The 57671-nt window shown below is 58.3% G+C and carries 52 protein-coding genes, 4 tRNA genes and 1 riboswitch (1 of these 57 running past the window's edge); of the genes, 17 read left to right on the forward strand and 39 right to left on the reverse strand.

What is annotated here, in order from left to right:
- Both G5137_RS16270 and G5137_RS16275 read right to left on the reverse strand, forming a co-directional pair.
- A tRNA-Ala gene (locus tag G5137_RS16270) sits at window positions 1-76 on the reverse strand.
- A 1258-nt stretch (window positions 77-1334) separates the two neighbouring features.
- A complete protein-coding gene (locus G5137_RS16275) occupies window positions 1335-3932 on the reverse strand; it encodes a glycosyl hydrolase family 18 protein (RefSeq protein ID WP_421255669.1) in 2598 nt (865 codons plus the stop codon).
- 98 nt (window positions 3933-4030) lie between these two features.
- A riboswitch (cyclic di-GMP riboswitch) is annotated at window positions 4031-4118 on the reverse strand.
- A 456-nt stretch (window positions 4119-4574) separates the two neighbouring features.
- On the opposite strand from G5137_RS16275, the gene G5137_RS16280 reads away from it, so the two are divergent.
- The 5 genes from G5137_RS16280 (at window position 4575) to G5137_RS16300 (ending at window position 10706) form a co-directional block, all read left to right on the forward strand.
- A tRNA-Arg gene (locus G5137_RS16280) sits at window positions 4575-4651 on the forward strand.
- A gap of 208 nt (window positions 4652-4859) precedes the next feature.
- Window positions 4860-5744, forward strand: coding sequence for a DMT family transporter (locus G5137_RS16285; RefSeq protein ID WP_421255670.1), 885 nt, complete (start codon window positions 4860-4862; stop codon window positions 5742-5744).
- A gap of 105 nt (window positions 5745-5849) precedes the next feature.
- Window positions 5850-7787, forward strand: coding sequence for a methyl-accepting chemotaxis protein (locus G5137_RS16290; RefSeq protein WP_421255671.1), 1938 nt, complete (start codon window positions 5850-5852; stop codon window positions 7785-7787).
- Between the two features lie 501 nt (window positions 7788-8288).
- Complete coding sequence (locus G5137_RS16295; RefSeq protein ID WP_005338723.1) at window positions 8289-9737, forward strand: OprD family outer membrane porin; 1449 nt, start codon at window positions 8289-8291, stop codon at window positions 9735-9737.
- A 141-nt stretch (window positions 9738-9878) separates the two neighbouring features.
- Window positions 9879-10706: an SDR family oxidoreductase gene (locus G5137_RS16300; protein ID WP_042054211.1), complete on the forward strand. Its 828-nt coding sequence runs from the start codon at window positions 9879-9881 to the stop codon at window positions 10704-10706.
- Window positions 10707-10797: 91 nt separating this feature from the next.
- Here the strand turns inward: G5137_RS16300 and G5137_RS16305 are convergent, their stop codons facing one another.
- Window positions 10798-11130: a DUF1904 family protein gene (locus tag G5137_RS16305; RefSeq protein WP_421255672.1), complete on the reverse strand. Its 333-nt coding sequence runs from the start codon at window positions 11128-11130 to the stop codon at window positions 10798-10800.
- Window positions 11131-11218: 88 nt separating this feature from the next.
- Between G5137_RS16305 and G5137_RS16310 the strand changes: the two genes are divergently transcribed.
- The 4 genes from G5137_RS16310 (at window position 11219) to G5137_RS16325 (ending at window position 14808) form a co-directional block, all read left to right on the forward strand.
- Window positions 11219-12106 carry a TraB/GumN family protein gene (locus G5137_RS16310; RefSeq protein WP_236271711.1) on the forward strand — a complete coding sequence of 296 codons (888 nt, stop codon included), beginning with the start codon at window positions 11219-11221 and terminating at the stop codon, window positions 12104-12106.
- Between the two features lie 136 nt (window positions 12107-12242).
- On the forward strand, window positions 12243-12422 hold the full coding sequence (locus tag G5137_RS16315) for a DUF3149 domain-containing protein (RefSeq protein ID WP_005338733.1): 180 nt from the start codon (window positions 12243-12245) through the stop codon (window positions 12420-12422).
- A 187-nt stretch (window positions 12423-12609) separates the two neighbouring features.
- Complete coding sequence (smrA, locus tag G5137_RS16320) at window positions 12610-13191, forward strand: DNA endonuclease SmrA (protein ID WP_421255673.1); 582 nt, start codon at window positions 12610-12612, stop codon at window positions 13189-13191.
- 138 nt (window positions 13192-13329) lie between these two features.
- The gene (locus G5137_RS16325; RefSeq protein ID WP_421255674.1) at window positions 13330-14808 is read left to right on the forward strand and encodes a carboxypeptidase M32; all 1479 of its coding nucleotides are present in this window, start codon (window positions 13330-13332) and stop codon (window positions 14806-14808) included.
- A 135-nt stretch (window positions 14809-14943) separates the two neighbouring features.
- Here the strand turns inward: G5137_RS16325 and G5137_RS16330 are convergent, their stop codons facing one another.
- From G5137_RS16330 to G5137_RS16355, 6 genes are all read right to left on the reverse strand, one after another.
- Complete coding sequence (locus G5137_RS16330; RefSeq protein WP_227341251.1) at window positions 14944-15345, reverse strand: VOC family protein; 402 nt, start codon at window positions 15343-15345, stop codon at window positions 14944-14946.
- 94 nt (window positions 15346-15439) lie between these two features.
- Window positions 15440-17071, reverse strand: a complete 1632-nt coding sequence (locus tag G5137_RS16335; protein ID WP_421255675.1) for a DUF7305 domain-containing protein — start codon at window positions 17069-17071, stop codon at window positions 15440-15442.
- Complete coding sequence (locus tag G5137_RS16340; RefSeq protein WP_042656732.1) at window positions 17068-17616, reverse strand: PilW family protein; 549 nt, start codon at window positions 17614-17616, stop codon at window positions 17068-17070. Before G5137_RS16340 ends, G5137_RS16335 begins: the two co-directional genes overlap by 4 nt.
- Window positions 17610-18002, reverse strand: a complete 393-nt coding sequence (locus tag G5137_RS16345) for a type IV pilus modification PilV family protein (protein WP_042656731.1) — start codon at window positions 18000-18002, stop codon at window positions 17610-17612. The genes G5137_RS16340 and G5137_RS16345 overlap by 7 nt, the downstream gene beginning before the upstream one ends.
- On the reverse strand, window positions 17999-18418 hold the full coding sequence (locus tag G5137_RS16350) for a GspH/FimT family pseudopilin (RefSeq protein ID WP_042656730.1): 420 nt from the start codon (window positions 18416-18418) through the stop codon (window positions 17999-18001). The genes G5137_RS16345 and G5137_RS16350 overlap by 4 nt, the downstream gene beginning before the upstream one ends.
- A 1-nt stretch (window position 18419) precedes the next feature.
- Entirely contained in the window at window positions 18420-18809 is a 390-nt protein-coding gene (locus G5137_RS16355) for a type IV pilin protein (protein WP_005343572.1), read from the reverse strand.
- A gap of 410 nt (window positions 18810-19219) precedes the next feature.
- Here G5137_RS16355 and G5137_RS16360 point away from each other — a divergent pair, with 410 nt between their 5' ends.
- Together G5137_RS16360 and G5137_RS16365 are read left to right on the forward strand one after the other, a co-directional pair.
- Window positions 19220-20764, forward strand: a complete 1545-nt coding sequence (locus G5137_RS16360; RefSeq protein WP_421255694.1) for an AlkA N-terminal domain-containing protein — start codon at window positions 19220-19222, stop codon at window positions 20762-20764.
- Window positions 20761-21234, forward strand: a complete 474-nt coding sequence (locus tag G5137_RS16365; protein WP_236271704.1) for a methylated-DNA--[protein]-cysteine S-methyltransferase — start codon at window positions 20761-20763, stop codon at window positions 21232-21234. The genes G5137_RS16360 and G5137_RS16365 overlap by 4 nt, the downstream gene beginning before the upstream one ends.
- A 66-nt stretch (window positions 21235-21300) precedes the next feature.
- On the opposite strand, the gene G5137_RS16370 is transcribed toward G5137_RS16365, so the two are convergent.
- From G5137_RS16370 to G5137_RS16380, 3 genes are all read right to left on the reverse strand, one after another.
- Window positions 21301-23160 carry a peptidase U32 family protein gene (locus G5137_RS16370; protein ID WP_421209886.1) on the reverse strand — a complete coding sequence of 620 codons (1860 nt, stop codon included), beginning with the start codon at window positions 23158-23160 and terminating at the stop codon, window positions 21301-21303.
- A gap of 97 nt (window positions 23161-23257) precedes the next feature.
- Window positions 23258-23866 (reverse strand): LysE family translocator, encoded by a 609-nt coding sequence (locus G5137_RS16375; RefSeq protein WP_058057313.1) that lies wholly within the window; start codon window positions 23864-23866, stop codon window positions 23258-23260.
- Between the two features lie 127 nt (window positions 23867-23993).
- On the reverse strand, window positions 23994-24935 hold the full coding sequence (locus tag G5137_RS16380) for a LysR family transcriptional regulator (RefSeq protein ID WP_115522808.1): 942 nt from the start codon (window positions 24933-24935) through the stop codon (window positions 23994-23996).
- Window positions 24936-25160: 225 nt separating this feature from the next.
- Here G5137_RS16380 and G5137_RS16385 point away from each other — a divergent pair, with 225 nt between their 5' ends.
- Window positions 25161-26249: a ketoacyl-ACP synthase III gene (locus tag G5137_RS16385; RefSeq protein WP_216979369.1), complete on the forward strand. Its 1089-nt coding sequence runs from the start codon at window positions 25161-25163 to the stop codon at window positions 26247-26249.
- 226 nt (window positions 26250-26475) lie between these two features.
- Here the strand turns inward: G5137_RS16385 and pnp are convergent, their stop codons facing one another.
- From pnp to rlmE, 15 genes are all read right to left on the reverse strand, one after another.
- Window positions 26476-28617 (reverse strand): polyribonucleotide nucleotidyltransferase, encoded by a 2142-nt coding sequence (gene pnp, locus G5137_RS16390; protein ID WP_216979370.1) that lies wholly within the window; start codon window positions 28615-28617, stop codon window positions 26476-26478.
- Between the two features lie 169 nt (window positions 28618-28786).
- Complete coding sequence (gene rpsO / locus G5137_RS16395; RefSeq protein ID WP_216979371.1) at window positions 28787-29056, reverse strand: 30S ribosomal protein S15; 270 nt, start codon at window positions 29054-29056, stop codon at window positions 28787-28789.
- A gap of 146 nt (window positions 29057-29202) precedes the next feature.
- Window positions 29203-30153 (reverse strand): tRNA pseudouridine(55) synthase TruB, encoded by a 951-nt coding sequence (gene truB / locus G5137_RS16400; RefSeq protein ID WP_421255676.1) that lies wholly within the window; start codon window positions 30151-30153, stop codon window positions 29203-29205.
- A 1-nt stretch (window position 30154) separates the two neighbouring features.
- Window positions 30155-30592: a 30S ribosome-binding factor RbfA gene (gene rbfA / locus G5137_RS16405; protein ID WP_005338799.1), complete on the reverse strand. Its 438-nt coding sequence runs from the start codon at window positions 30590-30592 to the stop codon at window positions 30155-30157.
- A gap of 55 nt (window positions 30593-30647) precedes the next feature.
- Window positions 30648-33353 (reverse strand): translation initiation factor IF-2, encoded by a 2706-nt coding sequence (gene infB, locus G5137_RS16410; RefSeq protein WP_216951946.1) that lies wholly within the window; start codon window positions 33351-33353, stop codon window positions 30648-30650.
- A gap of 24 nt (window positions 33354-33377) precedes the next feature.
- Window positions 33378-34877 carry a transcription termination factor NusA gene (gene nusA, locus G5137_RS16415; protein ID WP_421205885.1) on the reverse strand — a complete coding sequence of 500 codons (1500 nt, stop codon included), beginning with the start codon at window positions 34875-34877 and terminating at the stop codon, window positions 33378-33380.
- Window positions 34878-34891: 14 nt separating this feature from the next.
- Complete coding sequence (gene rimP / locus G5137_RS16420; RefSeq protein WP_005343544.1) at window positions 34892-35350, reverse strand: ribosome maturation factor RimP; 459 nt, start codon at window positions 35348-35350, stop codon at window positions 34892-34894.
- 166 nt (window positions 35351-35516) lie between these two features.
- A tRNA-Met gene (locus G5137_RS16425) sits at window positions 35517-35593 on the reverse strand.
- A gap of 92 nt (window positions 35594-35685) precedes the next feature.
- A tRNA-Leu gene (locus G5137_RS16430) sits at window positions 35686-35770 on the reverse strand.
- A 7-nt stretch (window positions 35771-35777) separates the two neighbouring features.
- Window positions 35778-36104 (reverse strand): preprotein translocase subunit SecG, encoded by a 327-nt coding sequence (gene secG, locus G5137_RS16435; RefSeq protein ID WP_005343541.1) that lies wholly within the window; start codon window positions 36102-36104, stop codon window positions 35778-35780.
- Entirely contained in the window at window positions 36105-36869 is a 765-nt protein-coding gene (tpiA, locus tag G5137_RS16440) for a triose-phosphate isomerase (RefSeq protein WP_124241335.1), read from the reverse strand.
- Window positions 36870-37000: 131 nt separating this feature from the next.
- Window positions 37001-38335: a phosphoglucosamine mutase gene (gene glmM / locus G5137_RS16445; protein WP_215807311.1), complete on the reverse strand. Its 1335-nt coding sequence runs from the start codon at window positions 38333-38335 to the stop codon at window positions 37001-37003.
- A 16-nt stretch (window positions 38336-38351) separates the two neighbouring features.
- The gene (gene folP / locus G5137_RS16450; protein ID WP_421255677.1) at window positions 38352-39197 is read right to left on the reverse strand and encodes a dihydropteroate synthase; all 846 of its coding nucleotides are present in this window, start codon (window positions 39195-39197) and stop codon (window positions 38352-38354) included.
- A gap of 60 nt (window positions 39198-39257) precedes the next feature.
- Window positions 39258-41210, reverse strand: coding sequence for an ATP-dependent zinc metalloprotease FtsH (ftsH, locus tag G5137_RS16455; RefSeq protein ID WP_041207977.1), 1953 nt, complete (start codon window positions 41208-41210; stop codon window positions 39258-39260).
- 45 nt (window positions 41211-41255) lie between these two features.
- Window positions 41256-41885 carry a 23S rRNA (uridine(2552)-2'-O)-methyltransferase RlmE gene (gene rlmE, locus G5137_RS16460; RefSeq protein WP_033114154.1) on the reverse strand — a complete coding sequence of 210 codons (630 nt, stop codon included), beginning with the start codon at window positions 41883-41885 and terminating at the stop codon, window positions 41256-41258.
- Window positions 41886-41982: 97 nt separating this feature from the next.
- Between rlmE and yhbY the strand changes: the two genes are divergently transcribed.
- Window positions 41983-42279 carry a ribosome assembly RNA-binding protein YhbY gene (yhbY, locus tag G5137_RS16465; RefSeq protein ID WP_033114153.1) on the forward strand — a complete coding sequence of 99 codons (297 nt, stop codon included), beginning with the start codon at window positions 41983-41985 and terminating at the stop codon, window positions 42277-42279.
- Window positions 42280-42382: 103 nt separating this feature from the next.
- Window positions 42383-42967: a PilZ domain-containing protein gene (locus G5137_RS16470; protein ID WP_421255678.1), complete on the forward strand. Its 585-nt coding sequence runs from the start codon at window positions 42383-42385 to the stop codon at window positions 42965-42967.
- Window positions 42968-43021: 54 nt separating this feature from the next.
- Here the strand turns inward: G5137_RS16470 and greA are convergent, their stop codons facing one another.
- The 3 genes from greA to pomA all read right to left on the reverse strand — a co-directional run bounded on the left by greA (window position 43022) and on the right by pomA (window position 45314).
- The gene (gene greA / locus G5137_RS16475) at window positions 43022-43498 is read right to left on the reverse strand and encodes a transcription elongation factor GreA (protein WP_216951952.1); all 477 of its coding nucleotides are present in this window, start codon (window positions 43496-43498) and stop codon (window positions 43022-43024) included.
- A gap of 155 nt (window positions 43499-43653) precedes the next feature.
- Entirely contained in the window at window positions 43654-44547 is an 894-nt protein-coding gene (locus G5137_RS16480) for a flagellar motor protein MotB (RefSeq protein WP_216951953.1), read from the reverse strand.
- 8 nt (window positions 44548-44555) lie between these two features.
- Window positions 44556-45314, reverse strand: coding sequence for a flagellar motor protein PomA (pomA, locus tag G5137_RS16485; protein WP_216951954.1), 759 nt, complete (start codon window positions 45312-45314; stop codon window positions 44556-44558).
- A 210-nt stretch (window positions 45315-45524) separates the two neighbouring features.
- Here pomA and xseB point away from each other — a divergent pair, with 210 nt between their 5' ends.
- The 3 genes from xseB to dxs are packed head-to-tail and all read left to right on the forward strand — an operon-like array spanning window position 45525 to window position 48557.
- Entirely contained in the window at window positions 45525-45776 is a 252-nt protein-coding gene (gene xseB / locus G5137_RS16490) for an exodeoxyribonuclease VII small subunit (protein ID WP_216951955.1), read from the forward strand.
- Window positions 45777-46667: a (2E,6E)-farnesyl diphosphate synthase gene (gene ispA, locus G5137_RS16495; protein WP_421255679.1), complete on the forward strand. Its 891-nt coding sequence runs from the start codon at window positions 45777-45779 to the stop codon at window positions 46665-46667.
- Between the two features lie 21 nt (window positions 46668-46688).
- A complete protein-coding gene (gene dxs, locus G5137_RS16500) occupies window positions 46689-48557 on the forward strand; it encodes a 1-deoxy-D-xylulose-5-phosphate synthase (RefSeq protein WP_421205879.1) in 1869 nt (622 codons plus the stop codon).
- Between the two features lie 209 nt (window positions 48558-48766).
- Here dxs and G5137_RS16505 read toward each other — a convergent pair whose 3' ends face one another.
- The 9 genes from G5137_RS16505 to ribBA all read right to left on the reverse strand — a co-directional run.
- Window positions 48767-49708: an ABC transporter permease gene (locus G5137_RS16505; protein WP_019445927.1), complete on the reverse strand. Its 942-nt coding sequence runs from the start codon at window positions 49706-49708 to the stop codon at window positions 48767-48769.
- A gap of 4 nt (window positions 49709-49712) precedes the next feature.
- Complete coding sequence (locus G5137_RS16510; protein WP_005349514.1) at window positions 49713-50687, reverse strand: ABC transporter permease; 975 nt, start codon at window positions 50685-50687, stop codon at window positions 49713-49715.
- A gap of 99 nt (window positions 50688-50786) precedes the next feature.
- Window positions 50787-52343: an ABC transporter substrate-binding protein gene (locus G5137_RS16515; protein ID WP_106842304.1), complete on the reverse strand. Its 1557-nt coding sequence runs from the start codon at window positions 52341-52343 to the stop codon at window positions 50787-50789.
- 70 nt (window positions 52344-52413) lie between these two features.
- On the reverse strand, window positions 52414-54138 hold the full coding sequence (locus tag G5137_RS16520) for a dipeptide ABC transporter ATP-binding protein (RefSeq protein WP_203119592.1): 1725 nt from the start codon (window positions 54136-54138) through the stop codon (window positions 52414-52416).
- A gap of 487 nt (window positions 54139-54625) precedes the next feature.
- Entirely contained in the window at window positions 54626-55120 is a 495-nt protein-coding gene (locus G5137_RS16525) for a phosphatidylglycerophosphatase A (protein ID WP_368226847.1), read from the reverse strand.
- Window positions 55117-56076 carry a thiamine-phosphate kinase gene (gene thiL, locus G5137_RS16530; RefSeq protein ID WP_026034998.1) on the reverse strand — a complete coding sequence of 320 codons (960 nt, stop codon included), beginning with the start codon at window positions 56074-56076 and terminating at the stop codon, window positions 55117-55119. Before thiL ends, G5137_RS16525 begins: the two co-directional genes overlap by 4 nt.
- 57 nt (window positions 56077-56133) lie before the next feature.
- Window positions 56134-56547 (reverse strand): transcription antitermination factor NusB, encoded by a 414-nt coding sequence (nusB, locus tag G5137_RS16535; protein ID WP_005343514.1) that lies wholly within the window; start codon window positions 56545-56547, stop codon window positions 56134-56136.
- Window positions 56548-56561: 14 nt separating this feature from the next.
- Complete coding sequence (gene ribE / locus G5137_RS16540) at window positions 56562-57032, reverse strand: 6,7-dimethyl-8-ribityllumazine synthase (protein WP_005338866.1); 471 nt, start codon at window positions 57030-57032, stop codon at window positions 56562-56564.
- Window positions 57033-57308: 276 nt separating this feature from the next.
- Window positions 57309-57671, reverse strand: partial view of a bifunctional 3,4-dihydroxy-2-butanone-4-phosphate synthase/GTP cyclohydrolase II gene (gene ribBA / locus G5137_RS16545; RefSeq protein ID WP_216979379.1) — the 3' end only. Its footprint extends 747 nt past the window's final position; only the last 363 of its 1110 coding nucleotides appear in the window; its start codon lies off the right edge, out of view; the stop codon is at window positions 57309-57311.

A 57671-nucleotide genomic window follows, 5' to 3' on the forward strand; every position in this document is an offset into this window, starting at 1 on the left:
TGGTGGAGCTACGCGGGATCGAACCGCGGACCTCTTGCATGCCATGCAAGCGCTCTCCCAGCTGAGCTATAACCCCAACTCACCTCGGTGCTGACGAAGTTATCTCCGGCAACGGAGGCGCATGATAGGCATCACCCGCTTTGCTGTCAACCCTAAAATAACCGCGACTGATTCGTTTAGTCAAAATTGCAGCAGTTCGCTGTTTTTACCAGCAAGGCACGTGCTATCTCTCTGTTTTATGTCACAAATTGGCTCATGCACCTATAAAGGAGAGGCCGTGCAGCGAGCCTCTTTCCCCTTGCAACGCCCCCGCTCTCAGACCTCTCTATGGTCGCTGGTAATCAGCTTCTCCCCCGTCACCTCGGGAAAGCCTTTCCATAAAGGGCATTGCATTTGAAAACCCTTTCCATGATTTTTGTAAATTTACAACATAGAAAGTTGATCTGGCTCACAAATGACCATAGGATCAAACCGTGACCTAGGTCACATACCATAACCATAAATGACAGAGCGATGAGGTAAACCATGTTTGAGAATCTGGCAGTCCTGTTCCACCTGCGCGGTGCAACCACCAAGAACGGCGTTGTAGAGAAAGATGCCTATGCCCCCTCCACCCGTGAATACTACTTCCGCTACGGCAAATAATTGCTGAAAGCCTTTCACGGAAAATGTAATAAAACAACAACACACATCATCACACAGCCCTTTCGAGGCGCTGTCCTGTCCGGGCCAGATGTTCCACGGCCAAACCTGAACTCCACCAAACAAGAATGGGGCCCGCAGGCCCCATCTTTTATTGCATCGGCTCATTGCAGGATCTCGGCCTGATCCAGGTATGACACCATGAAATCCCCTTGCCGGGAGCGCTGGCTTGGATAACACCAGCATCCGGGAAGCTGGCTATGATGCTTGCCATCCTTGTTCAACAGCCAAATGCCGTCGATTAGGTACTGCATGAAGGGACAGCATGACGACGGACAGAGATTTAAAAAGAGCAAGCGAAGTTGAGCAAGCCCTCATCCTGGCGATACCGACCCGCTGGCCTGTCTCGCCAACAGCGGGATGCTCGCCTCTTGGGCAACCTGAAAATATTCGGCCGCAGACTTTCCAGCAGTGTAATTACAACAGCGGAAAGGTTACCACGAATCAGGTTCACACCTTATCAGAGAGCAGTGCAGCCATCACTTGGGGAGAGCCTTCATGCCGGCACCACAAGTCGGCCTGACCGGATACAAGACAGAGCAGAAAAAGAGGGATTGGCAGAGCAACCAATGTTCAGCGCCGCGGGTTGCAAAAGCGGGGCATGACCAGCATGCCCCGCCACAACTCAAGCCTTATTTACAGCTGGCGGCCCCCACATCCTGCCAGACGTCGTGTTTGCCGGGCTCGTTGCCCTTGGTCCAGTATTGCGCTTTCCATTGACGGCCATTATGGGTGGTGATCTCGCCACCGTTGTAAGCTACATTGGCATCCCAACCCAGTTGCACCTTGCTCACCAGCAACCACTGATCCGCGGTACGGCTCGGTTCGTTGCCCTGAGTCCAGTACTTGGCCTGCCACACCAGCTGGTTGTGGCTCACCTTGTCACCGCCGTTGTAGACCTTGCTCGCCTGCCAGGCAGGCCAGTTGGCGGCATCCGGATCAGTGGCCGAGCAACCGCCACCACCGCTGACCGGCTTGACCGTCAGACGGGTGGCGGCACTGGCATCCAGCGCGCCGTCGGAGACGGTGAGGCTCAGGTCATAGGCGGTATCGCTGGTAACGTTCGGACCGGTGACCACCAGGGTGGCACTGTTCTGACCGCTGGCGGTGAGGCCGGCCGGTACCGTCCACTGATAGGTGAGCGGATCACCGTTCGGGTCAGATGCGGTCGCCTTGAGGGTCACCTGCTTGCCGGATTCCACGGAAGCGGTAGCCGGCAGGCTAACCAGTGGCGGCAGGTTGGGCTGCGGCGCCTTGTTGGTGACCACCACCTGATCGCGAGCGGTGAGGTTGTGGTCGTCGGTCACTGCCAGCTCGAACACCAGATTGATGTCGGCGGTCACCGCATCGAGTACAACCCGGGCCTTGGCCTGAGTGGCATCCAGCAAGGTGGCCTGCGGGCCGGAGACCTGCTTCCAGCTATAGGTGAGGGCGCCATTTTCCGGGTCGTGGGACGCGGAGCCGTTCAGCGTCACCTCGGTCGGGCCGGTGACACTCAGATCGCTGCCCGCGTTGGCCACCGGCGGCTTGTTGGCTGGCGGAGTGGTTCCCTCGCCGTGACCCAGACCCTCGTGCATGGCATTGAGGATGTCGCCGTTGTCGGCATCAATCTCCCAGGAGAAGAGGCCACCCAGCTTGTTGGCCAGCACATACTGCCCCTTGGCCTTGACCGAGCGGTCGTTGTCATAGGTGATGAGATCGCCGGTCGAAGCCTTGAACAGATAGGGAGCCTCGGCCACCTCGTCGTAGCTCTTCTCCCAGCCACTGCCCATACGGTTGTTGACGATGTCGCGGTAATCGACCACGCCATCCTCCCAGGTGCCTTTCACCTTGCCGGTCGCCTTGCCGGTGAAGGGGTTGTTGCCCTGATAGCCGCTCACGCCAGTCCAGCCACGGCCATACATGGCGGCACCAACCACCAGCTTGCCGGGGTCAACCCCCTGCGCCAGCATCAGGTTGACCGCCTTGTCGGTGGTGTACTTGGTGTTGGGATCCCAGCTCGCCGCGTAGAGGTTGGTCTGGTGACCCAGCTCGGTATTGCTCCATGCGCCGTTGTAGTCGTAGGTCATCATAAAGATGTGGCTCATGTACTGCTGGGCCGCGCGGTAATCGACATCTTCAATCTTGTCGTAACCGGCGCCGACAGCGGAGGTGAGCTCATACTTGCGACCAGTCTGCGACTCCAGCTCATCGAGCATGGCGCGCAGCTCCTTCATCAGGGTCACATAGGTTGCGCCATCGCTCGGGCTGCCCAGTTTCGGGTTGGCGCCCTGTCCACCCGGATATTCCCAGTCGATATCAACGCCATCGAAGAATTTCCAGGTCTGCAGGAACTCTTTGACTGAGGCGACGAAGGTATCGCGCTTGCTCTTGTCGCCGAGGAAGTAGAAGGGGTCGGAGAGGGTCCAGCCGCCGACGGAGGGGAGGATCTTGAGGTCAGGGTAAGCCTGTTTGAGCGCCATCAGGGCACCGAAGTTACCCTTGTAAGGCTCGTCATAGGCAGTCAGGCCACTTTGCGGCATCTGAACGGCGGCCCAAGGATCGTGGATCGCAACCTTGAAGTCGGCACGACCGGCACACGCACGTTGCAACGCCTGGAAGCTCCCTTCGATCTCCTTGAGGCTATCGTTGAGGCCATCCCCGCCACAGATGGGGGTGAAACCATAGAGGATATGGGTCAGGTTCTGGGCCGGGATCTTGTCCACTGTGAACTTGCGACCATAGACGCCCCACTCCACGTAGTAGGTACCGACCACCTTGCCGGACTTGTTGGCGTAGGGCTTGTTGTTCTCCTGCAACGCGGCCTTTAGCGGCGCCAGGTGGCTGCCATCGGTATCGGCGACCACGATCTCCTTGGCATCAGAGAGAGTACAGCCATCGGCATTGCAGAGGGCCACCTGCATCTGGTAGCGCCCACCTTTGTTCACCTTGAATTTGGCCGTGCCTGCAGCAGCAGAGGGGCCAGACCACACCTCCTTGCCATCAAGCAGCACCCCAGCAGTCTGGCCGACGTCACCGCTCCAGAGGTTCCAGCTCACCTCCACATCGGCGGCATCCTTGACCTTGACCAGATTGTTGTAGGAGGTTGCCGCCTGATCCACTTCAACAATGGCGAACTTGGTGGGCCCCCAGCCGATGGTGGGCTTGCCCGGCGCGGCCGCATAAACGGCAGATGAGACAAGCAGGGAGCCGACCATCATGGCCAGCGATGCGGGTTTTGGACTTAGCATATTGTTTTCCTTTACGTTATGGACAAACGAAAGGGCAACACAACACGACAGGCAACACAAACACGACTACCCCTTGGCAAAGGCAGCCAGCATAACACTGTGGTGGCCCCGCTATCCCAGCTCAACAACGCCTTTAGACCGGAGGCTTTGCGTCCCGACTTTTCAATCGGTTTGCCCTTGTCACAACTTTATTTTCGGCGATAACTAATCGCGAATTAACTCTATGGCAATTTATATAACTAAGCAAACAAGACCATTCCAAACCCGCTACTGACCGTACCTGACGCTGAGCCATGACCTCATGATTCATCTTTAAAATACAAGGGAGCATTGGCCATTATTAATAGCTACCCAACTGATTAAGCTAAAAATTTCACTAAAACAAAATAAAGCGACAAAAGCTCAACACCTGTGGCACAACACAACAAGAGGTAGCCATACCTCACGGCAACAAGTGAATTCAAAGTCAATTTATTGCATACCAGTATCTTCCTCCCCCCACCCCTTCTTATTCAGACACCACAAACTTGTTTATCTGACCCCCAGAGCACAAACGCACAATCCGGCCAGAATGTAAGCAACTGGATAGACAGACATACGCAGTTGTTTATTTTTATTGGCATTTTTATATAATGCCCGCACGTCCCAGTGGCACAGCTGGATAGCGCGCGCCCCTCCTAAGGGCGAGGTCGCAGGTTCGAATCCTGCCTGGGACGCCACCCATCATCCCCTTTTCGCATTCACCCATCTCTTTGGCGATTAGTTCGACGTCCAGCAGCACTCAGCTTGCACCATCAAAATCCTCACCAAGTCACAAGCAATTGTATTCACGCAGCATTCGGCATCTATCCTCTCTCTGATAGACTGCTTCTTTTTGGCTGAGCCCTGCGGCAAAGCCAGCAGCTTCATCTTGCAAAGGAGTGTTGGATGTCCGGATGTTCCTGGTGGGATAGATCCACCGGTTTTGCCTTGCTGACCATTGTGCTGTGGGCCTCGCTGGCGGCGCTGACGTCACGGGTTACCAGCGTGTCACCGCTGGTACTGGTCGGGCTGGTGCTGTTTTTCTGCGGGGTCGGGGCCTTGCCGTTCTGGCGCCAGTGGCATGCTCGTCCGATTACCTGGCTGGTGACGGTTGCGGCATTGCTGCTCTACCATCTGCTGCTCTTTATGAGCTTTCGCCATGCCCCGGTGCTGGAAGCAAACCTCATCAACTACCTCTGGCCGCTCTGCATCATTCTGTTCACCCCACTGTTGTTGCCCGGCCATCCACTCCATGCCCGTCACCTGCTGGCTGGCGCCTTTGGTCTGGCGGGTTCCATGCTGGTGATGGTCAACGGCGAGCTGCAACTGCAGCAGGCCTATCTGCCGGGATACCTGCTGGCACTGGGCGCGGCAGTCGTCTGGGGAGCCTACTCGGTATTATCACGCCGTCTGCCGCCAGCCCCCGCCGTGGTCACTGCGGCAGCCTGTCTGCCCGCAGGTTTGTTGGCGCTGCTGCTTGCCCGTCTGCTCGAAGGGCCTCTGCCGCTCGCGCAGCTCCCCACCAGTGACTGGTGGCTGATCATCGGGCTGGCGCTGGGCCCGATGGGGGCGGCCTTCGTTACCTGGTATCTGGCACTGCGAGACGGCGATCCACGCCGGATCGGAGCCCTTGCCTACCTGACCCCTCTGCTGAGTACTTTGCTGTTAGTAACATTGAACGGAGAGGAGCTAACCTCGCGCCATCTGCTGGCCGGTGCACTTATCATGGGGGGCGCCCTGCTCGGTATGTTGGGCCAACGCAACAGCGCGCAGGTATCCCCAGCCAGTTAAATCGGCAAAATGGGGCCACCTGACCCGCGCTGTCATAAAAACGCCACCATCCCTGTTTAGGCTCGGCCATGCTCCCCCATGGTCTGTGCTGACAGGAATTACCCCGTGAAAATCGCCCATTACGCCACCCTATCCTCCCTTGCTTTGTTACTGGTTGCGGGAGGACAGGCGCTGGCCCTCTACCACGGCTGGCAACAGCTTGCCCGCACCAATCAGGCCCAGCATCAGCACGAGACGCTGCAACAACTGGTGACGGTGACGCTGCAAAACAGCCTGCGTGACTACCTCAACAGCGGCGATCCACAGCAACTGACCGCGGCGGAGAAGATCCGCCAGCAAGCGCTCTCCTCGCTGGCTGCTGAGGATGATGCCGTGGCAGCCCCGCTCAGGCAGCAACTCGAGCAGATGGCGCAGCGCATCGCGCACGACTATCAGGCCGCAGGCAAGCTCTCGGGCAACAGCCAGCTGCTGCTGCAAAATGCGGAGAGTGAGCTGGGCAGCCAGGCCATGGCGCTGATCCGCTATGGGGAGCAAGGCGCCAGCACGGAACAATCTGCCGCAGCACAGCAATATCGCCGCGGTGCAACCGAGATCCTGGCGAGCCTGCCGCGCCTCGCCCATTTGCGCCAAAGCTATATGGAACAGGGCAATGAGAAGCTGCTCGAAGGGATCCGCTTCGAGCTGGAGGCACTGCAAAAACAGGCCCAAGCGCTGCAAGCCTTGCCGCTGCTCGGCCTGTATGAGGAGGCGCCCGCCGATGAGTTCACGCTGGGGGAGCCGGTACGCAAGGAGCTGGGAGATCAACCGCGCAGCGAATTACGCTCGCTGCTGAGCCGCTATCCGCAGGAGCTGGCCAACAGCCGTGCGGCGCTACAACAGCAACAGGCTGGCCGCCAGACCGTGCAGCAAGACATCATGGCGATGTTGCAAGCGACCAGACAGATGGGGGAACAACTTGCCCGCGAACGGCAAGCCGTCAATCAGGAGCTGGCCACCATCCTCGGCACGCTGGCGCTCTGTCTGGTGATAGTCGCCCTGCTGTTTGCGCTGGTGCAACGACACTGGCTGCTCACCCCCTTGTTGCGACTGCGCGGAGCCTTTATGCAGCTCGATCAGACGGGGCAGGCCGAGCCGTTGCCTGCCGGGCGCGATCGCAACGAGCTGGCCGATATTGTTGCCAGCTACAATCGGCTGATCGGTCGTCTGCAACTGGACCAACAACAAAAAGAGGGGCAGCTGTCAGCGGTATCCCTCAGTCTGCAAGGGATGGTCAGTCAGGTTGACGAGATCCACCACAGCACCCGCACCACCGAACAGGTGGTCGACGAGAGCGGCCAGATGATGGATGAGCTGAACCAGCTGGCCGGAGAGGTTCATCAGGTTGCCGCCGACATCGCCCAGCATGCCCACCATAACGAACAGGCGATGAGCCAGAGCGAAGATCTGGTGGGGAGCATGCTGCACGCCACTCATCAGACCGGACTGGCGATTGACGAGAGCGATGAGGCACTGCAAGCCCTCACCCGCTCGGTTGCCGATGTGACGGCCATTGTCGATGTGATCGGTCATATCGCTCAGCAGACCAACTTGCTGGCCCTCAACGCCGCCATCGAAGCGGCCCGCGCAGGGGAACAGGGACGCGGCTTTGCCGTGGTCGCCGATGAAGTACGCCACCTCTCGGCCAATACCCAGCAATCCCTCAACCAGATCACCGATATTCTGGGGCGCCTGACCCAATCCGGCGAACAACTTGGCACTGTACTGAACCGGATCACCAGCGAATCAAGCCGCCAGCGGGCGCAGGCGGAACAACTGCGCCAGACTACCCAGGCGGTGCGGGAGATCGCCCGCAACACCGCAGTGATCGCCCTGCAGGGCGCCGACAACGCCAAAAGTCAGGAGCACAAACTGGCCAGTTTTGCCGATCTGATCGCCCGTATCCATCAGCATGCCCGTCAGGTGAGTCAACTCTCGGTGCAGGTCTCCTCCCATATCCACCATCAGGCGCAGCAGATCCCCCGCATCCTCGGCCAGCAAGGCTGACCCCTATTCACCCCAAATCTTTGCCAGCTCACTTTCCCTCGACCAGAGGGAAAGTTTTTTTGTAGCACAAAATTATCTGTTATCGGCAGGTTAACTGACACCTCTTCCCCCGTACCGGATGAAAACCCGCACTGGCGCTGGCTGCGGCCTCAAGAAAACGCTCTCATCACCGTGATACCTGCCATGAGGCTGTTTACGACCTTGCCCATGATTATTTGCACTCGGTCATACTTTTGAAACGTTGAGGGAACTTTTCATTGATATTTCGCACCGCGAACGTACTCTTGGGGTTGTCCGATAGCCAAGAATCGGAACATAAAAAAACAACATGTGATGATCAGGACTGCCAACTACAGATGTGCCAAGACATCCGGGTTTGCAGGTAGCCAAGACAAGATTTTTTGCCCTTCGGGGTTTTGATTGCAATGCCAATACCGAGCGGTAGGCCCGATGCCAACTGCCGGAAAAAAAGCTAAGTCCATAAAATCAGGAGCAATAAAAATGGAAAAAGTGATCTTCAAGCGCGCCGCTTTGAGTGCCGCTGTGGTAGCCGCTCTGGTCGCCCCCGGTATGGCGTTGGCAGCTCAGGATATGATGAGCCCGGAATACGGCCAGTCCTATGAAACCTTCGTTAAAGACTCCAAACTGACCGGCGGTCTGTTCTACTTCCAGCGTGATCGTCAGCGCATCGATGGTGACCCGACTGCAGCCAAGAAAGAAGGCAAATACCAGTCCAACCTGAGCCATTCCACCGTTCAAGCCGCTCTCAACTTCAACTCCGGTTATGCCTGGGACACCGTAGGTCTGGATCTGGGCGGCTTCGGTGCCTATGACCTGGCCGTTACCGAAAATCACCCGGTCAACCAGGAGAACGAATTCTCCTTCGCTGGCCGTTCTTGGGGCAACAACGCCAAAGATGGCTCCCCTGAAGGTGGTTTCAGCCTCTCCAACGCAGCGATGAAGCTGAAATTCCTGGACGGCGGCATCACTGCCAAGGGTGGTTATACCCAGCTGTATGTCCCTGGCCAAATCGGTGTTAACTGGTCTTATCAGCCGGGTACCTATCGTGGTGGTCAAGTTGAAGGTAACTTCGGTGGCCTCTACCTGACCTACGCCATCGCTGACGAGTACAAGGCCCCCTGGTACAAAGAGACTCAGGTCTTCTCCCGTGCCAAAGCGTGGATGGATCCGTTCGCTGATGAAAACGTCATCGACTACATCCACGGTATCGCAGCCCGTTACACCTTCGAAAATGGCACTGCAGTGACCGGTTCTTTCGGTCAGTCCGAAGGCTACATGGATAGCTACCACTTCAAACTGGCTCACAAGTTTGACGTACTGGGCGGCCTCTCCACCAGCTACCAGTTCTACGGTTCCGAGACCGAGACCTACACCAAGGGCGCTTCCCAGATCGAGACTTATGACGGTCTGGCATGGCAACAAGCTCTGACAGCCGCCTGGGGCATGGGCCCGTACGGCTTCCGTCTGGAAGGTCTGTGGACCAAGGCTGAAGGTGCGGAAGGCAACTACCTGCCCCGTCTGACCCGTGGCTACGCCAACTCCCAGGGTGCCAACGAAATTTGGTGGGACTCCCGCTCTGACTGGAACGCCAACAACGAGAAAGCGCTGTTCTTCGGCGTGACCCGTTCTCTGGATGACCTGGTTGGTGCGCCTGGCTGGTCCGTCGGTGTATCCGGTGCTTACGGTTGGGATATCGAAACCGGTCAAGGCAAGAAAGCGGCCAACGGTGAAGATACCGAATGGGCAGCCAACTTCGATGTCACCTATACCGTGCAGGATGGCAAGCTGAAAGGCACCCTGTTCAAACTGCACTACACCGACTACAACAACGACATCAGCCAGGGCGGCGGTTGGACCGATTACCCCAACATCTTCGCCTCCGAGCACGACGTCAAGTTCCACATCATCATGCCGCTTACCTTCATGTAATCAGGCAATACGATGTCAGCAAACCGGGCCACTTGGCCCGGTTTTCTTTTTACCGGTTGGCAGGCTAACATGCGAGCCGGATAAGGATTTTATCCGCTCACCAGCCCGCACGCTTTTATCAGCAGTCACAAGGACGCCATCATGCCCCGTTTTGTTCTGATCACCGGTTGTTCCAGCGGAATTGGCCTCGCCGCCGCGCAGGCGCTGGGCCAGCACGGTTTTACCGTGATCGCCTCGGCGCGCAAGGCGGAAGATGTGGCCCGTTTGCAGCAACAGGGATTGCTGGCAGTTCAGCTGGATCTGGCGGACCCCGCCTCCATCGAGCTGGGTGCCAGTGCGGCGCTCCATCTGGCAGGCGGGCGCCTCTATGGCCTGTTCAACAACGGCGCTTATGGCCAACCCGGGGCGCTGGAAGATCTGCCTACCGAAGCGCTCAGGGAGCAGTTCAATACCAACCTGTTTGGCTGGCACCATCTGATCCGTCAGGTGCTGCCGCCGATGCTGGAGGCCAAGGAGGGACGGATAGTGCAGAACAGCTCGGTGCTGGGACTGGTTGCCATGAAGTATCGCGGCGCCTACAACGCCAGCAAATTTGCGCTGGAAGGTTATAGCGATACCCTGCGCCTCGAACTGGCGGGTAGCGGGGTACATATCAGCCTGATTGAACCGGGCCCCATCGATACCCGTTTTCGTGCCAATGCCCGCAGCGCCTTCTTGCGGCACATCGATCCGGCCCAGAGCCGTCATCAGTCGGCCTACCGCCAGACCCTGACACGGCTGGAAAAAGAGGGGGCCACCAGCGGCTTTACCCTCCCAAGCGAAGCCTGCATCCCGCCGCTGCTCCATGCGCTGACCCACGCCCATCCCAAGGCGCGCTATCCGGTGACTACTCCGACCCGGCTGTTTGCCTTCCTGCGACGGGTATTGCCCACTCGCTGGCTCGATAAACTGCTGGCCAAATCGGCCTGATCCCGTGATGGGCGACAAGCATCCTGCCGCCCGGATTGAGTTAGCTGTATAGCGGCGTCACCCGACCCGCCAACCTGGTTTGTCCCTCTCTTCAATAGTGCTCGCCATTGCTGTAGTAGGTGCTCTTGACCAAAGGAACCACCTGCACCACCACATAGGTCTGCTCCCCCAGCACCTGCTTCAAATGGCGCGTGATAAGGCGCGCGGCGGCGTCCTGCATCTCCTGCGGCCGTTCGAACCAGTGCAGCTCGACAAACGGAAATCCCGCCTCTGGCTCGCCGTTACGGATCCAGCAACTCTCCACCCGCTCCATGGTGACAAACTCCGGCTTGCCGCCGGTCAGCTCGCAAAGCTCGGCCAGCAGCGGGCCGCTCACCTGTTGCAGGGTCTCGAGCGCCACGGCGCGAAAACGAAGATGGGGCATGGCAAACCTCTTGGTTATCTGAAATGAGGACTTATCATAGGAGTTATTGTCAGCAAGAGAAGTCACCCGGCGCATATTAAGGATCCCCATGAGATTTCATCGCACCCTCTTTGCCTTCCTGCTCTGCCTGCTGCTACCGCTGCACGCCTTTGCCGATCCCGCCTTCTATCGGGTGAGCAAGGGCAACCAGCAACACTGGCTGCTGGGCTCCATCCATGCGGGCAAGCCTTCCCTCTATCCTCTTCCCGAGCCGGTGGAGCGTGCCTGGCTGCAGAGTCGCGCACTGGTGATGGAGGTGGACATGAACAGCATCACGCCGGATCAGTGGCAACAGACCGGCTCCCTCACCCGACTGGTGGATGGCAAACCGCTCAAGGATCATCTGCCTGCCGAACTCTATCAACGCACCCTGATGGCGGGGGCCCGCTATGGCATCGACGAGGCGACCCTCGCCACCCTGCGCCCATGGTTTGCCGCCATAACCCTGACCCAGGCCGCCATGGCCCGCTCCGACTTCAAGAGTGAACTCGGGATAGACCAGCACTTTGCCGTCCGGGCCGCCAAAGAGGGCAAACCGGTAGTGGGTTTTGAAACCCTGTTGGAGCAGCTCGGTTATCTGGCCAGCGTGGGTGACAACCAGACCCTGATGCTCGCCAGCACCCTGGATGAGCTACCGATGCTGGAGAGCGGTTTCGCCGCCGTGATGAAGGCGTGGCAGCAGGGAGATGAGGCGACGCTGATCAATCTGCTCAAGGAGGAGATGGCTCCCCCAGCGCTACAGAGCTGGATGGAGCAGACCCTGCTGGCCGAGCGCAACCACAACTGGCTGAAGAAATGGTCCACCCTGCCCAACGAGAGCTTTATCGTGGTAGGCGCCCTGCACCTTTACGGCGAACAGGGGTTGCTGGCGTTGCTGGAGCAGCAAGGGTGGCGCATTACCCCGCTCACCACACCGGGCCCTGTGCAGGCTCGGTAGCAAGGAGTCCAGTGAGAACGATCACAGATCGCGCTGGTTATTAAACAACCTGCAAGGGAGTTGATCGGGATCATCCCGGACGGGGCAAAGAGGTATTTATCATGCCTGTCATCAACCGGGTGACAGGAGCAATAAAATGGACTTTTGGCTGGACCTGATGTTTGGCAACAGCGTGGGATTGATGTCGATGCTGGTGATTATCGGCACCTTCTTGCTCATCAGCTCTTACGCGGCCTACTTCATCTACAAGGTGATGCACTCGCAACCGCCTCATTCACAGCAACCCCATTCTCAACAGCCCAAAGAGGGAAAATAATCCTCTGACCACAGGCGGCAGCTCACACTGACCGCCTGTGCTGTTTTATGGCTCGCGACTGTGCTTCCCGGGCCAGACTGCACCAGTGTCCATGCTGGGCGCCCCTTATCCCCTCCCCCTTTCCCCGTTTTCTGTACCGGTTGCGGCCGTTATAATGGCCCCCACTTTTTCTTATGGGGAGCCTGCCGTGTCTCATAACGACGAACTCTCGCTATTTATGAATGAAGTGGCCGACGTGCGGCCCATTCGCAGCGACAACATCCATCCCCATGCGGCCAAATCCGCCCCGACCGAGGCGCAGCTCGCTCGCCGCCAGGCTGCCACTGCCGAACAACTCGCCCTCGACCACCTCACCATGGAGGCCATCGAGATGCGCGATCCGCACGAAATCGTCGGCTTCAAACGCGATGGGGTGCAGGAGGGGGTCTACAAGAAGCTGCGGCTCGGCAAATACGAGCTGCAGGCCAGCCTGGACTTGCACCAGAAAACCCTCAATGAGGCACGCCAGACGCTGGTGCAGTTCATTGCGGATTGTGAAGTCCGGGATATCCGCTGCCTGCTGATCCTGCACGGCAAGGGGGAGCGCAGCACCCCGCGTGCCCTGCTGAAAAGCTATGTCAGCGCCTGGTTGCCGCAACTGCCCGCCGTCATGGCGATCCACAGTGCCGAGCGTCGCCATGGCGGCAGCGGAGCTCTATACGTGCTGCTGCGTAAAAGCGAACTCAAAAAAGCGGAAAACCGCGAACGGCACCAGAAGCGGCTCGGCTAATCCGCGTTTAGCTCCCACGTCTTTTGCCCGCCCGCATGAAGGTGGTCAACTATACAGCGGCGGTGTTAGCATCGAACGGCCCCGATCATGCCAGGTACGGGGCGGCATACCATCAGGGACGATAACAAGGACAATCCCATGTCATATCAAAAGCTTGAACAACATCAGCAGCAGATCCACCGCTTTAGCCACCTCGCCGCCATCTGCGGCTGGGATCAGGCGGCCATGATGCCGGAAGGGGGCAACGATGCCCGCGCCGAAGCGATGGCCGAACTCGGTCTGCTGATCCACCAGAAGCGCACCGCTCCCGAGCTGGGCGACTGGATCGCCAAGGCCGAGAGTGAGCCGCTCGATGAAGTGCAACGTGCCAACCTCGGCGAGATCAAGCGCCAGTGGCAAGATGCCAGCCTGCTGCCCGGTGAGCTGGTCGAAGCGCTGTCGCTCGCTGGCAGCAAGTGCGAGCACGCCTGGCGCAACCAGCGCAAGAACAACGACTGGGCCGGTTTTGCTCCCAATCTCGAGGAGGTGGTGAAACTCTCCCGTGAAGTGGCGCAACTGCGAGCCGATGCGCTTGGCGTGCGCCCCTACGACGCCATGCTGGCCCTCTATGAGCCGGGCATGACCAGCGCGCGGCTCGATCAGATCTTCGGCGATTTGGCCAGCTGGCTGCCGGCTCTTATCCAGACCGTGAGTGAACAGCAGAAGGGCGATGCCCTGCTGCTGCCGCAAGGCCCCTTCCCCATCCCCACCCAGCAGGCGCTCGGTCAGGAGGTGATGGGGCTGCTCGGCTTTGATTTCGCCCACGGCCGCCTCGATGTGAGCAGCCACCCCTTCTGTGGCGGCGTGCCGACCGACGTGCGGATCACTACCCGCTATAACGAGCAGGAGTTTGTCTCCAGCCTGATGGGCATAGTGCACGAGACCGGTCACGCTCGTTACGAGCAGGGACTGCCGCGCCATCTGCTGGGTCAGCCGGTGGCCGAAGCGCGCTCCATGGCAATCCACGAGAGCCAGAGCCTGTTTTGTGAAATGCAGCTGGGGCATCATCCGGCCTTCCTCGCGCTGCTGGCGCCACGTATTCGTCACCACTTCGGCGAACAGGCGGCGTTTGCGCCGGACAATCTGACCAAGCTCTACAGCCGGGTCGAGCCGGGCTTTATCCGGGTCGATGCGGACGAGGTGACCTATCCGGCCCACGTTATCCTGCGCTACGAGCTGGAGCGCGATCTGGTGGAAGGGAAGATCGAGGTGGCCGACATCCCCGAGCTGTGGGACGCCAAGATGCAGCAGTGGCTGGGACTCTCCACCAAGGGCAACTACCGCAATGGCTGCATGCAAGATATTCACTGGACCGACGGCTCGTTCGGCTACTTCCCGAGCTACACCCTGGGCGCCATGTATGCCGCCCAGCTGCGTTTTGCCCTCGAAAAAGAGCTGGGCAGCATGGGGGAGGTGATCGCGGCGGGCCGCTTGCCGGAGATCTTCGGCTGGCTCGGGCGCAACATCTGGTCACAGGGGAGCCTGCACAGCACCGACGAGCTGGTGCGCCGCGCCACCGGTGAAGCGCTCAACCCGCACTGGCTTCGCCAGCATCTGGAACAGCGCTACCTGAAGTAATGAGCGCAGTAAGCTAACAGCAGAACGGGGCCCTTTTTAGTTGACCACTACAGGGCCCCGTTTTTATGGCGGTTCATTTTTATGGCGGTGCATGGCACAGCACGCCGTCACGGCAATGCTGTAAAAAGAGAGGGTTCAGAGGGGGTCCGGTGAACCCAGCAACTCGCGCAGTTGCAGGATATTGCCCTCCGGGTCGAAGGCGTTGCGCACCACAAAGCCGGGCCCTGTCCACTGCTGTGGAAGCAAACCGCCACCGAGATCCGCCGCCTTCGCTTCTGCCCAGGCGAGGCTGGAGACGGTGAAGAACAGCTTGATGGCCCCCTCTTCCCGCAACTCCGGGGGCCTTTTGATAACGACTTGCTCGGCATAAGGTTCGGGAATGGCGTGGATCAGCAGCTGGATATCGCTGTTTTCCAGCACCACCAGCTGCTCATCCTGACTGCAGACCACCATCTGCAGCAGGGTACGGTAAAAGTGGGTCAGCAGGCCCGGATCCTTGGCATAGATCAGGGCACCGGCGCGAGCTGGGCCTGGCATGGAGCACTCCTCAATAGTGAACAACTGGGTGGACAGATCTCCACCATCTCACAGTTGCGCGCCCCATTCGATCCTTTTTAGCGACTCGCCAGCCTCACTGCACAAAGTGCCACTGCCGCAGTGCCAGTGTCGGAGGCGGCCCCTGATCATCCCCCAAATCTGCCATGCCCAGCGCCTCGTCATAGTGCACACCGCCCGCGCCACTCTCGGTCAGGTGTTTTGCCCGCACCGCCCCGTACAGACCGCCACTTCCGCTGATCTTCATCTCGGTGAGCGGGGCATAGAGAGCGGCATAGAGCGGCGTATTGCCCGACAGCTTGACCCCATCCTTGCCGCTATACGCGGAATAGATAGAGATAGCGGGCGTACCGCCAGCGGTCAGCCCCTGTTTGGCTGCCGTCACCTCGGCACCGGCCCCAAGATCGACCTTACCGCTGACGATCAGGATCAGGCTGCTCCCCTCGCTCACCGTCAACTTGTTGCTGCCTGTCATGGTGAAATCCTTGTCGATCAGCAGCACCACATCCCCCTTGATGGTGAGCCTGGCATCGGCCCCCATATTGAGGCTGTCGAGCTTGTAAATAGTCTGTTCCTTGCCAAACAGCTCCCCCTTGCCGGGGAACGGCAGCCCGGGCTTTTGCTGGTTGCTGCTGGTGACCGAGCCGGTGGAGGGATCCGTGGTCAGCACCATCTGCTGGGTGGCCCCGAGCGTCAGGGGACCATTGATGGGCAATGTTGCAGGGGGGAACGATTTGGGCAGCGCGGCCACATTGAGCGGGTCACACACCTGCCCGACAACAGGCGGTAGCTTGGGATGAGCTCGGTATTTGGGCTCCAGATACTTCTGATGCTTGGCATCAAGGAATGCCCCGTTCCCACCATAGTTCAACTTGTCGCCAGCAATGCTTGTGCCATGACCCATAGAAACATCCCCATTGATCGCAACAGCTCCGGCAATATGCCCCCCTTGCAAGGCAAAATTTCCACTCCCGTTCACGCTGCCCTCAACCCTGACGACCCCATCAGAGGGAGAAATGGTGATATCGCCGCCAGCAAGTACATTACCCGCAACAGGTGAAGAACCTTTCAAGGTCACCGAGCCGGTCGCCCGCACATCACCCCAGATGGGGGAGTGCCCGGCGAGCACTACATTGGCCTTGTCGCTGACGGTCGCCACCTTGGCGTTCTGCCCCTGATTAAGGGTCCCGGAAACAGACTCCTTGTACGCTCCCTTGCGCGAATCATAGCTGTCGATAAAACCGCTACCGGAAAGGCTTAGCCCTTCGCATGCCACCACCGAATCCTGAAAGATCAGATTGCCGGGCTCGCGCTTGAGGGTAAACAGGGCGTTGAGGCTGGCATTCCCCTCTAGATAGCGGCCATGGCTCTGCAACGCCAGCTTGCTGCCTGTGGAGGCATCCAGCTGATCGATGCTGAAGCGGCTGCCCGCCATGGCCCCTTCCCCCTTGCCAGGCACCTTCTGCACCAGTTGCTCCCACTCTATCCGCAGTTCGGCGCCAAGGGCCTGATGCAGGGCACGATAACTCTCGTTCATCCCCTGCTCGGCACTGAGCTGCGCATTGATCTTCTTGTGAAAATTGCCGCTCAGGCGGGTTTGCAGCTGATTCTCCTGAATGCTGGTAAACACCAGCAGGCTCGACAGCAGGCTCACCACCAGCACCACCAGCAATACGGCTCCCCGCTGCCCCTGCAATCCCTTGTTCATCCTGCTCCCCCTGCACCGGATGTGGCCAGTGCTGCCGCCCAGACCGCCTTGCGGCGTGCCACCTGCACCTCTACCCCCGGCGCCAGATAGCTCGGCAGCCCTTCGGGCAAGATACGGATATTGACCAGCGCCCCCTGCTGGCCGAATTCAAGATCCTGAAGATGGGCCAGCAACAGACGCGGGCCATCCCCGTCATCGCAACTGAGTACCGGCGGCGTGAAGCGGTACTGCTCGGTAAAATCGGCGGTTTTCTGGTTGCCAAGGCAGGAGAGCACCTGACTGCCCCCCTCTACCTTGAAAGCCAGCGTCAGGCGATCAGGGGTGACCGCTATCAGCTGATCCGCCTGCTTGATGCTGTTGGTAAAGGTGAGAGTGGCAAAGCGCAGCACCTCGTTCGCCTGCTCCAACGCCTTGCTCTGCTCGACCGTGCTCTTGATGGGCACGTAACCGGCAAAAATCGCCAGCATCAGCATCAGACCGAGCACCATGGAGATCATCAGCTCGACGAGACTGACACCTCGCTGTCGGAAGGGAACGTTCAGCATAGTGGTGGAAATCCTGCGTTCAGCTCCACCCGCTTGGCGCCGGAGACCCGCTCATCCTGCCACTCGATAGCGACCACAAAGTTGTCGCTATAACGGTTCGGTAGCACCAGCCGGTGGCCCTCGAGCAGGGTGAAGCGGGCAAGAAAATCGCCCTGGGTGAACCGCTCCGGCTTGCGCTGCACTTCGCACAGCGAACCCCAGATCTGCTCCACGCTGTTGCTCGCCTCGATCGTGGCCAGGGTGCTCTGCAGGCTATAGTGCGCCTGCTGCAACGAGACCACCTGCCCCTTGGCGAGACCGAGAAACACCATCACCGCCAACACCATGGAGACCATGATCTCCACCAGATTGAACCCCTGCTGACGGGCAAGTGCGGCGTGTCTCATGAGCAGCTCCCTTGCAGCAGCTGACCGCTCGGGGCCACGCAGAGTACACGCTGCTCACCGAGGCGATTGGCCAGAGTGATCTCGGCGTGGCTGCTGCTGCCGGTTGGCGCGATCCGGATCGGCTCAAACGGTTTGATCACCACTCCGCCAGCAGGTGCTGCCGCCTGACGCAGCAACTTGCTGTCAGCCATCACCTCCCAGCCACCGTTCTCGGTGCCCTGCAGTACCACCGGCAGGGTCAGCTTGACCGCTTCGCTGCGGGCAAAGCGGTAGGCTGACGCGAGCTCGGTCGCACTGCGATCGAGCCGTTCGGCCGCGAGGCGCTGACTCATGGAGGGCAACCCGACTAGCAGCAAAATAGCGGCGATGCCGACCGTGATCATCAACTCAATCAGAGTAAATCCGCGCACGTTCATCTTATGATCCCCAGCAGTCATGGCGATTGGCCGCGCGATAACCGGTCTGATCTAGGGTCAGAGTGCCGCACTCATCCTGTTGTCGCGTCGTTGGAATGGCTTTGAGCAGGTAGTCGCCAGCATCTTGCTGGCTGTAGCTGAACTGGTAGAAATCCGTGTTGGAAGGAGTGGCAAACGTGTCGGGATAACGGCCCTGTTGGGTATAGATACGTTCGAGGGCGAGCGCCTGCTCCAGCAGTTGCTGCTGCGCTTCGTAACGACGTCCCTGTTGCAGATAACCCTGATACGCTGGCAACGCGATGGCCGCGAGAATGCTGACAACCGTCATGGCGATCAACAACTCGATCAGACTAAAGCCCCGGCAATGGGGCCATGCCTTACAGTCGTTCACTTATCATCCTTGGCAAGTGTTGTTGTTATTGGCCGGCCCTGGGCCGCAAATGCGATGACTTAATAATCATCAAAAATTAACTGACTCGATTGAACAACACAAAATCGCCACACTCAATGTAAAAAAGATAGTTATGTGATCTGTTATTAATTTTTAAGCAGTTTTCGCCGCCACTAATCTCGCTAAGCAAATAACGCTAAGCCAATCGTGCCTACGACCCGTCCGTTATGCCTCCTTCTGTCGAGCCGCGACATATGAATAACAGCGTGACGAAGAGTGAAACCCGGCCGTGCAATGAAAGAGTAAAAAAACTTCGGCCAATTTTTGCTATCCCTGTCCGTTTCTGGCTAGTCATGGCCCCCGAGCCCCCTTACTCTCTTGCCATCTATTCCAGCAACGCCGCCAACACCATGAATGCAAAGCCAAGCCCTGAGTCGTCACCGGATGAGGTGATCAACACCCTCAGCCGCGAACAGTGTCACGCCGCACGGCTCGCCCGCGATGCTCGCTTCGATGGCCGCTTCTTTACCGGCGTGCTCTCGACCGGCATCTACTGCCGGCCTGTCTGCCCAGCACGGCCACCGCACGAGCACAATGTGCGCTACTTCCAAAGCGCCGCGGCCGCCGAGCAGTATGGGCTGCGACCCTGCCTGCGCTGCCGCCCTGAGCTGGCCCCCGCAGCCCGTGGCGATCTGCCGGTTGAACTGGCACGTCTGCTGGCACGCATCGATCGCGGAGAGCTGGCGGAGGGCACGCTCGCCAAACTGGCCACTGAGGCAGGGATCAGCGAACGCACCCTGCGCCGCCAGTTCGAGCAACATCTCGGCGCCTCACCAAAACAGGTGGAGCAGACGCGCCGCCTGCTGCTCGCGAAACGGCTGCTGACTGAAACTGGGCTGCCCATTACCGACATCGCGTTTGCCGCCGGCTTTGCCAGCATCCGCCGCTTCAATGATGCTTGGCTCAACGCCTACGGACTGGCCCCGCGCTCCCTGCGCCAGCAGGAGCAGCACGCTGACGCGCCAGAGCACATGAACGATCAGCCGCGCGGCGCAACGCTGACGCTGCAGTTGCCCTACCGTCCCCCGTATGATGTGGCGGCCATGCTGGCGTTCTACCGGCTGCGTGCGATCCCCGGGCTGGAGCGGGTAGATGGCGAGGTGTATGAGAGGCGCTACCAGGTCGGTGATCAGGTCGCGCTGGTGCGCATCGCGCAGGGCAAGAGGCACAGCCTGCAACTCACCGTTCATGATCTGCCGCTCGCGGCGCTGCCCGATCTGCTCTATCGGGTGCGCAGGATGTGGGATCTCGATGCCGATATGCATCGGATCGGCGATCTGCTCGCTCAGGATCCTCTGCTCTCCCGCTTGCTGGCGCGCTGGCCCGGCGTACGGCTGCCGGGTGGCTGGGACGAGTATGAGGTGATGCTGCGCGCCATCGTAGGCCAGCAGGTCTCGGTCAAGGGGGCCATCACCATACTCGGGCGGCTGGTGGCGCGCACCGAGGCGCAATACGGGGTGGCGCAACTACCGACCCCCGCCCAGTTGTGCGAACTCGATCTCGACGGTATCGGCATGCCCGGCAGCCGCATTCGTACCCTGCGCGGCGTGGCACAGGCGCTGGCCAGCGGCGAGCTGACCCTCACGACAGCCAGTGACGAGCAGTTGCTGGCGCTGCCGGGCATAGGCCCGTGGACGGTCTCTTACTGGCGGCTGCGCTGCGGGCTGGATACCGATGCCTTCCCCGCTTCCGATCTGGTGCTGCAAAAGGCACTCGGCGGCGGCACCAAGCTGCCGGTAAAAGAGGGGTTGGCGCAAAGCGCAGCATGGCAGCCGTGGCGCAGCTATGCGGCCAGCTGGCTGTGGCATGCCATGAGTGAAGCGCCCGATTTGCTACTCCGTGCCACTGGCAACGAAAACCAGCCAGATAACCCACAACAGGAGATAACCCCATGATCCGCTACGATATCCTGCCGACCCGCTGCGGCGATCTGCTGGTTGCCATCAATGAATCTGGTCTGGTGCACGTAGACTTTGTGGCGGGCCTGCGGGCACTGCCCGATATGAGTGGCTGGCAGCAAGATCACAGAGCACTGGCTCCCTTCCTCGCCGAATTTGACGCCTATTTTGCCGGTCGCTTGCAGCGCTTCTCCCTGCCCCTTGCCGCCCGCGGCACCGCATTTCAGCAAGCGGTATGGCAAGCATTGTGCGACATCCCCTATGGCGAGACCCGCAGCTACAGCGATATCGCTCGCACCATCGGCAAACCCGATGCGGTGCGGGCAGTGGGCGCGGCGAATGGCCGCAATCCGCTCTCGATCATCGTCCCCTGCCATCGGGTGATCGGCCAAAACGGCAGCCTGACCGGCTATGCGGGGGGATTGGAGATTAAAAAAACGCTGCTGGCGCTGGAGAGGGACAATTAAAGGAGGGTAGGCAGAGAACCTGCGATAAAAATTGCCCCTTTCCGGATGGAGAAAGGGGCTCATTGATCAGCGTTTCAGGCTGCCCATCACATGCATTTCGCAGCGGTTGCAGTCAAAGCGCAGGCGGAAGGTATCTTTACCCATCTTGAGCTCCAGCGGCTCGGCCTTGAGACCGGGCACCTCGTTCGGACAGAGGTTCTGGCTATAGCGGATGCAATGCTTGGTGATCATCAGCACCACTTCCCGCTCCTCCTTGTTCGCCTCATAGGCGGGAGCGATGCGCTCCACCCCGTGCTCGCGGAAGAACTGTTCGGCCGCGCTGTTCAGCACGTTGCCAAGGTAGGAGAGGCGGTGCTGGGGATAGTTGATATCCCGCAGGGCGATGCGTCGCTCGGGGCGCTGGTAGCTGGCCACCCGTGCCGCCTCCAGCGCGGCGATGCCGTCCCGGCGCAAACCGTTGAGCTGTGATGCGGCGATAAAGAGCGGGTGAGTGAATGCCAACTCAATCTTGCGCGCCACAAACAGGGTATTGCCGAGTTTACCAAGTTGATCCCGCGCCTGCTGCAGCGCCCGCTCCGGGTTGTCGGCAGGCTGTTTGTCGCAAGGCAGGGTCACCGTGGCACTAATGCCCTGCTCGTCGGTGAGCGTGAGGATCACGCCCTCATCGCACTCAGCCAGCACCATATCGACCCGGATGCGGCGATCCGCGCTCGCCTTCTCCAGCATCTTGCTGAACGCCTGATCGTGGTTGCGGTAGATTTCGGTCCCCACCTTCAGCCCCGGCATGCGTTCTGACAGGAGTAACTGCTTACCTTCGACTTTGTTGAGGCGCATCCCCACCAGCTCGTTGTTCGGCTTGAAGAAGCCCAGACCGTCACCGTTGTTGAGGGTGACCTGTTTGCCGTCAATCTCGATACCGTCACGGGTCACCTTGGTGACACGCCCGAGCGGTTCACCCACATATTTCGGGCTCTTGGTGGAGTCGATCCCCTGCTGGCGGCCATGGAGGAAGTAGTCTGTGCTGCCGCGGTTGAAACTTTTCTTGGGGTCAGGCGTGAAGCTGTAGCTGCAACGACCCGCCGAGGCGGCGACCAGATCGGAGCGGCTATCCAGAATGGCGTCCAGCTTCTGGCGATACCAGGCGGTAACGTTCTTGACGTAGTCGAGCCCCTTGAGGCGCCCTTCAATCTTGAAGGAGCGGATCCCCGCCTCGATCAAGGCCTCCAGGTTATCGGTCTGATCCATATCCTTGAGGGACAACAGGTGGCTGTCTGCCACCAGCACTTCGCCATCCGGCTTTTGCAGCGAGCAGGGCAGACGGCAGAGCTGGGCACACTCACCACGGTTGGCACTGCGGCCGGTACGGGCATGGCTGATGTTGCACTGGCCACTGTAGGAAACGCAGAGAGCGCCGTGGATAAAAAACTCCAGCTGCACATTGGTCGCCGCACTGATCTCGCGGATCTGCGCAAGAGACAGTTCGCGCGCCAGCACCACCTGAGAGAAACCCACATCCTGCAGAAACTTCACCTTCTCCGGCGTGCGGTTGTCGGTCTGGGTACTGGCATGGAGCGCGATGGGAGGCAAATCCAGCGCCAGCAGCCCCATGTCCTGGACGATGAGCGCATCTGCTCCAGCTTCATAGATTTGGTGGGTCAGCCGCCGCGCCAGCTCCAGCTCGTGATCGTGCAGCAGGGTGTTGAAGGCGACAAAGACTTGGGCGCCGAAGCGATGGGCGTGGCGCGCCAGCGCTTCGATATCTTCGATGGTGTTGCCCGCCGCGCTGCGGGCGCCAAAGGCAGGGCCGCCCATGTAGACGGCATCGGCACCATGGTTGATGGCTTCGATGCCGTAGGCGAGGTTCTTGGCCGGAGCCAGAAGCTCCAACCGGTTGTTGTGGCTTAACGGGTGCTTGTTCTGGTGCATGGTCTCGGGATCAGGGCGGACAGCAAATGGGCGCTACTCTAGCCCATTCACCGCCTGCGTGCCTTGATCCCGCTTAAGGTATCCGCAAAATGCAGGATTAGATAACCACCTTGAGTGCCAGCCCGAGCAGCACCAGGCCGCTCACCTTATCGATCACAAAGGATTTGGCTTTAAGCCACGCCAGCACCGGCCCGCGGGAGAGCACCAGCGCCACCAGCACGTACCAGACGGCATCGATCCCGCCCGCGGTGAGCATCATGATGCCCCCTTCGCTCCAGCCGGTATCGGCCCGCACAAACTGGCTGAACAGGGCGATGAAGAAAACCGCCAGCTGGGGGTTAAGGAAGGCAACCATAAAACCTTCAAAGGCCCCTTGCCGACCGCGCAACTGATGTACCTCTTCATTCCCTTCGTCACTGGCTGGTTTTGCCAGCAGGGCTTTCACCCCGAGCCAGGCAAGAAACGCGGCGCCGCCGTAGCGGATCAGATCAAACAGGATCGGTGTCTGGGTGATCAAAATGGAAAGGCCGAGCGCCGTGACCAGCGCATAGATACCAACCCCGAGGCCGTGGCCAAGCGCAGTAGCGACGCCATGCCCCTGCCCGCCCTGCACCGTGTTGCGGATGATCAGCGCCAGACTCGGCCCCGGGCTGATGGCCCCCATCACGCAGATTGCGGCCAGTGCCAGCCAACTCGTCAGTTCCATGCTTTTCCTCTTTTGTGCTCGATATGATGACCTGCACTCAGGGTACGGGCTGAGCCATTATGCCAGTAGTGAAAGTTATGAATAGATTCCATAACCAATGGCTATAACGCCACACAACCGACTGCGGCTAACCGCCGAGATCGAGCAGCTTGCGACTCTCGCCAACGGTGCGTTGCAGATGATCCCGCAGGAAGGGGTAGGCCAGCTCGCGAAACCAGCGGTGGGCTGGATCCTGATGGTGGCGCTGATGCCACAGCAGATGATACTGCTGGTCGCGGGTAGCAAAGGGCAGATCGACAAAGGTGAGCTCATGGCCACAGGAGAGCTGCCAGGCGATATGGGCCGGGGTGGTCATCAGGCAATCGGTGCGCAGCAACACCTCCACTGCCGCCTGAAAGAAGGGAACTCTGGCAAACCAGCGCCGACTCAGTCCCTGCGGCGCCAACACCTGCTCCACCGGGCTGTCCTTGTCGCCTCCCCCGCTCACCTGCAGGTGAGGCCAGGCGAGATAGTCATCGAGACTCAGCGCCTTGCCCGCCAGCGGGTGGTGACGTCCCATCAACACCGCCAGCCGATCTTCCCCCTGATGCAGACCACGGATCTGATCCGGTACCTGCTCGGTGATGGTGGAGACCAGATCCAGCTCGGACTGCCACAACTGCGGCAGCTGACGCTTGTCCCACAGGCTGTACTCCAGCGCCGCCAACGGCGCCTCTTTGGCGAGCGCGGCACAGATATCGGGCAGGATATGCTGGGCCACATAATCGGAGGAGGCGAGCCGAAATACCCGCTCGCAGCGGCTCGGGTCAAATCCGGGCGCCTCGTAGAGCCGCTCCAGCGCACCGAGAGAATCCGCCAGCTGGGCGGCCAACAGTTCGGCCCGTGGCGTCAGCAGCCAGCGTTGCCCCTCCCGCACCAGCAACTCGTCATCAAACTCGCTGCGCAACTGGGCAAGCTGCTTGCTGATGGAGGGCTGACTCAGGTGCAACAGCTCGGCGGCGCGGCTGATATTGCGGGTCTCCAGCAGCACCTTGAGGGTCGGCAACAAGTTGAGATTGGCTCTGAGCAAGGAGATACCCTCATCGGTGGTGAAACGCCTATCTTAGGGCAGATGAGTCCCGCGTTTTAAGCAAAATTTCCAGCCATGTTCCGCGCGTTGCAGCCCTTTGCGACCAGATGGCACAGCTGAGCCCCCTGCACATAACCATGACCACAAGATGACAGTGGTTGTCTCGTACGGCATAATTGCACGATTTTCCGCCCGCGGGCGATCCACTTGAGAAGCGGTAACAAGATGAAATACGCCAATATCACCGGCTGGGGCAAATGCCTGCCTCCCTCCGTGCTGACCAACGACGACCTCAGCACCATCATGGATACATCAGACGAGTGGATCTATCCGCGCACCGGCATCAAGGCCCGCCGGATCTCCCATGTCAGCACCTCGGATCTCGCCACCCTGGCCGGTCGCCGCGCACTGGCCTGCGCCGGTCTGGAAGCCAGCGATCTCGATGGCATCATCCTGGCCACCGCCACCCCGGACAACCTGCTGCCAAGTGCCGCCTCTGCGGTGCAAAAGAAGCTGGGCGCCGTCAACGCCGCCGTGTTTGACCTCAACGCGGCCTGCACCGGTTTCGTCTACTCCCTCTCCGTCGCTACCTCGCTGGTGCAGGCTGGCATGATGAAGAAGGTGCTGGTGATTGGCGCCGAGCGCCTCACCTACCTGCTGGACTGGGCACGCCGCGATACCGCCGTACTGTTTGGCGATGGTGCCGGTGCCGTGGTGATAGAGGCAAGCGAGCAGGAGTGTGGCCTGATCGCCAACAAGCTGGGTTGCGACAGCGAAGCGCGGGAGATCCTGCATGTACCGAACTTCGGTACCGACCGGGTGCGTTTTGCCGATATCGATGGCCTGTTCACCTTCAACTTCGAAGGGCCGGAGATCTTCAAACGTGCTGTGCGCGGCATGGGTGAGGCCACCAGCACTGTGCTGGCGCAGGCCGGTATTGCGCCGGAGCAGGTCGACCTGATCGTGCCGCACCAGGCCAATATCCGCATCATCGAGACCCTCGCCAAACGGATGAATGCGCCGATGGAGAAGGTGATGGTCAACATCGAAAACTACGGCAACACCTCCGCCGCTACCGTACCTATCGCCCTGTGCGAAGCGCTGGAGCAGGGGCGCGTCAAGCCGAATTCCTATCTGCTGACTGCCGCCTTCGGTGCCGGCCTGACCTGGGGCGCAGCCATCATCAAGTGGGGCGATCGTGTTACCCCTATCAACAAGTGCGAGGCCGAGTTGCCACCGTGCGACCAGAGCGCACTGGAACTGATTGCTCACGCCGTCGAAGGGTGTCAGAAGGCCCACGCCAACGAGGCCTGATCCTTATCAGGAGCCTGAATCCTCAGGCTCCTTTCTCCCACACCGTTCTCCCTCCCCCTTCGCAACACTTTTCTAACCTGACCTCTTGAGGCTCCGGCAATGCCCACCACATCCTGAGCAGAGAGCCAACTTCGGCGTGATGAGCCTGAGCGCATAAAAAAGTCCGGCGCCCCAAAGGGCGCCGGACTTTTTACTGCAACCGGAGAATCCGGTTCAGGAGGACAGATTACTCTGCGGCAGGCGCTTCGGCAGCAACCGGAGCATCAGCAGCCGGGGCTGCATCAGTCGGAGCGTTCGCTTCCTTGATGGAGAGACGTACGCGGCCCTGACGGTCCACTTCCAGTACCTTCACCTTGACCACGTCACCGATAGTCAGGTGGTCAGCCACGTTCTGAACGCGAGCATCGGTGATCTGGGAGATGTGTACCAGACCATCTTTGCCCGGCAGGATGTTGACGAATGCACCGAAATCGGCCAGACGGACAACTTTACCTTCATAGATGCGGTTCACTTCGATCTCGGCGGTGATGGCCTCAATGCGACGGATCGCTTCCATGGCAGCTTCGTTGGCCACAGCGGAGATACGTACAGTACCGTCATCATCCAACTCGATGTTGGTGCCGGTCTCTTCGGTCAGCGCACGGATCACGGAACCACCCTTACCGATCACGTCCTTGATCTTCTCAGGATTGATCTTGATGGTGTGGATACGCGGTGCGAAATCGGAGATCTGGGCACGGGGAGCCTGGATTGCTTCATCCATCACTTTCAGGATGTGCAGACGAGCACCACGAGCTTGCTTCAGCGCAATCTCCATGATCTCTTTGGTGATGCCTTCGATCTTGATGTCCATTTGCAGCGCGGTCACACCTTCGGTGGTACCGGCTACTTTGAAGTCCATGTCGCCCAGGTGATCTTCGTCACCCAGAATGTCGGACAGCACGACGAAACCTTCTTCTTCCTTCACCAGACCCATGGCGATACCGGCGACGGAAGCCTTGATCGGCACACCGGCATCCATCAGCGCCAGAGAGGAACCACAGACAGACGCCATGGAGGAGGAGCCGTTGGATTCAGTGATTTCAGACACCACGCGCACCACGTACGGGAACTCAGCAGCACTCGGCATCACGGCAGCAACGCCGCGCTTGGCCAGACGGCCGTGACCGATTTCACGACGCTTCGGGCTACCCATCATGCCGGTCTCACCGACGCAGTATGGCGGGAAGTTGTAGTGTAGCATGAAGCGATCGGCACGGTTGCCGGTCAGCTCGTCGATGTTCTGGGCGTCACGCTCGGTACCCAGGGTCGCAACGACCATAGCCTGGGTTTCACCACGAGTGAACAGGGCAGAACCGTGAGCACGGGGCAATACGCCGGTAGCGACAGACAGGGCACGGATCATTTCCGGATCGCGACCATCGATACGCGGCTCACCACGCACTACGCGGCCACGAACGATGCGGCTTTCCAGGCTGTGGAACTCTTCGCCGATCTTCTTGGCATCTTCTTCCACGCCGGAAGCGATAACTTGCTCAACCACACGACCCTTGATGGCCGCGATGGTTTCGTAACGAACAGCCTTCTCGGTGATGCGGTAGGCTTCACCCAGCTCGGCGCTCGCCAGCTCGGCAACCTTGGCTTTCAGCGCTTCGTTGACGACAGGCGGAGTCCAGTCCCACGGCTTGGTGCCGACGGCAGCGGCAAATTCGTTGATGGCGTTGATAACGGTCTGCATCTGCTCGTGACCGTATACCACGGCGCCCAGCATCACCTCTTCGGAGAGGATGGCCGCTTCGGACTCAACCATCAGTACGGCGTTGGCAGTACCGGCAACAACCAGATCCAGATCGCTCTGTGGCAGTTCGGTGGTGGTCGGGTTCAGCACATACTGACCGTTCATGTAACCCACGCGAGCAGCACCGATCGGGCCGCCAAACGGAATGCCGGAGATGGCCAGCGCAGCAGAGGCGCCGATCATGGCAACGATATCGGGGGAGACTGCCGGATTCACGGACATGACGGTGGCAACCACCTGAACCTCATTGAAGAAGCCTTCCGGGAACAACGGACGAATTGGACGGTCGATCAGACGGGAGATGAGGGTCTCGCCTTCGCTCGGACGGCCTTCACGACGGAAGAAACCACCCGGGATACGACCAGCAGCATAGGTACGCTCCTGGTAGTTGACGGTCAGCGGGAAGAAATCACGGCCGTGATCGGCCTCTTTCTTGCCTACGACGGTCACAAATACACAGGTATCGTCCATGCTGACCATAACGGCCGCAGTGGCTTGACGGGCCATCACACCGGTTTCCAGTGTGACGGTGTGTTGACCGTACTGGAATGACTTAACAATAGGATTCACGTGAATTTCCTTTTTACAATTTGGCTCTTTAAATTCGCGCACAAGTATACTTGATTCGATGCAAAAGGTAAGCGGCGACACAAATTCTGTGAGGATGGCAACAAGCCGCTAAAGAGCAATAAAAAAGGGGAACCCGGAGGTTCCCCTTTTCGCGAAATCTGATGGTCGATTAACGACGCAGACCCAGCTTGGCGATCAGAGCAGCATAACGCTCGGAATCTTTACGCTTCAGGTAGTCCAGCAGCTTACGACGCTGGGAAACCATGCGCAGCAGACCGCGACGACCGTGGTGGTCCTTGGAGTGCTCTTTGAAGTGACCTTGCAGATGGTTGATCTGGGCAGTCAGCAGGGCAACTTGCACTTCGGGGGAACCGGTGTCGTTGGCGCCACGAGCGTGCTCGGCAACGATTTGAGCTTTGATCTCAGCATTTAGAGACATGGTATTACTCCAGTAGAGTGTTTAAAGGTTCACAGCCAATCTCTAATTCAGCCGTGAAATGAGGGCGGTATGATAATCGTCCCTGCCCATTTTCGCAACGAGAAAGAAGCGAGAGAGGGAAAGAGCACGCCGATACCGCCTGAGGATCACTCCTCGTCGTGATAACGTACCAGTCGCTTGGGGGCGACGCGGCCATCATCATCAATCTCGCCAACCCCGATGAACTCGCGCTCCGGGCCGACCGTCATACGAACCTGACCGCTGTGCGGCGCACCCGCCACCTGCACGGCCTGGCCCTGATTCACATAGGCAGCCACAACAGCCAGCATGTTCACCTCGGGCAAGCTTGCCACGGCAGTATCCATCGGCAGCAACAGGGGATCCAGCTGCTCGCGCGGCGGGATGCTCTCGGCCTTGGCCTGCTCGAAAATACACTCGAGCTGCTCCAGAGTCAGCATCCGCTCGTACGGATAGCTGGCCACCTGGGTACGGCGCAACTGGGTCACGTGGGCGCCACAACCCAGCACTTCACCCAGATCATCCACCAGAGAGCGGATATAGGTGCCCTTGCTGCAGTGCACTTCAAGGCGCACTTCATCACCTTCGAAACTCAGCAGTTTGAGCTCGAATACGGTGATGGGACGGGCTTCACGCTCAATCTCGATACCTTCGCGGGCATATTCGTAGAGCGGACGGCCGTTGTGCTTGAGCGCGGAATACATGGACGGCACCTGCATGATGGGGCCGCGGAACTGGTCCAGCGCCTCAATCAGGGTACCGACAGCCACGTTCACCGGACGGGTGGAGACCACCTCACCATCGGAGTCGCTGGTGTTGGTGCGCTCGCCCAGTTTGGCGGTCACCTCATAGCGTTTGTCCGCTTCCAGCAGATACTGGGAGAACTTGGTGGCCTCACCGAGGCAGATCGGCAGCATACCGGTCGCCAGCGGATCCAGTGCGCCGGTGTGACCGGCCTTGGCTGCGTTGTAGATGCGCTTGACCTTCTGCAACACATCGTTGGAGGTCAGGCCGGTCGGCTTGTCCAGCAGCAGAATGCCGTGCACATCACGGCCCTTGAAACGACGTCTTCGAGACATCTCAGGCTTTATCCTCAGTTGTGTCATCCGGTGCGGATTCAGCTTCTTCGTCACGGCCGGATTCGGCCATGCGACGCTTGTCTTCGCGCACAGTGTTGGTCACCAGGTTGGAGAGACGCATCCCCTCGACCAGGGTCTGGTCGTAGTAGAAACGCAGCTCGGGCACCACGCGCAGACGCATGGCACTGCCCAGCAGACTACGGATATATCCGGCTGCTTCGGTCAGACCCTGCAAGCCTTCCTTGATGCGCTCGGCATCATTTTCCAGCTGCAAGAAGGTGACGTAAATCTTGGCATAGTTGAGGTCACGGGACACTTCCACATCGGAAACGGTCACCATGCCGATGCGCGGGTCTTTCACCTCGCGCTGCAGGATCAGCGCAATTTCACGCTGGATCTGCTGTCCGACCCGACGGGTCCGGCTGAATTCTCTGGCCATATTCTATCCTGCGATAAAAGGGGGCCGCGGCCCCCTATTTTGTCTAACTCTCGGCTTACAGAGTCCGTTGGATTTCAACAGTCTCGTAAACTTCGATCTGGTCGCCTTCGCGCACGTCGTTGTAGTTCTTGACCGCGATACCACACTCGTAACCGTTGCGAACTTCGTTGACGTCATCCTTGAAGCGGCGCAGGGATTCCAACTCGCCTTCATAGATAACCACGTTGTCACGCAGAACGCGAATACGGTTGGAACGCTTGACCACACCTTCGGTAACCATACAGCCAGCAACGGCGCCGAACTTCGGCGACTTGAAGACGCTACGCACTTCAGCCAGACCGATGATCTCCTGACGATACTCTGGGGCCAGCTTGCCGCTCATGGCCTGCTTCACTTCGTCGATCAGGTCATAGATGACGGAGTAGTAACGCAGATCCAGGCTCTCGGATTCGATGACCTTGCGCGCAGACGCGTCGGCACGAACGTTGAAACCAACCAGAATGGCGCTGGAAGCAGCAGCCAGGGTCGCGTCGGTTTCGGTGATGCCACCTACGCCGGAACCCACGATCTTCACCTTCACTTCGTCGGTGGAGAGTTTGACCAGCGCATCGCAGATCGCTTCCACAGAACCTTGTACGTCGGCCTTGATCACCACGTTCACTTCGGACACTTCGCCCTCGGTCATGTTAGCGAACATGTTTTCCAGCTTGGCCTTCTGCTGGCGAGCCAGCTTGACTTCGCGGAACTTGCCTTGACGGTAGAGCGCCACTTCACGGGCTTTCTTCTCGTCACGGACAACGGTGGCTTCGTCACCGGCAGAGGGAACGCCGGAGAGACCCAGGATTTCCACCGGCAGGGACGGACCCGCTTCCTTGATCTCGCGACCCAGTTCGTCACGCATGGCGCGAACACGGCCGTACTCGAGACCACACAGAACGATGTCGCCCTGACGCAGAGTACCCTCTTGTACCAGTACGGTAGCAACCGGACCACGACCTTTATCCAGGAAGGATTCGATCACGACGCCGTTGGCCATACCGTCAACCACCGCTTTCAGCTCCAGTACTTCAGCCTGGATCAGGATGGCTTCCAGCAGATCGTCGATACCCTGACCGGACTTGGCAGATACGTGCACGAACTGGCAGTCTCCACCCCAATCCTCGGACATGACGTTGTAACGAGCCAACTCGGTCTTGACGCGATCCGGATCCGCTTCCGGCTTGTCGATCTTGTTGACTGCCACAACCAGCGGCACACCGGCAGCCTTGGCGTGCTGGATAGCTTCGATGGTTTGCGGCATCACGCCGTCGTCAGCAGCAACGACCAGAACAACGATGTCGGTCGCCTTGGCACCGCGAGCACGCATGGAGGTAAACGCCGCGTGACCCGGAGTATCCAGGAAGGTGATCATGCCGCTATCGGTCTGAACGTGGTAAGCACCGATATGCTGGGTAATACCACCGGCCTCGCCAGCAGCAACCTTGGCTTTACGAATGTAGTCCAGCAGCGAGGTCTTGCCGTGGTCAACGTGACCCATGATGGTCACGACCGGTGCACGGGGCTTGGCTTCGGAGGTCTCGTCACGATCGGACAGTACCGCCTCTTCCAGCTCGTTCTCGCGACGCAGCACAACCTTGTGACCCATCTCCTCAGCGACCAGCTGAGCGGTCTCTTGGTCAATCACCTGGTTGATGGTGGCCATGGCACCCATCTTCATCATCGCCTTGATGACTTCAACGCCCTTGACGGCCATCTTGTTGGCCAGCTCGGCCACGGTGATGGTCTCGCCGATGACAACGTCGCGGTTCACCACGGCAGCCGGCTTGTTGAAGCCATGCTTCATGGCGTTCGGGGTAGCGACCTTGCCACGTTTGCCTTTACGGGCACGCGGATCACGGGAGTTGCGATCATTGCGATCATCATCGCGACGACCCGCCTTTTTCGGGGCCTTGACAGCGGCGGCGGCAGTACGGCGGCTGGTCTCTTCTTTGCGATCCAGCTCGTCTTCTGCAGCTTGCGCATGCTTGTTGGTAGTCAGGTGATAATCGCTGCTCTCTTTTGCACGAGCGGCTTCTTCTTCAGCCCAGCGGGCTGCGTTCTGTTCCGCCATGATGCGAGCCTCTTCGGCTTTCTTCGCGGCGAGTTCTTCAGCTTTTTTCAAAGCTGTCTGTTCCTGTTGGCGCTTCAGTTCTTCTGCTTCGCGCTTGGCCATCTTTTCTGCCTCTTGCTGAGCTGTGCTACTGGCTGCTTTGGCGGGCTGTTGAGCCTGTCGAGCCTTTTGTTGTGCCTCGATCCGCGCCTTTTCCTCAGCTTCACGACGAGCCTGCTCAGCCTCACGGCGAGCCTTCTCTTCAGCGTCGAGGCGAGCCTTCTCTTCGGCTTCACGACGAGCTTTTTCTTCTGCTTCCAAACGCGCTTTTTCCTCGGCTTCCGCCTGACGCTGTTCTTCTTCCAGCGCCGAGCGTCTTACATAGGTGCGAGATTTGCGAACTTCCACCTGCACTTCTTTGTTCTTGCCGCCGGTTCCCTGAACACTGATGGTGCTCTTGGTCTTGCGCTGCAAAGTCATGCGGGCAGGAGCGGCGACCTCGTCACCTCCATGCTGTTTCTTCAGGTGTGCCAGCAGAGTCTGCTTTTCAGACTCGCTGACCATGTCGTCGGCCTTGCTCTTGCTGATACCGGCATCGACAAACTGCTGGAGAAGACGATCAACCGGTGTGTCGATGTCAGTGGCAAGTTGTTTGACTGATACTTCTGCCATTCATTTTCCTCCGTTTGATCTTACTTAAGACTGCTCTTCTCCGAACCAACAGATATTGCGAGCAGCCATAATGAGCTCACCCGCCTTCTCGGCAGTCAGCCCTTCAATACCAGCAAGGTCATCAATACCTTGCTCAGCCAAATCTTCCAGGGTGCCCACGCCGCGGCCCGCCAGAGCGTATGCCAGTTCACGACTCAGACCGTTCAGATTGAGCAGCTCTTCGGACGGCTCGACGCCATCAAAGGACTCCTCTTTGGCCAGCGCCTGGGTAGTCAGGGCATCTTTGGCACGCTTGCGCAGCTCTTCGACCATGTCTTCATCCAGACCGTCAATAGCCAGCAACTCGTTGACCGGTACGAAGGCGATCTCTTCTAGGGTCGAGAAGCCCTCTTCCATCAGCAGACCGGCGAAATCGTCATCGATATCCAGGGTGCTGGTGAACAGGTTCATGATGCGGTCGTTCTCGGCCTGGTGCTTGGCACGCATGTCCTCAACGGTCATCACGTTCAGCTCCCAACCGGTCAGCTGGGAGGCCAGACGCACGTTCTGACCATTGCGACCGATGGCCTGGGCCAGGTTGGCAGCTTCCACGGCGATATCCATGGTGTGGTTGTCTTCATCAACGATGATGGAGGCCACATCGGCAGGTGCCATGGCATTGATCACGTACTGGGCCGGGTTGTCATCGTACAGCACGATGTCTGCACGCTCACCGCTCAGCTCTGCGGAGACAGCTTGCACACGGGCACCACGCATACCGATACAGGCACCGATCGGGTCGATACGACGATCGTTGGTCTTCACCGCGATCTTGGCGCGGGAACCCGGGTCACGGGCAGCGCCCATGATTTCGATCATCTCTTCGCCGATCTCCGGTACTTCAATACGGAACAGCTCTTTCAGGAAGTCCGGGCTGGAACGGCTGACAAACAGCTGGGAACCACGGGCTTCTGGACGTACTGCGTAGAGCAGGCCACGGACACGGTCGCCCGGGCGGAAGGTTTCACGCGGCAGCATGTCATCACGGAAGATCACGGCTTCAGCATTGCTGCCCAGATCCAGAATGACGTTGTCGCGGTTACTCTTCTTGACCACACCACTGATGATGGTGCCTTCTTTATCTTTAAACTGATCAACTACTTGTGAACGCTCGGCTTCGCGCACTTTCTGCACGATAACCTGCTTGGCGGTCTGGGTAGTGATACGGTCGAAGGTCACAGAGTCGATCTGGTCTTCAACATACTCACCGATCTGGATTTCCGGCTGATCAATTTGTGCCGCTTCCAGGGTGATTTCAGCATAGGGATTCTCCATCGCGGCTTGATCCGCAATGACTACCCAGCGGCGATAAGTGTCGTAGTCACCGGTCTTGCGATCGATTTCGACCCGAACTTCAATCTCGCCTTCATATTTCTTCTTGGTCGCAGTCGCCAGCGCGGTTTCCAGAGCCTGGAAGATCTTCTCGCGGGGTACCGCTTTCTCGTTGGATACTGCGTCAACGACCAGCAAAATCTCTTTATTCATATCCGATAGCCTCGTTAACCAAAGTTCGGCACTATGTTCGCTTTTTGGATATTGGTGAAAGCCAACACTTCGTCCTTACCATCTACCGTCAGAGTGATCATGTCGCCCTGCACGGCTTTGATTACGCCTTTGAACTTGCGGCGGTTATTTGTTGCCATCCGAAGCGTTACCGCCGCCTCTTGGCCAACGTATTTTTCGAACTGGGCAACCTTGAACAGGGGGCGATCCAGACCCGGGGAAGATACCTCGAGGTAATACTCCTCGGTGATAGGATCTTCTACGTCCATAATGGCGCCAACCTGGTGGCTAACCTCAGCACAGTTCTCAACGGTCACGCCCTGCTCGCCGTCGATATAGACGCGCAAGGTGGAGTGTTTACCCGCGCGGATAAACTCAATACCCCAAAGTTCAAAACCCAAGGCAACGACCGGAGCCTCGAGCAGATCGGTCAAACGTTGTTCCAACGTAGCCAAAGTCACCCTCCGAAAAACAAAAAAAGGGCATAAAGCCCAGATAGAGATCGATTCAGAGTAAATCGCACATAACAAAAAGCCCCGATGTCAAATCGGGGCTTGGCGCTTTACCCTGATTGTCGCCTCGCAGCGACCGCCTTCCTGAGCGTAGGAAATGCGTGAAATTTGGTTGCGGGGGCCGGATTTGAACCGACGACCTTCGGGTTATGAGCCCGACGAGCTACCATGCTGCTCCACCCCGCGTCCGAAATCGTGCGAGATTATAGCCACTTCATTCTTTCTATACAAGACTGACTTGGCTATAACATCCCGGTTTACCCGGGTCACTGCTTAATTGGTGCCGTGGGCGGGACTCGAACCCGCACACCCTAGAGCACTACCCCCTCAAGATAGCGTGTCTACCAATTCCACCACCACGGCAAAACTCTTACTCGGGAACGTCAGTATCTTTCTTCACTGGCGCTTTAGTCTGCTCAACCTGTTGGGTTTGTTGCAGATTTTCCCATTCACTGCCCTGTTTGACCTTGTTGCTGGACATAGAGCCAAGCACCAGGCTGATTACGAAAAACAGAGTAGCCAAAATCGCTGTTGTTCGGGTCAGGAAGCTGCCTGAACCACTGGAGCCGAATACTGTGTTCGATGCCCCTGCGCCGAAGGAGGCGCCCATATCAGCCCCTTTACCTTGCTGAATCATCACCAGACCAATCAGAGCCAGTGAAACCAGCAGATAAACGACCAAAAGAATCTCGTACATTTAACTTGCACCCTTTGCCGCTTCAACAATTCCTAAAAACGCATCGCTATCAAGACTTGCTCTGCCAATCAATCCGCCATCTACGTCGGGTTGGGCAAACAAATCTCTCGCATTGGTCGGCGTCACGCTCCCACCATAGATGATTCTGATCTTCTCACCTATTACCGGAGTATCCTCCGCCAAGCGACCACGAATAAAGGAATGAACCTCTTGTGCCTGCTCGGGTGTGGCGCATTTACCTGTACCTACAGCCCAAATCGGCTCGTAGGCGATGATAGCATTATCGAAAGCCATCGCGCCATTTTTCTCTATGACGATATCCAGCTCTTCTGCGATCACCTCGAAGGTTCTTCTCGCTTGCCTTGCTGCACCTGACTCACCCAAACAGAGGATGGGAATCAGACCTGCCGCTCTGGCTGCCGCAAACTTCTCTGCAACAATAAAGCTGGTCTCACCAAAGAGACGCCTGCGCTCGGAGTGCCCTACTAATACGTATCGACACCCTGCCTCAACCAGCATCTCACACGACACTTCACCCGTGTAAGCGCCCGTCTCGTGCTGGCTCACATTCTGAGCCCCCAACCTTATCACCTTCTGCTCATTGAGCACTGAAGCGGTAAAGTCGAGATGCACATGGGATGGACAGAGAACAACATCTACATCACCATCAACGCCTTTCAGGCACTGACTCGTAAACTGCTCTAACTGCGACCTACTACCGTGCAACTTCCAGTTGGCTGCTACAAACGGCTTGCGATGTCCCATCGGCAACTCCCTTGCGAAAGCGGGGCTGATAATATCCAGAGGATTGTCAGCTGACAAGTGCTATTTTCATTTTTTTGAATCGATTGAACAAGATACAACCAGGGCGGCTAAAAAGCCGCCCTGAACGCTCATTAAAACGCCGATTCAACCTGATCGGCAATGCGCTGAGCCATATCACGCACCTGTTGCTCGTGCTCCCCTTCCACCATGACCCGGATCAGGGGCTCGGTACCGGATTTACGCAACAGCACGCGGCCACGACCGCCAAGCTCATGTTCAACCTTGGCGACCTCCTGCTTGACTGCTTCTGCAGCCAGCGGATCCTTGCCTTCGGCAAAGCGAACATTCACCAGTACTTGCGGGAACTTGCTCATGCCGGAGCGCAACTTGGCCAGCGGCATCTCGGCACTGCGCATGGCAGTGAGCACCTGCAGGGCGGCAACAATGCCATCACCCGTGGTGGTCTGATCAAGACAGATGATGTGACCGGAGTTCTCGCCACCGATACGCCAGCCCTTCTCTTCCATCATCTCCAGCACGTAGCGGTCGCCTACCTTGGCACGGGCAAACGGGATACCCAGGGTTTGCAACGCCAGTTCCAGACCCATGTTGGCCATCAGGGTGCCGACGACACCGCCCTTGAGACGGCCGTTGCGCAAGGCGTCCCGTGCGATGATATAGAGGATCTCGTCACCGTCGATCAGGTAGCCGGTGTGATCCACCATGATCAGGCGATCACCGTCACCATCGAATGCCACGCCGAGATCCGCCTTGCACTCCAGCACCTTGGCAACCAGTGCCTCGGGCGCAGTCGAGCCAACGCCATCGTTGATATTGAGACCATCCGGAGAGCAGCCCATAGTGATCACTTCGGCCCCCAATTCGCGGAACACAGAAGGCGCGATATGGTAGGTTGCCCCGTGACCACAATCGACCACCATCTTCAACCCGTCCAGATTCATATTGGAAGGGAAGGTGCTCTTGCAGAACTCGATATAGCGGCCAGCAGCATCATCGATACGCAGCGCTTTGCCGAGCTCGGCAGACTCGACGCACTTGAGCTCGTGATCAAGCTCGGCTTCGATAGCCATCTCGACTTCATCTGGCAGTTTGGTACCGTCAGCGGAGAAGAACTTGATGCCGTTGTCATAGAAGGGGTTGTGCGAGGCGCTGATAACGATGCCGGCCTCGGCACGGAAGGTGCGGGTCAGGTAGGCAACAGCCGGAGTGGGCATGGGGCCCATCAGTATGGCTTTGAGACCGGCGGCAGAGAGACCCGCTTCCAGCGCTGATTCCAACATATAGCCAGAGATTCGGGTATCTTTGCCAATCAGCACCTTTTTGGTGCCCTTCTTGGAGAGCACCTTGCCCGCGGCCCAGCCCAGCTTCATTACAAAATCAGGAGTAATGGGATATTCGCCGACTTTGCCGCGCACACCATCTGTGCCGAAATACTTTCTTGCCATTGTCTGTTCTCTTTTATTATCTGGAAATAAAATCTTGTCCCGTCATGGCCTGCCAGCCAACCCGCAACGCATCCATGGTCTCCCGCACATCGTGAACCCTGATGATCCTGGCTCCGTGCTGCATGCCGATAAGGGCACAAGCCAGACTGCCAGCCAGACGTTCACCCACAGGGCGGTTCAGCAGGTTGCCTATCATAGACTTTCGCGACATTCCCACCAAGAGCGGAAGTCCGTAGTCAAGCAACTCTTCCTGGGCGGCCAGCAGCTGATAGTTGTGTGCCAGCGTCTTGCCAAAACCGTAGCCCGGATCCAGCAGCAGCTGCTCACGGGCTATCCCGGCGGCCAGACAGGCTGCAATCCGTTCGTCAAAGAAGGCTTTCACCTCCCCGACCAGGTCATCATAGTGCGGCTCGACCTGCATGGTTCTCGGCTGCCCCTGCATATGCATCAGGCAAACCGGAACGCGCGCTTCAGCGGCAGCATCGAGCGCTCCCGGCTCCAGCAGCGCCCTCACATCGTTAATCAAATGAGCCCCAGCCTTGCAGCCTTCTCTCATTACTACCGCCTTGGAGGTGTCAAGCGAGAGCATCACATCACATTCGCTCACCAGTCGTTCAACAACCGGGATAACCCTGTCCAGCTCCTCCTGCTCACTCACATCCAGCGCTCCCGGACGGGTTGACTCGCCGCCAATGTCGATAAGGGTCGCCCCATCCGCCACCATTTGACGGGCATGAGCCACAGCCCGTTCAATCTGGTTAAAATGGCCGCCATCGGAGAAGGAGTCGGGAGTCACATTGAGGATCCCCATAACATGGGGACGTTCGAGAGAGAGGCTAAGCCCCTTGCTAATCAGCTGCATCTTCACTTCCATTCGCAAAATAAAAACCCCGGGCAAGCCCGGGGTTTTCAACAACAGAATTTATTTAGCCGGGATGTCGTTGGCCTTGTCGATATTGGCATCCGCAACCGGGGCACTCTCGTCCGCAGCCGCCGGCTTGGGCTCGGCGGCAACAGTTGATCCGCCTTGTGGCGTATCTCCGTGCTCGTCGTGCCAGTTGCTCGGAGCCCGAACCTCGCGACGGGCCATCAGATCATCGATCTGCTTGGCATCGATGGTTTCGTACTTCATCAGCGCATCTTTCATGCTGTGCAGTACATCCATGTTATCCAGCAGGATCTGCTTGGCGCGGTCGTAGTTGCGATCAATGACCTGCTTCACTTCAGCATCGATGATGCGGGCTGTGTCATCGGACATGTGCTTGGCTTTGGCCATGCTGCGACCGAGGAACACCTCGCCATCTTCTTCCGCATAAAGCATCGGGCCGAGACGCTCGGACATACCCCACTGGGTCACCATCTTACGCGCGATGTCGGTAGCTCGCTCGATGTCGTTGGACGCACCGGTCGATACCTTCTCGGCACCGTAAATCAGCTCTTCCGCCAGACGACCGCCATACAGACTGGAGATCATGGACTCCAGATGCTGCTTGGAGTGGCTCCAGCGATCCTGCTCAGGCAGGTACATGGTCACACCCAGCGCACGACCGCGCGGAATGATGGAGACCTTGTAGACGGGATCATGATCCGGCACCACGCGACCGATAATGGCGTGACCCGCTTCGTGATAAGCCGTCATCTCCTTCTCGGACTCTTTCATCACCATGGAGCGGCGTTCTGCGCCCATCATGATCTTGTCCTTCGCCTTCTCGAACTCAGCCATGGAAACCACACGGCGGCTCTCGCGAGCGGAGAAGAGGGCAGCTTCGTTGACTAGGTTGGCCAGATCAGCACCGGAGAAGCCGGGAGTACCACGGGCAATCAGCGCCGGATTGACGTCATCAGCCAACGGAACCTTGCGCATGTGCACTTTCAGGATCTGTTCACGACCACGAACATCCGGCAGACCAACCACAACCTGACGGTCGAAACGGCCCGGACGCAGCAGTGCCGGATCCAGTACGTCAGGACGGTTGGTGGCTGCAATGACGATGATGCCTTCATTGCCCTCAAAGCCATCCATCTCGACCAGCATCTGGTTAAGAGTCTGCTCACGCTCATCGTGACCACCGCCCAGACCGGCGCCACGCTGGCGACCGACGGCGTCGATCTCATCGATGAAGATGATGCAGGGGGAGGATTTCTTGGCCTGCTCGAACATGTCGCGTACCCGGGAGGCACCGACACCGACAAACATCTCCACGAAATCGGAACCCGAAATGGTGAAGAAAGGCACCTTGGCCTCACCCGCGATAGCCTTGGCCAACAGGGTTTTACCGGTACCGGGAGGACCAACCAGCAGTACGCCGGTCGGGATCTTGCCACCCAGTTTCTGGAATTTGCTCGGGTCGCGCAGATAGTCGACCAGCTCCTTCACCTCTTCCTTGGCTTCATCGCAACCTGCAACATCGGCAAAGGTAGTCTTGATCTGATCTTCACTCATCAGGCGAGCCTTGCTCTTGCCAAACGACATGGCACCTTTGCCACCGCCGCCCTGCATCTGACGCATGAAGAAGACCCAGACACCGATCAGCAGCAGCATCGGGAACCAGGAGATGAAGATAGAGGTCAGCAAAGACGGCTCTTCCGGCTTCTCACCCATCACTTTGACGTTGTGATTGAGCATATCGTTGAGGAGCTGGGGATCCGGCGCCGGAATGATGGTGGTGAAACGCTCACCAGTACGCTTGACGCCATTAATGACCTTACCGTCCATCCGCACTTCACGGATCTGCTCTTGGGTCACCTCTTTAACGAAGCTGGAATAGTCCAGCTGGCGACTTGAGGTATCGCTGGGGCTGAAGCTATTGAACACCGACATCAACACGACGGCGATGACCAGCCACAGGATTAAATTTTTCGCCATGTCACTCAAATCAGTAACCTCGCAGACTGACAGTTAACGATGAAGGTTAGGGTACTACAGTTTAAAACCGGTAGCCACAATGTAGACTTCCCGTGAACGAGCGCGGGACGAGTCTGGTTTACGAATCTTGACAGTGGTAAAAAGTTGACGAATTTCATTGAGATAGGCATCAAACCCCTCTCCCTGAAACACTTTCACCACGAAACTGCCGTCACCGCGCAATACCTGATTGCACATGTCCAGCGCCAGTTCGACCAGATACATGGAACGGGCCTGATCCACCTGCTGGGTACCGCTCATGTTCGGCGCCATGTCGGACATGACAACATCTACCTTGTCCGGGCCGACCCGTTCCAGCAGCGCGCCCAGTACAGCTTCCTCCCGAAAGTCGCCCTGAAGGAAATCGACACCGGCGATGGAATCCATCGGCAAAATATCACAGGCGATCACCCGTCCCTTGTCACCGACCTGATCGATGGCAAACTGGGACCAGCCACCGGGGGCCGCCCCCAGATCCACCACCGTCATGCCCGGCTTGAGCAGTTTGTCCTTGCCCTGGATCTCGTCGATCTTGAACACGGCACGGGATCTCAGTCCCAACTTCTGGGCTTTTTTGACGTATTGATCGTCAAAATGCTCTTTTAACCAGCGGGTTGAACTGGGGGAATGTTTTTTCTGGGTCATGATAATCGACTTTAAAAAACCACAAGGGTTATTAGTATTAAGGGCTAAGTGGGGGTAGAATACGCCCCTTTCAACCCTGACTTATGAAGAAATTGCGATGATTCTCAACAACAAACAGAAACAGTACCTCAAGGGCCTTGCCCACAGCCTCAAACCTGTCGTCCTGCTGGGCCAGCATGGTCTGACCGAAGGCGTACTGGCCGAGATCGATCTGGCACTGAACCATCACGAGCTGATCAAGGTTAAGGTTGCGTCTGAAGATCGTGAGATGAAACAACTGGTTATGGATGCCATCGTCCGTGAAACCGGTTCAGTCAAAGTACAGAGCATGGGCCATGTGCTGACCATCTATCGTCAGGCCAACGAACCCAAAATCCAGCTGCCTCGCAAGTAAAAGGAAAGAGCATTGCTCTTTCCTTATTTCACTTCTTCCCGAGTCGCTTGCCACAGTAGTCGCCAAGCCCTTAACCTGCGATGAATAGTTTCGGACACGCGCCATGGCTCACCATCCTATTCTGACCGACAATGAACTGACCATGTTGCGGGAGCTGGGATGCTCGGAGGCGACCCACCTTCTGAGCGGACATCTCGACAACCCCATGCTTGGCTTGCTGCAAAAAGCCGAACAGCTGGTATTGGAAGCCCGCTATGCAGGCCATCAGTTGCGATTCCCCCTCACCTTTATCCAGAGAGAAGATGGCTTTGTCGAGCCTCGGCTCGCTGCGCCAGTGATCCGGGAGCTGGGGTTTGCCCAGCCAAGAGCTTGGAGACTTGCCCAGAAAGCGACACTGCAAACAGCTCATGGAGTACTCCAAGTGCTGAGCCTTTCGCTCAATGGCCTCATCGTGGAAGATCTGCCCACAGATATGATGGCGGATACTACCTTGCAGGGAACTCTGCAGATCGCCACAGAGGCGCCATTTCCCTTGCAGGCCAGGCTGGTGAGACGGGTCAAATCTAATGCAGACCGTGCAACCTGGGCACTCAGTTTCCAGATGAGCGAGGCAAACATAGAGCGACTTCGTCACTGGCTGTTTCAGCGCCATCAGGACACCTTCAACGACGCTTACCAACCAGCCTGAAGCGCAACAAACAGGGGAGCAAGTGCTCCCCCGTCTCATCCCGCATTAACTACATCAGATGTAGGCAACGTCCAGGATTTCGTACTCCACATCACCTGCGGGCGTCTTGACGAGCGCCACATCGTCCACTTCCTTGCCAATCAGAGCGCGGGCAATCGGAGAGTTGACAGAGATAAGGTTCTGCTTGATGTCAGCCTCATCGTCACCCACGATGCGGTAGATAACCTCTTCCTCTGTTTCGCTCTTGAGCAGGGTCACGGTGGCACCAAAGATGATGCGACCATTGTTGGTCATCTTGGTGACATCGATCACCTGGGCATTGGAGAGCTTGGCTTCAATTTCCTGAATGCGGCCTTCACAGAACCCCTGCTGCTCACGGGCGGCATGGTATTCGGCATTCTCTTTCAGATCACCGTGCTCACGGGCTTCAGCAATCGCTTCGATAATCTGGGGACGAAGCTCGGTCTTGAGATATTCGAGCTCTTCGCGCAGCTTCTCAGCGCCGCGAACAGTCATCGGAGTATGATTCATAGTCGAAACCTGGGTTGCTTGAAAATAGAAGCTGCGGCTATCTGTCAGGACGCCGCAGCACTCGGTTCGGATGGCGCATCTTAATATGAAGCCAACACAAAATCCATGTCGGCCCCCTGATGCAGATCCCGCTTTATCTGTTGCTCCAAGAAATATTACTTTCCTTCCGGTACCGAAATAGGAGAGGAAATGGTCGGTTTGCCCTGCATGATAGCGATCTCTACCCGTCGGTTCATCCGGCGATTCTCGGGAGTATTGTTGGGCACCAATGGTTGGGAATCGGCCATCCCCTGCACAATCAAGCGTCCCTGATCAAATCCTGGGACCTTGATCATCTGGTGTGCCACAGCCACTGCTCGCTGGGACGAAAGCTCCCAGTTGGACTGAAACAGCTCGTCCTCGGTCGCCACGTTGTCGGTGTGGCCGGATATGGTGATTTCACCCGGTACATCCTTGAGCAGGGTCGCGACCTTGCGAATAACCGGCCAGAACTGGGGTTGCAGAAACGCCGAGCCAGCCGGGAAGGAGGCTTTTTCCCTGATCCGAATAATAATCTGCTGTCCCAACGCCTCGATTTCGATGGCACCATCCTGGATCTGATCTTTCATCTGCTCGGCCAGCGCCTTTGCCAGGGTATTGGACTGCTGCTGCGCCTTCTGAGCATCCTGAGCTGTGTCCCCCCCCGTCTGCTTGCCATCACTCTTGTCCTGACCACCTGCCTGCTCGGCCTCACCGGGCAAAAAATCCAGCTCGGTCTGGGTCATGTCCATGGTCTGCTGCATCACGGTATCAATCGGGGTTGGCTCTGGGCGGCCAGGACGGAACTCCTGGGCAATGACAGAAGTTCCCTTCGGAATATCTTTCACCTCAAGGATATTCTGGACCCCGAATGCCTTCTCCATGGACCCCGCAATCTGCTTGAACTTCTGCACATCCATCTCGGCAAAGGAGAGCAACAACACGAAAAAGCACATCAGCAGCGACATGAGGTCGGCGAAGGTCCCCATATAACCGGGCAGGCCGGGAGGCGGGCATTTGCAATCAGACATAGGGCTCCCTACTCACTGCCGTTGTTGCGTTTGGACTGGTTCAGATAGTTCTGCAGCATGGACTGGATCACCCGCGGGTTTTGGCCATCCTGGATCCCCATGATGGCATCGAGGATCAGCGAACGGCTAAGGCGCTCTTCGCCGCTTCGCAGTTCCAGCTTGTCGGCTATCGGGATGGCCAGCATGTTGGCTTCGATCGCACCATACAGAGTGGTCAAGAGGGCTACAGCCATGGCAGGACCGATAGATTTGGGATCACTCATATTGGCCAACATGGCCACCAGACCCACCAGCGTACCGATCATCCCCATCGCCGGGCCAAGATCCCCAAGGGTACGGAACACCTTGATCGCAATGACGTGACGTTCGGCAGTCAACTCGATATCCTTTTCCATCACTGCGCGCACTACATCGGCATCATGGCCATCCACCAGCATATCGATCCCTTTTTTCATGAAGGGATTGGGAATCTCGGCCGCTTCAAGCGCCAGAAATCCGCCTTTACGGGCGGCATCGGCAAGCTCAACGGCTTTAACTATGAGGTCTTCCAGCTTGTCGCCCTTGTACATAAAAGCTTTACCAGCGACCTTAAACGCCATCAGAAACTGGCCTAGGTTGAACTTCATCATGGCGATGAAGATGGAGCCCAATACGGTGATGTAGACCGATGGCATGTCGACGTACATGCTCATGGGGCCCCCCAGCAGCATGCCGTACACCACCACCCCGAAACCCAGCACTATCCCTATCAGACTGCCTAGATCCACGTCCCTACTCCTGTCACCGGTTCTTATGCCCAATTATAGTTTGTTGAATTTTCTGCTATTGCGACCCAAGCGGCAAGCATGCATCCACTGAGAATCATGGTTCATTATCGGCCAGTTTATCGAGAGTTTGAGGAGGCAGCGTTTTTCAGCCTCCCCCCGGTGGGCGGTCGATGTTAATATAAGCCGTTTTTTCAATTCCCGAGGATGGACATGGCCAGTAAAAAAATCGACCGTCTGAGTTTTGACGCCACTCTCGAAGAGCTGGAAACCATCGTTCATCAGCTGGAGCAAGGTTCCCTACCGCTGGAGGAGGCCCTCAAACAGTTCGAGCAGGGAATCCATCTGGTGCGGGCTGGCCAACAAAAGCTGGAGCAAGCCGAGCAGAAGATCCAGATCCTGCTGAGCAAGGCCGATGGCAGTGATCAGCTGACCCCCTTCCAGCCAGAACAAGGAGACGAGTGAGTGGCACTGGTCCATTTTTCCCGTCAGCATCGCCAGCGTATTGATGACTGCCTGTTGGCAAAACTTGAAGCTTTGCCACCCATGGCGCCTCGTCTGCGTGATGCCATGAAATATGGCCTGCTGCTGGGCGGCAAGCGGGTTCGCCCGTTTCTGGTCTACGCGGTCGGCGAAATGCTGGGCGTAAAGAGCGACCTGCTGGACGGCCCTGCGGCTGCCGTGGAGTGCATCCATGCCTACTCACTGCTGCACGACGATCTGCCCGCCATGGATGACGACGACTTGCGTCGCGGCCAGCCGACCGTTCACAAGGCATTCGATGAAGGCACCGCCATTCTGGCCGGTGATGCGCTGCAGACGCTGGCGTTCTCCATTCTGGCCGATCACCCCATGCCCGATACCTTGATGGCCAACCGGGTGCGGATGCTGAGTACCCTCGCCCGCGCTTCCGGTTATCTCGGTATGTGCGGCGGTCAGGCGCTGGATCTGCAGGCCGAAGGGCGCCAGATCTCGCTCGCCGAACTGGAACAGGTACACCGCCATAAAACGGGGGCACTGATTGAGTGCGCCGTGACACTGGGCGCACTCTGCAAAGCCGATGTCGATGACGCAACCCTGATTGCCCTGCAAACCTATGCCGCCGCGATTGGCCTCGCCTTTCAGGTGCAGGATGACATCCTCGACATCACAGGTGATACCGCCACCCTGGGCAAGCCGCAAGGTTCTGACCTGGCGCTGGAGAAAAGTACCTATCCGGCCCTGCTCGGACTCGAAAATGCCCGTGAGCTGGCTCGCGAACTGCATGGGAAAGCCTTAACAGCCCTGCAATCCTTGCCCTACAATACCGACATTCTGGAAGCGTTTGCCGATTACATCATCGAGCGAACCCACTAAACGCTGGATAACAGTAACAATATGAGCGTTGATATTAGCAATTTCCCCAACCTGGCCCTCGCGGACACTCCGGTCGAGCTGCGTTCCTTGCCCAAAGATCGGCTGCCGGTGCTGTGCAACGAGCTGCGCGAATATCTGCTGCGCTCTGTCAGCCGCTCCAGCGGACACTTTGCCTCCGGTCTCGGCACGGTCGAACTGACCGTGGCCCTGCACTACGTCTACAACACCCCGTTCGATCGGCTGATCTGGGATGTGGGCCATCAGGCCTATCCCCACAAGATCCTGACCGGGCGCCGTGACCAGATCCACACCATCCGGCAGAAAGATGGCCTGCACCCCTTCCCCTGGCGCGGCGAGAGCGAGTACGACGTGCTCTCCGTCGGCCACTCCAGCACCTCCATTGGTGCGGCGCTCGGTATGGCGGTCGCCGCCGAGAGTGAAGGGCTGGGTCGCAAGGTGGTAGCGGTAATTGGTGATGGTGCCATTACCGCAGGGATGGCCTTTGAAGCGCTCAACCACGCCGGCGATGTCCATAAAGACATGCTGGTGATCCTCAACGACAACGAGATGTCCATCTCCGAGAATGTCGGGGCGCTCAACAACCATCTGGCCCGGGTCATGTCCGGCAAGCTCTACACCACCATCCGCGAAGGCGGCAAGAAGGTGCTGGCCGGTCTGCCGCCGGTCAAGGAGCTGGCCAAGCGGGCCGAAGAGCACCTCAAGGGGATGGTGGTGCCCGGCACCCTGTTCGAGGAGTTCGGCTTCAACTACATCGGCCCCATCGACGGTCACGATATAGAAGCGCTGGTCGAGACCCTGCGCAACATGCGCAATCTCAAGGGTCCGCAGTTGCTGCACGTCAAAACCAAGAAGGGCAAGGGTTACGAGCCGGCGGAGAAAGACCCCATCGGTTATCACGCTGTGCCCAAGTTCAATCCTGACGAGTGTTCCCTGCCGAAAGCGAGCGCCGCCAAACCCACCTTCTCCGCCATCTTTGGCCAATGGCTGTGCGACATGGCCGCCAAAGACGAGAAGCTGGTCGGCATCACCCCTGCCATGCGCGAAGGCTCCGGTCTGGTGAAATTCAGCCAGCAGTATCCGGATCGCTACTTCGATGTGGCCATTGCCGAGCAACATGCAGTCACGTTCGCTGCCGGTCTTGCCATCGCCGACAAGAAGCCAGTGGTGGCCATCTATTCGAGCTTTCTGCAGCGCGCCTACGATCAGGTGATCCACGACGTGGCGCTGCAAGATCTGCCGGTGCTATTCGCCATCGACCGGGCCGGTCTGGTGGGCGCCGACGGCCCGACCCATCAGGGAGCGTTCGACATCAGCTTCCTGCGCACCGTGCCCAACATGGTGGTGATGACGCCATCTGACGAGAACGAGTGCCGCCAGATGCTCTATACCGGCTATCTTCAGCAAGGCCCTGTCGCCGTGCGTTACCCCCGCGGCAGCAGTCTGAGCGATTCCCCCATCTCGTCAGAGATGCAGGCACTGGAGCTCGGCAAGGGACGTATCCTGCGAGAGGGCAAGGGTACCGCTATTCTGGCCTTTGGCACCCTGCTGCACCACGCGAAAACGGCCGCCGAAGCGCTGGATGCCACCCTGGTGGACATGCGCTTTGTCAAACCGATGGATGAGGCGCTGGTGCTGTCGCTGGCGGCCAGCCACGATCACTTCGTCACCATCGAAGACAACGCTATCATGGGCGGCGCCGGTTCGGCGGTGAACGAGCTGCTGATGCGCAATAAACAGTGCAAGCCGGTACTCAACCTCGGCTTGCCGGATCGCTTCGTGGAACAGGGTACCCAGCAGGAGATCTATGCCCTGCTTGGTCTGGACGATGCAGGCATCCAGCGCAGTATCGAAAGCTGGCTGAAAGCCTGATAACGCTTGAAGCTATCAAGCAAAAGAAGGGCGCCTCACTGGCGCCCTTCTTGTTCTTCATAATCTAGAACCTGTTCAAGAACTGTTGCGAGAAGTCCGTCAACAAGGTAAAGAGCAGCGCAGGAACCGGAGTATATGTGAATACATGAGGATTCCGAGCAGCACATGAGCCTTGATCACGGCCTCGCAGTAAGTTCTTGCGCAGGTTATCAACCTTTGTAGATCTTGGGGTTAAACACATCCCGCAGCCAGTCGCCCAGCAGGTTGATGACCAGCACCAGCACCACCAGACAGATTCCCGGGAAGGCGGTGATCCACCAGGAACCGGAGAAGATGTAGTTGAAGCCGACGCTGATAAGCGAACCGAGCGAGGGCTGATCAACCGGCATTCCCAGACCGAGGAAGGAGAGTGCCGCCTCGCTCATGATGGCGTTGGCCACCTGCACGGTGGAGATCACCAGAATGGGCGACAAACAGTTGGGCAGAATGTGGCGGAACATGATGCGCGGGGCGCGGAATCCCATCACCTTGGCTGCTTCCACATACTCCTTCTTCTTCTCCGCCAGCACAGAGGCGCGCACGGTACGGGCATACTGCGGCCACTCGGCGATACCGATGATCACCACCAGCATCATGATGGCGAACTTCGAGTAGAACTCGGAGCCAAAGGTTGCCTGAAAGATGGCGGAGATGATGATCGCCACCATCATGGTGGAGAACGACAACTGCACATCGGCAAAGCGCATCAGCAGGTTGTCGATGCGGCCACCGAAGTAACCGGCAATCAGACCGATGACGATACCGAGCACCAGCTGCAGCGCCACCGCAAACAGACCGATAGTGAGGGAGATACGGGCGCCATAGAGGATGGTGCTCCAGATATCCCGCCCCTGGTTGTCGGTACCGAGCCAGAAGCGCTCCTCGCCGCCTTCGAGCCAGGAGGGGGGCAACTCGGCATCCATCAGATCAAAACTGGTCTGGTCATAGACGTTGTGCGGAGCGAGCCAGGGCGCCAGCAGCGCCGCCAGCACGAACACCACAAACACCGCAAAGCTGAACATGGCTACCTTGTCCCGCAGGAAGTAGTAGACGATGTCAGAGTTCTTGAATCGTGCCCAACGGCTTGGGCTTGCAGTTACAGCATTAGTCATGCGCTTACCCCTTGGCAGTCAGGTTAACGGTCGGGTTGATCAACCCGTAGAGCAGGTCGACCAGGGTATTGGTCACCACGAAGATCAATCCCACGAAGATGACGTAGGCGGTGATCAGCGGGGTATCGACCCTGTGGATCGCTTCAAGAAACAGGAAGCCGGTACCCGGCCACTGGAACACACTCTCGGTCAGAATGGTGTAGGCCACCATAGTGCCGATCTGCACCCCGCCGACGGTAATGACCGGCAGCATGGTGTTTTTGAGGGCGTGCTGATAGTAGACCTTGTTGTTATCCAGCCCTTTGGCGCGGGCGAATTTGACGTACTCGGAGGAGAGCTGCTCCAGCATCTCGGAGCGCACCAGCCGGATAAACAGCGGCAGCATGATGGAAGAGAGCGACACCGCCGGCAGGATCAGGTGCAGGATGCCATCCCAGGTGAAGAAGCCCGACTCCCAGCCCAGCAGGTTACGGGTCTCGCCGCGGCCATAGGCCGGCAGCCAGCCCAGCTGGATGGAGAAGAGATACATCAGCATGATGGCGGTCAGGAACACCGGGATCGAAATGCCGATACTGCTCCCCGCCATGATGATCTTGGTGGGAATGCTGCGCGGGCGGATCGCCGAATAGACACCGAGTGGAATGGAGACCACCACGATGATGAGCGCGGCGGCAAACACCAGCTCAAGGGTAGCCACCAGCTTGTCGAGGATCACCTCGAGAGCGGGTCGCTTGAAGAAATAGGAGGTGCCCAAATCCCCATGCACCGCATTTTTCAGAAAGCGGCTGTATTTGATGAGGAAGGGATCGTTAAGGCCCATCTTCTCGCGCAACTCGTGACGCTGGGCTTCGGAGACGGATTGTCCCACCAGCTCGCGCAACGGGTCACCCAGGTTATCCTGGATGGAGAAGGCGACCAGGCTGATGACGAACATCACTATCACGGCCTGATAGAACCGTTTCAGCAGGAATGTAAACATGCTTGTCCTTCTACGTGGCCTGTGTCGTGGCACAGGCTTCTGTTAGTGGGCGGAGTGGCCAGCTGACCACCCCGCCCCGTCCTTCCTTGCGACGTTCTCTTACTTGCTGACCACCAGGTCACCCAGGTAAGGGAAGTTCATCACGTTGACCACCGGCTTGATGTCGACGTTCTTCTTGGCGCCATAGGCCAGATCTTCCCAGTGCAACGGCACATAGGCAGCATCTTCGATCAGCATGGCTTCGACCTTCTTCAGCATCTCGGCACGCTTGGCCGGATCGGTCTCGGCATTGGCATCCATCACCATCTTGTCAGCTTCGGCGTTGGCATAACCGGCGCAGTTGTACTGGCCCATACCGGTCTTGGCATCCTTGGTGAAGGTCAGGAACTCGAAGAAGTTCGCGGTATCTTCAGTATCGGAGTGCCAGCCAATCAGCTGCATGTCAGCGGCGCACTTGTCAAACTCCGGCCAGTACTGGGCCACCGGCATGGTCTTCAGATCCACCTTGATGTTGATCTTGGCCAGCATGGCGGAAACAGCTTGGGCAATCTTGACGTCGTTGACGTAGCGGGCAGCCGGGGAGATGAAGGTCATCTTGAAGCCTTTCTCGTAACCGGCCTCTTTCATCAGCTCCTTGGCCTTGGCCAGATCATACTGGGGCACCAGCGCCTCGTTATGACCGGCATAGCCTTTCGGGCTCAGCTGACCAGCAGGGGTACCGAAGCCCTTGTTAATCTTCTCGACGATGCCCACCTGGTTGATGGCGTAGTTGATCGCCTGACGCACGCGCTTGTCTTTCAGCGCCGGGTTGGTGTTCTGGTTCAGCTCGATGATGATGGCACGGGTACCGGACAGGGTGACCAGCTGGGAGTCCTTGCCATTCTTCACACGCTCCAGATCGTTCGGCGCAACCGGATAGATCATGTCCACGTCGCCACCCAACAGGGCTGCAACACGGGTCGCATCTTCCTTGATCGGCACCACGGTCAGGTTCTCGACGTTACCCTTGGAAGCTTTATCCCAGTAGTTGGCGTTGCGGGCATAATCCAGCTTCACGCCCTGCTCGCGGAACTTGACGGTGAACGGGCCAGTACCGGAGACGTGGGTAGAGGCATAGGAGTCGCCGTTTTTGACGATCTCGGCCTTGTCTTTGCCCGCTTCGGTTTTGCCGGTGTAGAACTTGGAGTCCATCGGGAAGATGTAGGTGACGGTCTGCAGCACCAGCGGGAACGGCTTGGCGGTAATCAGATCGACGGTGTAGTCATCGACTTTCTTCACTTCGCTGATGGGATCGAAGATCGCCTTGAAGTCGACGGAGGATTTCAGGCGGTTGACGGTCCACACCACGTCGTCTGCGGTGAAGTCGTTACCGGAGTGGAACTTGACCCCTTTGCGCAGGTGGAAGCGGACGGTCTTGTCGTCAATACGCTCATACTTCTCGGCCAGACGGGGCTCGAACTGCAGGTCCTGGGTGTAACGCATCAGGGGATCGAATACCAGGTGCGACATCTCCAGGGTCTGACCGGAGAGCTGCTCCTGCGGATCCAGCGAAGTGGCGTCAGAGGCGACACCCACCTTGATATCAGCGGCTGAGACACTGAAGGCGAAACCGGCGGCAAACAGCGCCAGGGCAATCTTGGACAATCCTTTCTTCATCTTGTTCTCCATGCTTTTGGCTTTCTTATGACACTTTTTTTGACAAGCAGACCGGCGCACCGGCGCTCTCCTAGCTTGCGATTTCCAGCCCCTCGCGGGACATTCCCTTGAACTCCGGCATGAGGGAGATCAGCTTGCGGCTGTACTCATGCTCGGCATTGGTAAAGAGTTTCTCGGTCTCGGCCACCTCCACCAGATTACCGTGCTGCATCACCCCGATGCGGTCGCACATCTGGCGGATCACCGGCAGATCGTGGCTGATAAACAGCATGGTGAGCTTGAGCTCCTGCTGCAGATCCTTGAGCAGGTTGAGGATCTGGGCCTGCACCGACACATCCAGCGCCGAGGTCGGCTCGTCACAGATAAGGAAGCGCGGGCGAGTGGCCAATGCGCGGGCAATGGAGATACGCTGGCGCTGACCGCCGGAGAACTCGTGGGGATACTTGAGGCCAGCACCACGGCCAAGACCCACGTGATCCAGCAGATCGCCGACAATCCCCTCGATCTGGCTCTCGCTGCTCGCCAGCTGATGGAAGCGGATCGGCTCGGCAATGATGTCGCGCACCTTCATCCGCGGGTTCATCGACGAATAGGGGTTCTGGAACACCATCTGCATCTGGCGACGCAGCGGGCGACGTTCGCGCTCGCTCTTGAGAGCGGTCAGATCGATCCCCTCGAAGAAAATCTTGCCGGTATCAGGCGGATAGAGACCGGTGATGGCGCGGGCAATGGTCGATTTGCCGGAGCCGGACTCCCCCACCAGACCGAAGGTCTCCCCTTCGAAGATCTCGAAGCTGATGTTGTTGCAGGCGCGTACATACTGGCGGCGGCTCGGGAAGATGGAGTCCTTGGTGACGAACTTCAGATCGACGTTCTCCACCCGCAACAGCGCCCCTTCATAGGCTCGCTCGTCCTGACTCTGGCCGAGCCAGTGAGTCTTGAGGTCGATATTGGTATCCGGCGCACTGGCATCCTCGATATAGGAGACCAGCGGGAAGCGCACCAGCTTCACATCGGAACGGGGGACCGCCGAGATGAGGCTGCGGGTATAGGGGTGATTGGGGCTGCCCAACACCTGTTCGGTCAGGCCGAACTCCACCAGATCGCCGCGATACATCACCGCCACCTTGTCGGTAACGTTGGAGACCACGCCCATGTCGTGGGTCACCAGCATGCAGCCCACCTGACGCTCTTTGCAGAGGGCGCGGATAAGCTGGAGGATCTGATCCTGAATGGAGACATCCAGCGCCGTAGTCGGCTCATCGGCGATGATCAGCTCCGGATCGCAGGAGAGCGCGATGGCGATAACCACCCGCTGACGCATGCCACCGGAGAACTGGTGCGGATACTGTTTGATGCGCAGCTCCGGCTGCGGAATACCCACCGCCCCCATCAGCTCCAGCGCCTTGGCAAAAGCGGCCTCGCGAGAGAGATCGGTATTGGCCAGAATGGTCTCCACCAACTGATGCTCAACGGTGAACAGCGGGTTGAGGGAGGTCATGGGGTCCTGGAAGATGAACCCGATACGGGAGCCACGGATGGCCCGCATCTCGTTCTGGCTCTTGCCGGAGATGAGCTCGCCATTGAGATAGATATCGCCACGGGCGATGCGACCCGGCGGGCTCAGGAGGTCGATAACGGCGTTGCCGATGGTGGACTTGCCGGCGCCGGATTCACCGACCACCCCGACAATCTCACCCTTTTCGATAGAGAAAGAGAGATCCTTCACCGCGGCCAGCACCCCGTAGCGGGAGGGGTACTCGATCCGCAAGTTCTTTACTTCGAGCAAGGACATGTTTACCTCTGCGGGGGACATCCGTCCCAAATAATTCGTCCGTAAATCAGCCGCAGATGCCGGTTGTTACCTTGGGCAATATTTGCTCAATCCATGAGGCAGCGAAACCAGCGATCCGGGCGGGTTTTTTGCATTTTTTTGGAATAACCCGCGAGTAACTTAGACGGTTTGACCACGGGTGTAAATGATTGAGTTATACAATTCCGCAATGTTTTGTGCAGATAACCACCAATTCGGCAGAGATAAATGATGATTTTCATCACACAAATGGCCGGTGCGTCCGTACATCTATTGGTATCATTACTTTAATTTCAACAACAACGCAACAAGCAGCATTTATCACTATTTCCAAAACAATCACCAGCCCCGAATGAGTAGTGAATATTTATGTGAAATGGATGATAAACGGCAGCATATGCCGATGAATGAAAATTAAGCAGATATAAATCGGGGGATGCCAGAACGGTCATCCCCCGGAAGATGGCTCTCAACCGAGCCAGAATGCCAGTAATTGCATACAAAACAGAGCGAACAGGCCGGCGATCAGATCGTCCAGCATGATGCCCAGGCCACCGTGGATCCGGCGATCAAACCAGGAGATGGGCCAGGGCTTGAGCACATCAAACAACCGGAACAGCGCGAAGCCCGCCACCACCCACTCCCAACCGGCTGGCGCTGCGATCATGGTAACGCCAAAGCCGATCACCTCGTCCCAGACGATGGCGCCGTGATCCGGCACGCCGATGGCATCGGTGGCGCTCTGGCAGATACGGATCCCCACAACAAAACCCACCGCCAGCAAGGCGATAAACCAATAGGTCGGCAGCCCGCTCACCAGCAGGTAGAGCGGAATGGCCGCCAGGGTGCCCATGGTGCCCGGCGCCTTGGGGCTGAGGCCGGAACCAAACCCCACCGCCAAAAAATGAAGCGGATTTTTCAGATCCAGTCGTGTCAGCTCGGGCTTTATCCTGAACAAACTCATGCGAAGTGATCCCACCCTTTCAGTTGCAGCTCGACCGCTTGGTCGCCACGCAGGTAGTCGATGCCCGGCTCGCCCGCCACGATGCGGCCGATGCGGCTGAACTTGACCCCGCTGTGGGCCAGCGCCGTATCGAGCGCGCCGCGGTGCTCCTCCGGTACGGTGAAGCAGAGCTCGTAGTCATCGCCACCGGCCAGCGCCAGTTGCCACGCCTCCTGCTCGCTCACCGCATCCTGCAACACCGGCGAGAGCGGCAGCAGATCGAGATCGATCTGGGCACGCACGCCGGAGGCCTTGAGGATATGGCCGAGATCTGATGCCAGACCGTCGGAGAGATCCAGCGCACTACCCGCCAGCCCGCGCAGCGCCTGACCGGCCAGAATGCGGGGATGGGGGTGGTCGAGCCGTGGCAGCACAGCTGCCAGCTGGTTCTCGTTGAGGGTGCGTTTGCCCAGCAGGTGGGAAAGCGCCAGCGCGGCATCTCCCAAAGTGCCGGTCACATAGATGCCGTCACCGGCTTTGGCGCCGCTGCGCATCAGGGCGCGACCGGCAGGCACCGACCCCTTCACCGAGATGGTGATGGAGAGCGGCCCGCGGGTCATGTCTCCGCCCACCAGCGCCACGTTGTAGTACTCGGCCAGCTCCAGAAACCCTTCGGCAAAACCGGCAACCCAACCTTCGTTGATGGCAGGCAGGGTCAGCGCCAGCGACACCCAGCGTGGCTCGGCACCCATGGCGGCGAGATCGGAGAGATTGACCGCCAGCGCCTTGTAGCCGAGATCCACCGGATCCATGTCGGGAAAGAAGTGTACGCCGCTCACCAGAGTGTCGGTGCTCACCGCCAGCTGGGTATCGGGGGGCAGGGTCAGCAGGGCACAGTCATCTCCAGGGCCCATCACCACGTCCTTGCGGGCGTGGGGAACCTTGAAGTACTTATCAATCAGCTCAAATTCACCCATACAGTAAAAAGCCAGCAATAAGCTGGCTCCTCTCTTAGATGCTGACGGACAGCAGGATCAACGCTTGTTCAGCGATTTGATCACCTTGTCCAGTACACCGTTGACAAACTTGTGGCTGTCATCGGCAGCAAAAGCTTTGGCCAGCTCGATCGCTTCGTTGATGACCACGCGCGGCGGTACATCATCACGACGGGTCAGCTCGTAGGTCGCCAGACGCAGGATCGCCTTGTCCACCATGTCCACTTCTTCCAGCGGACGGGAGAGGAAAGGTGCAAACACCTTGTCCAGCTCGCTGCAGTGGAGGGCTACCCCGAACAGCAGATCGCGGAAATAGTTCAGGTCTACACCCTTGGTGTCCTGATCGATCTTGAACTGCTCTTCGATGTCACCCACGTTAGCCTTGGTCATCTGCCACTGGTAGATGGCCTGGGTGGCGCAATGGCGGGCTTTACGGCGCTCAGACGGTTTCAATGTACTTCTCCTCGTTACACGTCCAGTTCTTTCAGGACGTTGATCATTTCGAGCGCTGCCAGTGCAGCCTCTGCACCCTTGTTACCCGCCTTGGTACCTGCACGCTCGATGGCTTGTTCAATGTTTTCAGTGGTCAACACACCGAAGGCAACGGGAATTTCATATTCCATCATTACCTGGGCCATGCCCTTGCTGTTCTCGTTTGCCACCAGGTCGAAGTGATAGGTGCCGCCACGGATGACAGTACCGACCGCCACGATGGCGTCGTATTGACCACTCTTGGCCAGCTTCTTGATGACCAATGGCATTTCAACCGCGCCCGGCACTTTTACCAGTGTCAGGTTGCTGTCCTGCACTTGACCTTGACGCTTCAGTACGTCCACCGCACCGTTCACCAGACTGTCGTTGATGAAGCTGTTGAAACGGGCAACAACAATAGCAACGCGCGCCTCAGGAGCGGCGATATTTCCTTCGATAACCTTCATTGGAAATCCTGTATCTGTGCAATCAAAAGGGCCGGAGTCAAAAGTGCGCACATTCTAGCACAACAGACCCACGACAAAAACCATGGCCGCAATAGACGGCCATGATCGCGATTTAACCAGTCCGGCGCACTTACTCGCCGGTAAATTCCACGACTTCCAGACCGAAGCCACCCGGAAGGGGATGGTACTTCTCTGGTAGAACGTTACTCGCCGACGTACTCAACCACTTCCAGACCGAAACCACCCGGAAGGGGGTGGTACTTCTCTGGTAGAGCTTTACTCGCCGACGTACTCAACCACTTCCAGACCGAAACCGCCGAGGGCATGGTACTTCTTCGGCGAGCTCAACAGGCGCATCTTGCTCACGCCGAGCGCCTTGAGGATCTGGGAACCCACGCCAACCCGGCGCGAGGTGCCCTGCCACTTGGCCCCTTCCGGTGCCAGTCCCTTGTCAGCGGCTTCAAAGCCCTTGACCCGGGCCAGCAGCTCGGCGCCGTGTGCTTCCGCTCCCAAGATCACCAGCACGCCGCCTTCGTCAGCGATGCGGGCCATGGATTTAGGCAGCGGCCAGCTGCGTGCTGCATGGCGGTCGGTCAGCAGCAGATCGCTCAGCACATCGTGCAGGTGGACGCGCACCAG

Origin of the sequence: Aeromonas sp. 600282, from assembly GCF_049175755.1 — a bacterium.
GTDB classification, from domain to species: domain Bacteria; phylum Pseudomonadota; class Gammaproteobacteria; order Enterobacterales; family Aeromonadaceae; genus Aeromonas; species Aeromonas veronii_A.

Coding starts and splice junctions, on each gene's coding strand:
- G5137_RS16275 (WP_421255669.1), bottom strand. CDS start 3,932: ATGCTAAGTCCAAAACCCGCATCGCTGGCCATGATGGTCGGCTCCCTG.
- G5137_RS16285 (WP_421255670.1), top strand. CDS start 4,860: ATGTCCGGATGTTCCTGGTGGGATAGATCCACCGGTTTTGCCTTGCTG.
- G5137_RS16295 (WP_005338723.1), top strand. CDS start 8,289: ATGGAAAAAGTGATCTTCAAGCGCGCCGCTTTGAGTGCCGCTGTGGTA.
- G5137_RS16300 (WP_042054211.1), top strand. CDS start 9,879: ATGCCCCGTTTTGTTCTGATCACCGGTTGTTCCAGCGGAATTGGCCTC.
- G5137_RS16305 (WP_421255672.1), bottom strand. CDS start 11,130: ATGCCCCATCTTCGTTTTCGCGCCGTGGCGCTCGAGACCCTGCAACAG.
- G5137_RS16310 (WP_236271711.1), top strand. CDS start 11,219: ATGAGATTTCATCGCACCCTCTTTGCCTTCCTGCTCTGCCTGCTGCTA.
- G5137_RS16315 (WP_005338733.1), top strand. CDS start 12,243: ATGGACTTTTGGCTGGACCTGATGTTTGGCAACAGCGTGGGATTGATG.
- G5137_RS16325 (WP_421255674.1), top strand. CDS start 13,330: ATGTCATATCAAAAGCTTGAACAACATCAGCAGCAGATCCACCGCTTT.
- G5137_RS16330 (WP_227341251.1), bottom strand. CDS start 15,345: ATGCCAGGCCCAGCTCGCGCCGGTGCCCTGATCTATGCCAAGGATCCG.
- G5137_RS16335 (WP_421255675.1), bottom strand. CDS start 17,071: ATGAACAAGGGATTGCAGGGGCAGCGGGGAGCCGTATTGCTGGTGGTG.
- G5137_RS16340 (WP_042656732.1), bottom strand. CDS start 17,616: ATGCTGAACGTTCCCTTCCGACAGCGAGGTGTCAGTCTCGTCGAGCTG.
- G5137_RS16345 (WP_042656731.1), bottom strand. CDS start 18,002: ATGAGACACGCCGCACTTGCCCGTCAGCAGGGGTTCAATCTGGTGGAG.
- G5137_RS16350 (WP_042656730.1), bottom strand. CDS start 18,418: ATGAACGTGCGCGGATTTACTCTGATTGAGTTGATGATCACGGTCGGC.
- G5137_RS16360 (WP_421255694.1), top strand. CDS start 19,220: ATGAATGCAAAGCCAAGCCCTGAGTCGTCACCGGATGAGGTGATCAAC.
- G5137_RS16365 (WP_236271704.1), top strand. CDS start 20,761: ATGATCCGCTACGATATCCTGCCGACCCGCTGCGGCGATCTGCTGGTT.
- G5137_RS16370 (WP_421209886.1), bottom strand. CDS start 23,160: ATGCACCAGAACAAGCACCCGTTAAGCCACAACAACCGGTTGGAGCTT.
- G5137_RS16375 (WP_058057313.1), bottom strand. CDS start 23,866: ATGGAACTGACGAGTTGGCTGGCACTGGCCGCAATCTGCGTGATGGGG.
- G5137_RS16385 (WP_216979369.1), top strand. CDS start 25,161: ATGAAATACGCCAATATCACCGGCTGGGGCAAATGCCTGCCTCCCTCC.
- rpsO (WP_216979371.1), bottom strand. CDS start 29,056: ATGTCTCTAAATGCTGAGATCAAAGCTCAAATCGTTGCCGAGCACGCT.
- truB (WP_421255676.1), bottom strand. CDS start 30,153: ATGTCTCGAAGACGTCGTTTCAAGGGCCGTGATGTGCACGGCATTCTG.
- rbfA (WP_005338799.1), bottom strand. CDS start 30,592: ATGGCCAGAGAATTCAGCCGGACCCGTCGGGTCGGACAGCAGATCCAG.
- infB (WP_216951946.1), bottom strand. CDS start 33,353: ATGGCAGAAGTATCAGTCAAACAACTTGCCACTGACATCGACACACCG.
- nusA (WP_421205885.1), bottom strand. CDS start 34,877: ATGAATAAAGAGATTTTGCTGGTCGTTGACGCAGTATCCAACGAGAAA.
- secG (WP_005343541.1), bottom strand. CDS start 36,104: ATGTACGAGATTCTTTTGGTCGTTTATCTGCTGGTTTCACTGGCTCTG.
- tpiA (WP_124241335.1), bottom strand. CDS start 36,869: ATGGGACATCGCAAGCCGTTTGTAGCAGCCAACTGGAAGTTGCACGGT.
- glmM (WP_215807311.1), bottom strand. CDS start 38,335: ATGGCAAGAAAGTATTTCGGCACAGATGGTGTGCGCGGCAAAGTCGGC.
- folP (WP_421255677.1), bottom strand. CDS start 39,197: ATGCAGCTGATTAGCAAGGGGCTTAGCCTCTCTCTCGAACGTCCCCAT.
- rlmE (WP_033114154.1), bottom strand. CDS start 41,885: ATGACCCAGAAAAAACATTCCCCCAGTTCAACCCGCTGGTTAAAAGAG.
- yhbY (WP_033114153.1), top strand. CDS start 41,983: ATGATTCTCAACAACAAACAGAAACAGTACCTCAAGGGCCTTGCCCAC.
- G5137_RS16470 (WP_421255678.1), top strand. CDS start 42,383: ATGGCTCACCATCCTATTCTGACCGACAATGAACTGACCATGTTGCGG.
- greA (WP_216951952.1), bottom strand. CDS start 43,498: ATGAATCATACTCCGATGACTGTTCGCGGCGCTGAGAAGCTGCGCGAA.
- G5137_RS16480 (WP_216951953.1), bottom strand. CDS start 44,547: ATGTCTGATTGCAAATGCCCGCCTCCCGGCCTGCCCGGTTATATGGGG.
- xseB (WP_216951955.1), top strand. CDS start 45,525: ATGGCCAGTAAAAAAATCGACCGTCTGAGTTTTGACGCCACTCTCGAA.
- dxs (WP_421205879.1), top strand. CDS start 46,689: ATGAGCGTTGATATTAGCAATTTCCCCAACCTGGCCCTCGCGGACACT.
- G5137_RS16505 (WP_019445927.1), bottom strand. CDS start 49,708: ATGACTAATGCTGTAACTGCAAGCCCAAGCCGTTGGGCACGATTCAAG.
- G5137_RS16510 (WP_005349514.1), bottom strand. CDS start 50,687: ATGTTTACATTCCTGCTGAAACGGTTCTATCAGGCCGTGATAGTGATG.
- G5137_RS16515 (WP_106842304.1), bottom strand. CDS start 52,343: ATGAAGAAAGGATTGTCCAAGATTGCCCTGGCGCTGTTTGCCGCCGGT.
- G5137_RS16520 (WP_203119592.1), bottom strand. CDS start 54,138: ATGTCCTTGCTCGAAGTAAAGAACTTGCGGATCGAGTACCCCTCCCGC.
- G5137_RS16525 (WP_368226847.1), bottom strand. CDS start 55,120: ATGAGTTTGTTCAGGATAAAGCCCGAGCTGACACGACTGGATCTGAAA.
- thiL (WP_026034998.1), bottom strand. CDS start 56,076: ATGGGTGAATTTGAGCTGATTGATAAGTACTTCAAGGTTCCCCACGCC.
- ribE (WP_005338866.1), bottom strand. CDS start 57,032: ATGAAGGTTATCGAAGGAAATATCGCCGCTCCTGAGGCGCGCGTTGCT.